The sequence below is a fragment of the Lacrimispora sanguinis genome, assembly GCF_044987295.1.
Lineage (GTDB): Bacteria > Bacillota > Clostridia > Lachnospirales > Lachnospiraceae > Lacrimispora > Lacrimispora celerecrescens_B.
Genome location: NZ_CP173277.1, coordinates 2,342,501 through 2,400,171 on the forward strand (window position 1 = coordinate 2,342,501; position 57,671 = coordinate 2,400,171).

Annotated in this window: 52 protein-coding genes (2 of these 52 running past the window's edge); 16 read left to right on the plus strand and 36 right to left on the minus strand. The window is 43.8% G+C overall.

Annotated features, from left to right (window positions below):
- Positions 1–638: the 3' portion of an aminoglycoside 6-adenylyltransferase gene (locus ACHZES_RS10895; protein ID WP_154524618.1), read on the plus strand. It extends 226 nt beyond the left edge of the window; 638 of the gene's 864 nt are visible here — the last part of the coding sequence; its start codon lies beyond the left edge, outside the window; the stop codon is at positions 636–638.
- Positions 639–650: 12 nt separating this feature from the next.
- Here ACHZES_RS10895 and ACHZES_RS10900 read toward each other — a convergent pair whose 3' ends face one another.
- On the minus strand, positions 651–1,268 hold the full coding sequence (locus tag ACHZES_RS10900; protein WP_154524620.1) for an NUDIX hydrolase: 618 nt from the start codon (positions 1,266–1,268) through the stop codon (positions 651–653).
- A gap of 144 nt (positions 1,269–1,412) precedes the next feature.
- On the opposite strand from ACHZES_RS10900, the gene ACHZES_RS10905 reads away from it, so the two are divergent.
- The 3 genes from ACHZES_RS10905 (at position 1,413) to ACHZES_RS10915 (ending at position 4,067) form a co-directional block, all read left to right on the plus strand.
- Positions 1,413–1,931, plus strand: a complete 519-nt coding sequence (locus ACHZES_RS10905; RefSeq protein ID WP_395548899.1) for a 2'-5' RNA ligase family protein — start codon at positions 1,413–1,415, stop codon at positions 1,929–1,931.
- Positions 1,932–2,105: 174 nt separating this feature from the next.
- Complete coding sequence (locus ACHZES_RS10910; protein WP_353655206.1) at positions 2,106–3,776, plus strand: S8 family peptidase; 1,671 nt, start codon at positions 2,106–2,108, stop codon at positions 3,774–3,776.
- 108 nt (positions 3,777–3,884) lie between these two features.
- Positions 3,885–4,067 carry a hypothetical protein gene (locus ACHZES_RS10915; protein ID WP_038281214.1) on the plus strand — a complete coding sequence of 61 codons (183 nt, stop codon included), beginning with the start codon at positions 3,885–3,887 and terminating at the stop codon, positions 4,065–4,067.
- 95 nt (positions 4,068–4,162) lie between these two features.
- On the opposite strand, the gene ACHZES_RS10920 is transcribed toward ACHZES_RS10915, so the two are convergent.
- The 6 genes from ACHZES_RS10920 to ACHZES_RS10945 form a co-directional block, all read right to left on the minus strand.
- Positions 4,163–4,456, minus strand: coding sequence for a phage holin family protein (locus tag ACHZES_RS10920; protein WP_205621748.1), 294 nt, complete (start codon positions 4,454–4,456; stop codon positions 4,163–4,165).
- A gap of 168 nt (positions 4,457–4,624) precedes the next feature.
- Entirely contained in the window at positions 4,625–6,298 is a 1,674-nt protein-coding gene (locus ACHZES_RS10925; protein WP_395548900.1) for a S8 family peptidase, read from the minus strand.
- Between the two features lie 524 nt (positions 6,299–6,822).
- Positions 6,823–11,061: a hemoblobin-interacting domain-containing protein gene (locus ACHZES_RS10930; RefSeq protein WP_395548901.1), complete on the minus strand. Its 4,239-nt coding sequence runs from the start codon at positions 11,059–11,061 to the stop codon at positions 6,823–6,825.
- A 177-nt stretch (positions 11,062–11,238) separates the two neighbouring features.
- Positions 11,239–12,093 (minus strand): carbohydrate ABC transporter permease, encoded by an 855-nt coding sequence (locus ACHZES_RS10935; protein WP_038281217.1) that lies wholly within the window; start codon positions 12,091–12,093, stop codon positions 11,239–11,241.
- A 6-nt stretch (positions 12,094–12,099) separates the two neighbouring features.
- A complete protein-coding gene (locus ACHZES_RS10940; protein WP_084719654.1) occupies positions 12,100–13,029 on the minus strand; it encodes a carbohydrate ABC transporter permease in 930 nt (309 codons plus the stop codon).
- Between the two features lie 26 nt (positions 13,030–13,055).
- Positions 13,056–14,405, minus strand: coding sequence for an ABC transporter substrate-binding protein (locus ACHZES_RS10945; protein ID WP_353655208.1), 1,350 nt, complete (start codon positions 14,403–14,405; stop codon positions 13,056–13,058).
- Between the two features lie 185 nt (positions 14,406–14,590).
- Here ACHZES_RS10945 and ACHZES_RS10950 point away from each other — a divergent pair, with 185 nt between their 5' ends.
- Genes ACHZES_RS10950 through ACHZES_RS10960 form a run of 3 tightly spaced genes read left to right on the plus strand, consistent with a single transcriptional unit; the run spans position 14,591 to position 19,018 of the window.
- Positions 14,591–16,351 carry a sensor histidine kinase gene (locus ACHZES_RS10950; RefSeq protein ID WP_395548902.1) on the plus strand — a complete coding sequence of 587 codons (1,761 nt, stop codon included), beginning with the start codon at positions 14,591–14,593 and terminating at the stop codon, positions 16,349–16,351.
- 1 nt (position 16,352) lies between these two features.
- Positions 16,353–17,867: a response regulator gene (locus tag ACHZES_RS10955; RefSeq protein ID WP_154524632.1), complete on the plus strand. Its 1,515-nt coding sequence runs from the start codon at positions 16,353–16,355 to the stop codon at positions 17,865–17,867.
- Positions 17,868–17,896: 29 nt separating this feature from the next.
- The gene (locus ACHZES_RS10960; protein WP_395548999.1) at positions 17,897–19,018 is read left to right on the plus strand and encodes a glycoside hydrolase family 105 protein; all 1,122 of its coding nucleotides are present in this window, start codon (positions 17,897–17,899) and stop codon (positions 19,016–19,018) included.
- A 97-nt stretch (positions 19,019–19,115) separates the two neighbouring features.
- Here the strand turns inward: ACHZES_RS10960 and ACHZES_RS10965 are convergent, their stop codons facing one another.
- Complete coding sequence (locus tag ACHZES_RS10965) at positions 19,116–19,973, minus strand: AraC family transcriptional regulator (RefSeq protein ID WP_038281229.1); 858 nt, start codon at positions 19,971–19,973, stop codon at positions 19,116–19,118.
- Positions 19,974–20,160: 187 nt separating this feature from the next.
- Between ACHZES_RS10965 and ACHZES_RS10970 the strand changes: the two genes are divergently transcribed.
- Positions 20,161–21,558: an alpha-glucosidase/alpha-galactosidase gene (locus ACHZES_RS10970; RefSeq protein WP_395548903.1), complete on the plus strand. Its 1,398-nt coding sequence runs from the start codon at positions 20,161–20,163 to the stop codon at positions 21,556–21,558.
- Between the two features lie 92 nt (positions 21,559–21,650).
- Here ACHZES_RS10970 and ACHZES_RS10975 read toward each other — a convergent pair whose 3' ends face one another.
- The 13 genes from ACHZES_RS10975 to ACHZES_RS11035 all read right to left on the minus strand — a co-directional run bounded on the left by ACHZES_RS10975 (position 21,651) and on the right by ACHZES_RS11035 (position 32,615).
- Positions 21,651–22,142, minus strand: coding sequence for a metallophosphoesterase (locus tag ACHZES_RS10975; protein WP_038281233.1), 492 nt, complete (start codon positions 22,140–22,142; stop codon positions 21,651–21,653).
- Positions 22,120–22,755: an RdgB/HAM1 family non-canonical purine NTP pyrophosphatase gene (gene rdgB, locus ACHZES_RS10980; RefSeq protein WP_154524638.1), complete on the minus strand. Its 636-nt coding sequence runs from the start codon at positions 22,753–22,755 to the stop codon at positions 22,120–22,122. The genes ACHZES_RS10975 and rdgB overlap by 23 nt, the downstream gene beginning before the upstream one ends.
- A 25-nt stretch (positions 22,756–22,780) precedes the next feature.
- Positions 22,781–24,163 carry a lectin like domain-containing protein gene (locus ACHZES_RS10985; protein WP_395548904.1) on the minus strand — a complete coding sequence of 461 codons (1,383 nt, stop codon included), beginning with the start codon at positions 24,161–24,163 and terminating at the stop codon, positions 22,781–22,783.
- 43 nt (positions 24,164–24,206) lie between these two features.
- Positions 24,207–25,313, minus strand: coding sequence for a class I SAM-dependent RNA methyltransferase (locus ACHZES_RS10990; RefSeq protein WP_051835189.1), 1,107 nt, complete (start codon positions 25,311–25,313; stop codon positions 24,207–24,209).
- Between the two features lie 43 nt (positions 25,314–25,356).
- Entirely contained in the window at positions 25,357–25,905 is a 549-nt protein-coding gene (gene yfcE, locus ACHZES_RS10995) for a phosphodiesterase (RefSeq protein WP_038281239.1), read from the minus strand.
- Between the two features lie 72 nt (positions 25,906–25,977).
- Complete coding sequence (locus ACHZES_RS11000; RefSeq protein ID WP_154524640.1) at positions 25,978–26,286, minus strand: rhodanese-like domain-containing protein; 309 nt, start codon at positions 26,284–26,286, stop codon at positions 25,978–25,980.
- Between the two features lie 157 nt (positions 26,287–26,443).
- On the minus strand, positions 26,444–26,650 hold the full coding sequence (locus ACHZES_RS11005; RefSeq protein ID WP_084719656.1) for a hypothetical protein: 207 nt from the start codon (positions 26,648–26,650) through the stop codon (positions 26,444–26,446).
- Between the two features lie 350 nt (positions 26,651–27,000).
- Entirely contained in the window at positions 27,001–27,732 is a 732-nt protein-coding gene (locus ACHZES_RS11010; RefSeq protein WP_038281241.1) for a C40 family peptidase, read from the minus strand.
- Positions 27,733–27,863: 131 nt separating this feature from the next.
- A complete protein-coding gene (locus tag ACHZES_RS11015; protein WP_089995132.1) occupies positions 27,864–28,556 on the minus strand; it encodes a C40 family peptidase in 693 nt (230 codons plus the stop codon).
- 195 nt (positions 28,557–28,751) lie between these two features.
- Entirely contained in the window at positions 28,752–29,225 is a 474-nt protein-coding gene (locus ACHZES_RS11020; RefSeq protein WP_038281245.1) for a DUF1700 domain-containing protein, read from the minus strand.
- 105 nt (positions 29,226–29,330) lie between these two features.
- The gene (locus ACHZES_RS11025) at positions 29,331–31,268 is read right to left on the minus strand and encodes a fructose-bisphosphatase class III (protein ID WP_038281247.1); all 1,938 of its coding nucleotides are present in this window, start codon (positions 31,266–31,268) and stop codon (positions 29,331–29,333) included.
- Between the two features lie 379 nt (positions 31,269–31,647).
- A complete protein-coding gene (locus ACHZES_RS11030) occupies positions 31,648–32,172 on the minus strand; it encodes a GNAT family N-acetyltransferase (protein ID WP_395548906.1) in 525 nt (174 codons plus the stop codon).
- A 17-nt stretch (positions 32,173–32,189) separates the two neighbouring features.
- Complete coding sequence (locus ACHZES_RS11035; RefSeq protein ID WP_038281250.1) at positions 32,190–32,615, minus strand: pyridoxamine 5'-phosphate oxidase family protein; 426 nt, start codon at positions 32,613–32,615, stop codon at positions 32,190–32,192.
- A 235-nt stretch (positions 32,616–32,850) separates the two neighbouring features.
- On the opposite strand from ACHZES_RS11035, the gene ACHZES_RS11040 reads away from it, so the two are divergent.
- The 6 genes from ACHZES_RS11040 to ACHZES_RS11065 all read left to right on the plus strand — a co-directional run bounded on the left by ACHZES_RS11040 (position 32,851) and on the right by ACHZES_RS11065 (position 37,206).
- On the plus strand, positions 32,851–33,330 hold the full coding sequence (locus ACHZES_RS11040; RefSeq protein WP_395548907.1) for a DUF2127 domain-containing protein: 480 nt from the start codon (positions 32,851–32,853) through the stop codon (positions 33,328–33,330).
- A gap of 34 nt (positions 33,331–33,364) precedes the next feature.
- Positions 33,365–33,922, plus strand: coding sequence for an SOS response-associated peptidase (locus tag ACHZES_RS11045; RefSeq protein ID WP_051835184.1), 558 nt, complete (start codon positions 33,365–33,367; stop codon positions 33,920–33,922).
- Positions 33,923–34,007: 85 nt separating this feature from the next.
- The gene (locus ACHZES_RS11050) at positions 34,008–34,589 is read left to right on the plus strand and encodes a hypothetical protein (protein WP_051835185.1); all 582 of its coding nucleotides are present in this window, start codon (positions 34,008–34,010) and stop codon (positions 34,587–34,589) included.
- 148 nt (positions 34,590–34,737) lie between these two features.
- Entirely contained in the window at positions 34,738–36,000 is a 1,263-nt protein-coding gene (locus tag ACHZES_RS11055) for a DNA polymerase thumb domain-containing protein (RefSeq protein WP_395548908.1), read from the plus strand.
- 9 nt (positions 36,001–36,009) lie between these two features.
- A complete protein-coding gene (locus tag ACHZES_RS11060; RefSeq protein WP_154524650.1) occupies positions 36,010–36,321 on the plus strand; it encodes a hypothetical protein in 312 nt (103 codons plus the stop codon).
- A gap of 588 nt (positions 36,322–36,909) precedes the next feature.
- Positions 36,910–37,206, plus strand: coding sequence for a hypothetical protein (locus tag ACHZES_RS11065; protein ID WP_038281253.1), 297 nt, complete (start codon positions 36,910–36,912; stop codon positions 37,204–37,206).
- Between the two features lie 197 nt (positions 37,207–37,403).
- Here ACHZES_RS11065 and ACHZES_RS11070 read toward each other — a convergent pair whose 3' ends face one another.
- Positions 37,404–38,591: an iron-containing alcohol dehydrogenase gene (locus tag ACHZES_RS11070; RefSeq protein ID WP_038281434.1), complete on the minus strand. Its 1,188-nt coding sequence runs from the start codon at positions 38,589–38,591 to the stop codon at positions 37,404–37,406.
- Between the two features lie 305 nt (positions 38,592–38,896).
- On the opposite strand from ACHZES_RS11070, the gene ACHZES_RS11075 reads away from it, so the two are divergent.
- On the plus strand, positions 38,897–40,063 hold the full coding sequence (locus ACHZES_RS11075) for a M23 family metallopeptidase (RefSeq protein ID WP_038281255.1): 1,167 nt from the start codon (positions 38,897–38,899) through the stop codon (positions 40,061–40,063).
- A gap of 83 nt (positions 40,064–40,146) precedes the next feature.
- Here ACHZES_RS11075 and aguA read toward each other — a convergent pair whose 3' ends face one another.
- Genes aguA through arcC form a run of 4 tightly spaced genes read right to left on the minus strand, consistent with a single transcriptional unit; the run spans position 40,147 to position 44,646 of the window.
- Entirely contained in the window at positions 40,147–41,247 is a 1,101-nt protein-coding gene (gene aguA, locus ACHZES_RS11080; protein ID WP_154524652.1) for an agmatine deiminase, read from the minus strand.
- Between the two features lie 19 nt (positions 41,248–41,266).
- On the minus strand, positions 41,267–42,628 hold the full coding sequence (locus ACHZES_RS11085) for an APC family permease (RefSeq protein WP_395548909.1): 1,362 nt from the start codon (positions 42,626–42,628) through the stop codon (positions 41,267–41,269).
- A 10-nt stretch (positions 42,629–42,638) separates the two neighbouring features.
- Positions 42,639–43,667, minus strand: coding sequence for a putrescine carbamoyltransferase (gene ptcA, locus ACHZES_RS11090; protein WP_038281263.1), 1,029 nt, complete (start codon positions 43,665–43,667; stop codon positions 42,639–42,641).
- A 34-nt stretch (positions 43,668–43,701) separates the two neighbouring features.
- Positions 43,702–44,646, minus strand: coding sequence for a carbamate kinase (gene arcC / locus ACHZES_RS11095; protein WP_154524656.1), 945 nt, complete (start codon positions 44,644–44,646; stop codon positions 43,702–43,704).
- Between the two features lie 275 nt (positions 44,647–44,921).
- On the opposite strand from arcC, the gene ACHZES_RS11100 reads away from it, so the two are divergent.
- A complete protein-coding gene (locus ACHZES_RS11100) occupies positions 44,922–45,938 on the plus strand; it encodes a helix-turn-helix transcriptional regulator (RefSeq protein ID WP_154524658.1) in 1,017 nt (338 codons plus the stop codon).
- A gap of 27 nt (positions 45,939–45,965) precedes the next feature.
- Here ACHZES_RS11100 and ACHZES_RS11105 read toward each other — a convergent pair whose 3' ends face one another.
- The 10 genes from ACHZES_RS11105 to ACHZES_RS11150 form a co-directional block, all read right to left on the minus strand.
- Positions 45,966–47,204, minus strand: coding sequence for a DUF1015 domain-containing protein (locus ACHZES_RS11105; RefSeq protein ID WP_395548910.1), 1,239 nt, complete (start codon positions 47,202–47,204; stop codon positions 45,966–45,968).
- Positions 47,205–47,214: 10 nt separating this feature from the next.
- A complete protein-coding gene (locus tag ACHZES_RS11110) occupies positions 47,215–48,378 on the minus strand; it encodes a phosphoglycerate dehydrogenase (RefSeq protein WP_395549000.1) in 1,164 nt (387 codons plus the stop codon).
- 25 nt (positions 48,379–48,403) lie between these two features.
- On the minus strand, positions 48,404–49,489 hold the full coding sequence (gene serC / locus ACHZES_RS11115) for a 3-phosphoserine/phosphohydroxythreonine transaminase (protein WP_038281274.1): 1,086 nt from the start codon (positions 49,487–49,489) through the stop codon (positions 48,404–48,406).
- A 24-nt stretch (positions 49,490–49,513) separates the two neighbouring features.
- Positions 49,514–51,193 (minus strand): biosynthetic-type acetolactate synthase large subunit, encoded by a 1,680-nt coding sequence (gene ilvB / locus ACHZES_RS11120; RefSeq protein ID WP_038281276.1) that lies wholly within the window; start codon positions 51,191–51,193, stop codon positions 49,514–49,516.
- Positions 51,194–51,210: 17 nt separating this feature from the next.
- Positions 51,211–52,872 carry a dihydroxy-acid dehydratase gene (gene ilvD / locus ACHZES_RS11125; protein WP_395548911.1) on the minus strand — a complete coding sequence of 554 codons (1,662 nt, stop codon included), beginning with the start codon at positions 52,870–52,872 and terminating at the stop codon, positions 51,211–51,213.
- 19 nt (positions 52,873–52,891) lie between these two features.
- The gene (gene leuB, locus ACHZES_RS11130; RefSeq protein WP_395548912.1) at positions 52,892–53,977 is read right to left on the minus strand and encodes a 3-isopropylmalate dehydrogenase; all 1,086 of its coding nucleotides are present in this window, start codon (positions 53,975–53,977) and stop codon (positions 52,892–52,894) included.
- A gap of 228 nt (positions 53,978–54,205) precedes the next feature.
- Positions 54,206–55,186, minus strand: coding sequence for a DUF4340 domain-containing protein (locus ACHZES_RS11135; protein ID WP_395548913.1), 981 nt, complete (start codon positions 55,184–55,186; stop codon positions 54,206–54,208).
- Positions 55,187–55,200: 14 nt separating this feature from the next.
- Positions 55,201–56,571 (minus strand): GldG family protein, encoded by a 1,371-nt coding sequence (locus ACHZES_RS11140; RefSeq protein ID WP_154524666.1) that lies wholly within the window; start codon positions 56,569–56,571, stop codon positions 55,201–55,203.
- Positions 56,572–56,581: 10 nt separating this feature from the next.
- Positions 56,582–57,448, minus strand: a complete 867-nt coding sequence (locus tag ACHZES_RS11145) for an ABC transporter permease (protein ID WP_395548914.1) — start codon at positions 57,446–57,448, stop codon at positions 56,582–56,584.
- Positions 57,445–57,671, minus strand: partial view of an ABC transporter ATP-binding protein gene (locus ACHZES_RS11150; RefSeq protein WP_395548915.1) — the 3' portion only. The gene runs 844 nt beyond the window's last position; only the last 227 of its 1,071 coding nucleotides appear in the window; its start codon lies off the right edge, out of view; its stop codon occupies positions 57,445–57,447. The genes ACHZES_RS11145 and ACHZES_RS11150 overlap by 4 nt, the downstream gene beginning before the upstream one ends.

A 57,671-nucleotide genomic window follows, 5' to 3' on the forward strand; every position in this document is an offset into this window, starting at 1 on the left:
CTAATGACTTTGGCTGGGGTGGAGACTGCGACTTTACCAAATCATATGGCTGGCTCATCTTATTTAAAGATGGAAATAGGATTGATCTGCGTATTATGACCAAAGAAAAAGCCATTGAATACTATCTTTCTGACAGCCTTACAGTGCCTTTGCTTGACAAGGATCATATCTTGCCTCAAATACCTCCTGCAAGCGATACCGGCTACTGGATTAAAATTCCAACAAAACAGATGTATGACGGATGCTGCAATGAGTTTTGGTGGTGTTTAAACAATGTTGCAAAAGGGATTAAAAGAGATCAGATTCCATATGCGATGAGAATGTATACAGAGGTCGTACACATTCAGCTTGATAGAATGGTGGAATGGCACATCGCCATGAATCATGGATTTTCTGTTTCAACAGGAATGTGGGGGAAATATTATAAAAAATACCTGTCTTCAGAGCTGTATGAGAATTATTTGAATACCTATACTAACGGCAGTCCTGAAAATCTTTGGAATGCTGTGTTCTCAGCCTGCGATCTGTTTCGTTTTCTTGCGCAGCAGGTTTCTGACCATTTGGGTTTCACCTACTGCATGCAAGACGATGAGAATATGATCAAATATATTACTTCTATAAAAGATGCTGTTTATTGATCAATCGGTTGTTTAATCCAGAATTGTTTTCCAGTCTTGATCAGAAAAAGCCTGAAAACACATTTTTATCTGTTCTGCAGTGCTCTTTTCCGTTGCAAGTGGCGGCAATTCTTCCAATGAGAAATACCGGCTGTCTGTGGTTTCATTATTTGCTTTAAATGAACCGCCAATAACGGAACACTGTATGAAAATTTTACAAATTTTGTAGGCATAGATTGGAAGATTATGTTTTTCTCTATCCTGCACGGCGATGACCTTTTCGACCTCGACATCAAGGCCTGCCTCTTCTTTGACTTCTTTTATCATATTCTCTTTAACTGATAAATTTACATCGACCCAGCCTCCGGGCAAAGACCATTTCCCATCGGCTTCTTTTACCAGAAGAATCATGTTATTCTTAAAAATAGCGGCCCGGGAATCTATTTTGGGTGTCTGGTATCCTGATTCGCAGCAAAATAAATCTTTGACCTTTTCGACAGGTATTTCTGATTGTCTGCTGATTATTTCAGCCGAAATCTCCCGGATCCTTTCAAATCGTTCCTGGTCAAAGCAATCCTTCGTATAATGCAGCCCGGCCTGTGCGATTGCCTGCAATTCAACCGCCCATTCAAGCCATTTTTTATCCTCCATAATGCGTCCTTTCTCAAATCATACTAAATAGTATAATATCTCACATACCCGTAACGATCAAGATGATCTTTCAAGATATACCAGCCATAACTATTTTATATTTAGCCTTGCAACAAGCAAGATCAAATAGAAAGGAAAAGCAATATGGATACCAGGACAATTATGATATTTCCAGAATTTCATAACATGGATGTAATTCATTTCTATAGAGATCAATACGATCCACTATCTGCTTTTGTTAGACCGCATATCACTTTAGTTTTTCCATTTCAAAGTAATATGAGCAATGATAGATTAGACAAACATATAAAAGATAAACTTATGAATATCAAATCCTTTGAGCTTATTCTCCATGGAGTTTCAAAGCATCCTGATGAATTAGGGAATTATTTGTTTTTAGATATTATAGAAGGAAAGGAACATATCCATGAAATCCATGAAAAACTATATTCCGATCAATTAGAGGAGTATAAAAAGGGATGTCCTTATACTCCTCATTTAACTCTGGGTAATTTGGATTCGATCGACAAACTGGACAAAGCTTATTTAGATGTTTCTATATGCGATGAGACATTTAGGACCGTGATCAATACAATTTCAGTTGAAATGATAGGACCACAAGGGGAATCAATCATAATAAGCGAACACAAACTGTCAGAATAAACCACGGAATAGTTTCCCAGCCGATCCATCTCTCATATTTCTTTCTCTTATGCCATATCATTTAACATGCATATCAGCCCGGCAGTGCTGCCGGGACATCCCAATTTTAGACAGCCACTCTCATACTGCTAATTGCATGATTGCTGCTGTCAGCAACAGCAAGGAGATTTAACTGTGAAAAAAATTTTGGATAATAATTATTTTGATTTAATCATTACCAATCCAGTTGTTTCAACCCCCAGCCTTGATAACATCACCTACTTAAACAACAGGCATTCCTTGCTGCATATTCCGATTGCCGATGTAACTCTTTGTGAAATGGTAAAGTATCCCGTCCACACCTTTCCTGCAATATTTACGCTCACATCTACGGTCAGCCTGGAACAATCCGGTATTGGAACGGTTCAGCGGAACCCTGCCTTAGCCCTATATGGATCGGGTGTAATCATTGTAGTCATTGATACTGGCGTTGATTATCAGCATCCTGCGTTCCGCAACAGCGATGGCTCAACCCGGATTCTCTCTATATGGGACCAGACCCAGCAGGAGGGAACTCCTCCTGAGACGTTTACCTTTGGCACGGAATACAGCCGGGAGACAATCAATACCGCATTAAATTCTGATGATCCCTTATCGATTGTACCATCAACAGACACAAACGGACACGGAACGGCTATTGCAAGCGTTATCGCCGGTACCCCCAACTTACTGGAATCCTTTAGCGGTGTAGTTCCTCAATCTGATTTGGTAATCGTAAAACTTAAGGAAGCAAAAGAAAATCTAAAAAGGTTTTATTTTATTCCCGATGATGCTTTATGCTTTCAGGAATCGGATCTTATGCTCAGCTTCCGTTATTCCCTTGCCATTTCGGAAAAATATAACCGTCCTGTGGTTACCTGCTTCGCTCTTGGAAGCAGTCAGGGGGGCCATGATGGCAGGGGCGCTCTAAGCGGTTATCTAAATGACCTGGCACTGCAGCCCAGTATTGGCATATCCGTTTCTGCCGGTAACGAGGGAAACAGTCAAAGACATTATTTTAATTCTACCCAATCAGAGCCTTATTACAATGATTTCGAATTAAGAATTGGGGAAAATGATAAAATGTTTGCCATGGAAATCTGGTCAAGTTCACTTGGACGGCTTTCCATTGATATCTCATCACCAAACAGAGAATCCACTCAGCAGGTATATCCTACGCTGGGTGATTGCAGAGTCTTTAACTTTGTATTCACCCCTACTACCCTCTATGTCAACAATTATCTTTTTGAAGAGGAAACCGGAGACCAGATGATCCTGGTGCGTTTTGAGAACACCACACCCGGGATCTGGCGCATACGGATCAGGAGCGTTGAAGATGAGCCTTTGTCCTTTCATGCCTGGCTCCCTTCCGACGGCCTCATATCCAATCAGACCTTTTTTCTTAATTCCTCTCCTGATACCACCATCACTTCACCTGGAAACGGCAGGCGCCAGTTGACTGTAACTGCCTATAATCAGCTTAATAATTCAATTCTTGGTGAATCGAGCAGGGGTTATACAAGAATGGGCCTTATCAAACCGGATATAGCCGCTCCTGGTTACCAGCTCACCTGCGCAGTTCCTGGAAATCAATATGGTTCTGTTACAGGAACAGGCGCTGCTGCTGCCCACGTATCCGGCATCATTGCCATGGTCTTTGAATGGGCCATTGTCAGGGGAAATTACAAAACGATGAATGGAGTCGATGTTAGCCGTCTGATGATGAGAGGTGCGGTGCGTGCCAGCTCATACACATATCCAAATAACATATGGGGTTACGGCCAGGTCAACGTAAACAATATGTTCTTGCAGCTTACCAGTATTTAATAGCATGAAGGCAACAATTGTCTCAAAAACTAATTTTCAACAATATGTCCAGAACATTACATAAACGGTGCTTTACAACTGTTATATAATTTTCTGGGAGGTGATCGTATGAGACACTGGAATAAGAAATTCGAAAAAAGCTTGGAGAAAGAATTCAACCGGTTAGAGGCTGCCAGCAGGGATGTAATCCCACCTGCTGCTCCTCCCGGAGAATTCGAAAACATCATGGCCGAAATGGAGCGCAGAGGGATCGAACCAAGGGTAAGAAAAGAATTAAGAAAAAAGAAATAGGCGGGCCGGGTTTCCGGAAACCCGCCATTTTCGATTTAAGTGTCAGATGATAAGGGCCCGGGTAATCCCAGACCCCTGTCACCAATAGTTTTTCATTATTCTGTTTTCCCAGATTGCTTAATCAGCTGATTTACGTAGGTGCTCAGTCCGGCAACCAGGATTCCTTGGGTGATTGCCGTAAATGCTGCAGTAGCAATCTGCTGGAGAGTGTGCACCTCACACACGGACATTACGTAAACACCACACAAAACAATGCCCGCCGCTCCGTTAATCATCGGAATGTATTTATCTTTAATCGTCTGGCTTTGCTTAATCCACTGCCCCAGCAGGTAAAGGACCACTGCCACTACAACCAGTTCTGGTTTGACATAATTTATGATCTCTTCCATAATAATCATTTCCTTTCCTCTTTCCTAATTCAGAAATTCATCCTTAACCCCTTCAGTCTGATGATAACCGCCTGATTTAATTGATGCTTTCTTTTCCTCAAACGTTCCTATGTGAAAAAGACCTCCAGACTGCCGGAGAAGATTCTGTCCAGTCTGAAGGTCTTGATCTTAACTTGTTGTCAGCTGCCTAAACATATTTCCTGCATCCAGCTGACCGTATCCCCATACATTGTTGGGATAAATATTTGTAGGATCACGTCTTGCCCCGCGAATCATCAAGCGGTTGACTTGATATCCTGTAATTGATGTAAAGTTTCCCTTATTGTAAGCCCATTCCAAGGTCATGGCCACAACCCCTGCCGCATGGGCAGCCGCAACTCCGGTACCGGTTGCACTTCCATATTGAAAATCAGGAAGTGCACAGGGAATCTGGTAGCCCGGGGAGCCCAAATCTGGCTTTATAAACCCCAGTCTGGTATATCCTCTGCTTGATTCACTAAGTATATTTCCATCCAGCTGATTATAAGCCGTAACGGTCAGAGGATGTACCGCATCTCCCTGAGAAGTTATGGTCGTATCAGGATTGGCATCCAGGAAAAATGTCTCATTTGATATGATATTCCCAGAAGGCAGCCATGCATGATAGGAAAATGCTTCATTCTCAGTGCTGCCTACTCTAAAATACCAGGTTCCGGGAACGATATTTTGGAAACGTACCAGAATCAGCTGGTCTCCGGTTTCCTCTTCAAAAATAATATTGTTCACCCAGGCAACGGTTTCCACGGATTGAAAAACAATCTTTTTACAATCTGAAAAGGCAGGATAAATAATCTGGGAAGTCTCCCAGGTGGGAGCGGTGATTTCTATATAAAGCTTGGAAGGTATGTAAGGCCAGATTTCCATGGAAAATCCCTTATCATTGATTCCTACATTTAACCGGAAGTTGTTTACATAAGGTGCTGTCTGCGTATTATTAAAATAATGCCTTCGGCTGTTGCCTTCATTCCCGGCAGCAATGGTCACGCCGATTTTAGGCAGCTGTACCAGATAATCCAGGTAGGCGCTGGAGGCCCCCCGCCCGTCGTGCCCTCCCTGGCTGCTTCCAAGGGCAATACATATGACCAGAGGCCGATTCAGCCTTTGGGCGGTAGTGACCAAATACCGGATTCCAAGGATGATGTCTGATTCCTGATAGCACAACGCACTATCCGGAACAAAGAAAAGCTTCTTTAAATTATCCTTTGCCGTTTTCAATTTTACTACCAAAAGATCTGCTTCCGGAACAACACCGCTGAAGTTATAAGCTTCATTAGGCCTTCCGGCAATGATGCTTGCAATGGCAGTTCCATGGCGTATGGTATCAACCGTAGGAACTATTAAAAAAGGATTTTCAGAGATTAATGCAAAATTAATCAGTTCTCTGGTATATTCAGCACCAAAAGTAAAACCTCTTGGAGGTGTGCTTTCCACCTGAGTTTGATCCCATATAGAAAGAATTCTGGTTGTTTTGTCATTATACTTAAATGCGGGATGGCGGTAATCAATACCGGTATCCACAATGCCAACGATCACCCCTCTCCCAATCAGACCAAGGCCAGGAGTCCTCTGAACTGCTCCAATACCGGATTTCTCAATGCTTACCGATGATTCCAGGGTATATAAAGTCGGAAAGGAATGGTAGGGAGTTACTCCAAGATCACAGGGCTCCATCTGATCCTTTGGTATATGCAGCAAGGAATTCATTTCATTCAGCGTGGTAATATTATCACCAGTATTATAAGATGGAACCATAGCATTACTTATGATCAGATCATAATACCGATTATCCAGTATTTTTTCCATATTGCGGCCTCCTGCCTGTTTCAAATGAAGCATATGATATATTTTATGCAAAAGGGTTTCCAATATGAGCAGAAGAATATGCCACATTCTATGGAATAAAACAGCAATAGAGAAGTAATATCGATATTTATATTCTATAATAAAATTTGTGATGTATTTACAAAATATTAACGAATAATCTATATAAATTTACTTATTTCGCTTTACTTAACCGATTATTTGCGCTATAATCTATGTAACTCTTCTTTGGAGTGCCGTATTTCCCCAATCCTGCGGTGCTCCATTTTTATTTTATCTTCTCCTTTCACAGTTTCTTCACATTTCCATCAAATTCTCATCACATTTCCACCGTATATTAATACCTGTAAACAGGCCAGAGAGACCTTTCATATACATATTTTCATACTCAGCCGACAGGAATCCCCCTCCTGTCGGCTTCCTTCATATTGAAGCTTAAAACAAAATTACTCTATGAAACCAGCAGATTCCTATTCGACAGCCGTTCTTTTCTGGCACCATTATTCCTAAGAGAAATCCCGTGCAGAGTTATATTTCGAAAATCCACAGTTTACTCCCTCAATTAAAGTTTCATCGAATGATTCCTCTTCATTTAGTTCCTGGACACTATCCGGCTCCGCTTCCCCAGCCAGGGGTTCTTCAGTCAGATTTTCTTCCGGGTACTTCTCTTCCGAACTTTTCTCTTCTGAACTTTCCTCTGACGGGCTCTCCTCTGCCGGACTCTCCTCTACCGGACCTTCCTCTGTCGGGCCTTCCTCTGTTCGATTTTCTTCGTCCCCACTTTCTTCTTCCCTAATTTCTTCTTCCGTAATTACTTCCTCTTCATTTTCTTCTGAAGGCTTATTTACTTCCTCTGCATTTTCTTCTGAAGCCTTATTTCCTTCCTCTGGCTCAGGTTTCTCTACAGCCTCTGCAACTGGTTCTTCCATAATTAATTTCCTTGCTTCCATATTCATATAATTTTGGATTTCCGGAACTGTTACAGTTATTTCATATGGCGCATAATTATTATATTCTGATAGTATTCTTACCTCATGTTCCTCTGAGGTGAAATTCTTTGCTAAAATGGTTAAACTGTATGGCTTTGTTCTCGTATTTAAGCTGTAATCTGTGCCACTGGTCAGCTTCTCGCCATCCAGATAGACAGTGTTGTAGGAGCTATAAAAATAGTAAGATGCATCGGTAGAAAATTGCAAATCTCCGTTTTCCAACCACTCATCTGTTATATCCGGAAGCTTCTGATACGGTGTGAAGCTAACATTACAGGAACGGTATCCCGGTACTGAGATTGTAACGTTATAGCCATAATAATATGACAATGTACCGCTTAGTGTAATTAAAAGCTGCTCTTCATCAACGTTTTTGCTAAATCCTGTTATCGTCTGGCTGGAGGAAGAACGCTTTACGGATATGTGGGACTGGATCAGAGAATCCCACCATTCCTGGTTCCCATCCGCCACATGCAGGACGATTGTACTTTCTCCGCTTAAGGAGGTTCCGTTTTCTACTGCCAGCTTTGGCGCCGGTTCATAGGCAATATACTGCCCAAAACTCATTTCGACCTTTTGATATGCTTCATTATACAGGACCAGAAGGTTTTCTTCCTCCGTAAGCAGTTCAGCAGGTATGTAAATGGTGCTGTATCCGCTGGTCGTATATCCGGTACCCTTCTTCAACTCGGTTTCATTTAAGGATACTGTTACCTTATCATAGAAATAAGAATCTGTGGCTGTCAGTTCCAGGCGTTCTTCGTCATAATTCATCGCGCTCTTAACACTGACTGAATATAAGATTCTGACCTCTGCCTGAGCTGCCCGGTATCCCTTTGCATTTACCGTAACCGTATAAGTACCAGGGCTGTAGGAGCTAACAGTTGGCAAAGTCAGTCCATTTTCATTTTTTGTATAAGTGATAGCTGTGGAAGAATAAGAATCCGTTAGTGTCACTGAACTGATATTATTCAGCCAATCATCTGCCTCTCCTGACACCACTTCAACCGTTACGGTACCTTTCTGTACAACCGCTTCTGACTTTAACACCGGAGCTTCTAATGGAGACACCAAATCTGCCGGTGCAGTCCCTTCTATTACCTTTATTCCGTAGCCGGAGGCATAAAGCTCAATTCTGTACGGCGATCCGGCGGTAAAGTTATGGGAGGAAATTTCAATTCCTTTGTTGTAAGAAGCGGTATAATCAGCAGCTTCTCCCTTTTTCAGTTCTGTTCCATTTAAAACCACCTTTGTTACATAGGAACTTAAATAAGAGGCGTTGCCTGTAAGTATTAAGCTGTAATTTTCCTGGTTCCACTGCTGGGTTATGGCAGGCGGTGCTTTTACGGGAGTAAACGTTATCGCTACTGCATCATATCCCGGTATGGCAATTTTCATGGTATATGTGTAATAAGAAGACAATGTAGTCTTATTCGCAGTGACCGTAAAACTGCTTCCTTCTTTCTCAAGAGAAAGGCCGGAAACACTGCTATAGGAATATGACAGAGTAAGATGATCAGCCTCTAAAGTCTGGAACCATTCCATCTCTTCGCTGTCTTCCTCCAAGGCTCCGATATCAAATACCACAGAAGAACCTTCTATCACTTCCCTTACGGTAACAGGCGGCGCTTTCTTAGGCGTAACAAACGCCTCCGGGGAATCCACCTCAAGACTGGTATCCTCATAACCCTTTGCCTGAATTTCAATCGTATTTTTTCCGTTTACCAGATAGCGGTAGGAAATATACAGATTATTGTAATCACTCGTAAAGCTTCCTGATTCCAGCCGGGTTCCATTGACCGTGATTGCCGTTATCTGATTTGTATAATATGTAAAGTCCGCTCTTAATTTCAACTGGCCGTTGGCGTCATCCCAAGCAGCCGTAAAAGATGGAGCCTTATCTACAACAGAAAGAGAACCTTTTACATCCCCGAACCCAAAGGAATGGATCGTAACCTCATAATCTCCCACATAATTCATAGGTCCACTGATCGCATCGACTCCCAGAGTTATGGTTTTCCCGTCTGCTGACAAGGTATTGCTTTCCTGATAGTAATGGGTTTTGGTTTCACTGTAAGGAATCTCAATTTCAGTAATGGAACGGTACCAAGATTCATTTTCCTCACCGAGCTGTATGACTGCGCTCTTTCCTTTCAATGATGGGGAAATGGTCAGCTCAGGCGGATTGGTATTGTCTGTTTTACCTGTTAAAAGTTCTACTTTTGTTCCGTAGCCACCTTTATCTGTTAAATACTTCACATATCTGGGCAGCTCTTCCGCCTTTTTCCAACTTCTGATCTTTAAATCTTTCGCATCCGTACTCAGGGTCAGGTTCTCATTTAATGCGGATAATTTCTCGGAAGGTTCCCATTTAGACAGAAAGGCTTCTACAGAAGAGGTTCCTATTCCCAGTTTATCTGCAATGATGTTATTTGCTGCCAAATCAAACAATACAGCAATTGTGGCCACCTCTTCCTTTCCCTCCAGACTTGCAGGGGGAGCGGTAGTCGCACTTGAGACCGCATCCGAGGCAAAGCTCTTAATATCGGCCGCGGTCCGGTTATCTTCCTCTATCAGGATATAATTTTCTGTATCTTCCTGGCATTTGCTCTGCGCTTCCTCCTGAACCTGAAGCTGCATTGTATCTACCGTAGTTTCCGTAGGTTTTATGAAGAGGGAATCTCCCTGCCTGATAAATTTCACATATTGTGTCAATGGAATGGTAGCCTTAGTAAGCACCACATACGGGATATCTGACGGAAGGGAAAGGTTGGTTTCAATAAACTCTTTCTCCGCCGCAGTACTCTTACCCGGCTCTCTCAGTGCAATAACAGATACGGTCCATTTCCCGGAGGTTATGGCCAGTGTATGGGTATTTTCATCCGGTAAAGGTATCTTTACCGTCCTGCCTGAAGTAGTCACAGGAGTAACGGACGATGTGGCATCTTTCCCTGCTATGGAATAGCGGAACTCTTCAAGCCCCTCTGCCTCATCGGAAAAGGATATTACGGCATAGGGAAGTCCCTGAACAGATACGATCCCGGTTTGTTCCAGAATAACAGGACTTTTGCTTTCCCATGGATTTTCGCCGCCCTCCGTTCCATTATTTCCGGTATTTCCGTTTTCGTTATCCCCTCCTCCGGGTTGATTGTTTCCTCCCCCTGGTTGATTGTTTCCTCCCCCTGGTTGATTGTTTCCTCCCCCTGGCTGATTGTTTCCTCCTCCCGTTTGATTGCCTCCGTTCCCCCCCGTATTGTTGGAGGTTTTACTGCCAGAGCTGCTGCCATTGTTTGAATTCCGGGATGACTTTCCATTCCAGGCCCCGCTGCCATCCACATAGTATCCATCGGGCGTGTAACCATTTACCAAAGCTTCTCCTGACTGCTTGTCAAGATAATACCACTTCCCATTGATCTCTTTCCAGCCGGAAGCCATGGAACCATCCGTATCCATATAATACCACTTTCCACGAATCTCCTTCCAGCCGGAAGCCATGGAACCGTCTGGCTCCAGATAATACCACTTCTGATCCGTGTCCTGGTACCATCCCGTTCTCATATTTCCAAGTTCATCAAAATGATACCAATTGCCGTCATCGGTTTTCAGCCACGAATTCCTCTGTTCCTGGCCATCTTCCAGAATATACCGCCACTTATCCCCCTCCCGTCTCCACTCTCCTGCAAACGGCTGGATCGTAAATACCAGGTTCATGGCAGTCAGAACCGCCAATAATTTAACTTTATTTCTACTTCTCATAGATTCCTCCTTACTTATGAAGAAGTTAGTTTTAACTAATTGGTTTATTATAAAATATTCCCAATCATTGGGCAAGCAGATAAATGAGAAAATACCTCAACTGATATCCAGTGATAATTTATTACCACTAAAAAAGCAGGAAAACCACTAAGTGGTTTTCCTGCCTGAACATCTGTTTTAACCCTTAATTCCTGTGGAGGCAATTCCTTCTACCAGATATTTCTGCATGGTTAGGAAAATCAGAAAAATAGGAATCAGGGAAAAGGTTGCCATTGCAAACATCGCGCCCCAGTCTGAGCCGGCCGTTGGGTCCGAAAACATCTTTAATGCATAGCTGACCGGGTATTTCATAGGATCGCTTAAGAAAAGCAGAGCCGTCATAAAATCATCCCATCTCCACATAAAGGAGAAAATAGCGCTGGTCACCAGAGACGGTTTGATAAGAGGAAGGATGATCCTTATGAAAATGGAGTATATGGTGCATCCATCCATTCTGGCAGCCTCATCTAAATCAATGGGAATTCCCTTTATAAACTGTACATTTAAGAAAATGAAAAAGCCCTGACCAAAAAACTGAGGTACAATGATAGGAAGATAGCTCCCCACCCAGCCCATTTTATTAAAAATAATATACTGGGGAATCATAATGATCTGGAACGGAAGCATCATAGCTAGCAGCATACATGCGAACCAGAAGTTTTTAAACTTAAAATCAATACGGGCAAATCCATAGCCTACGATAGCGGAAGATACGACCGCCCCAACAGTAGAAAGGCCTGCAATGATAAAAGAATTCTTAAAAAACGTGCTGAAACCATATCCGGCAAAGCCCTGCCAGCCTACGCGGTAGTTTTCAAGTGAAAATTTATCAGGCAGCAGTTTGGCAGCAGTCCGGAATATTTCATTGGAGTTCTTAAAGGAACTCATCACCATCCACACAAGGGGATATATCATAACACATGCCAGCAAAAAGGTGAACACATGATAAACCACTGTGGTGGCTATTCTTCTTTCTTTATATCCTGTTTTCATATTTTATCACCCTTCTGATTCATAATATACCCATTTCTTCTGTGTCTTGAAAAGTATCAGGGTCAAAAGCCCAACTACAAACACCATAAACCATGCCATTGCACAGCCATAACCCAGCTTATTATATGTAAAGGAATTCTGGTACATGTATACTGTATAAAACAGAGTGGTGTCCTTTGGTTTTCCTTGAGTGATAATATAGCTTTGGGTAAATGCCATGAAGCCGTTGATCAGCTGATTAATAAGATTAAAGAAAATCGTTGGTGTCAGCATTGGAATCGTGATCTTAAAGAAACGCTGAATGCCATTTGCACCATCTACGGTAGCCGCCTCATAAAGACTTATAGGAATCTGTTTTAACCCGGATAAAAATATGAGCATGGAAGAACCAAACTGCCATACGGCTAGGATAATCAGGGTCCAGATAGCGGTATCCGCTCTTCCCAGCCACGCAATATCGGACGGCAGTCCAATAATACCTAAGATTGCGTTTATTACTCCGTCACTGGCAAACATCCGTTTCCAGAGTATCGCCACAGCCACGCTGGAGCCAATGATGGAAGGAAGATAATAAACAGCTCTGTAAAAACCGGACATTTTGGTGCTTTTTACAAGCAGCATGGCTACAAGCAGAGCCATGAGTAGCCGGAGGGGAACCGAAAATAGAACATAGTACATGGTCACGCCAAATACCTTCCAAAACTTGGGATCTGCTGTAAACATGGCCTTGTAATTTTCCAGACCTATAAAAACTGGTGATTTTAAAATATTGTATCTGGTAAACGAAAACCCTAAAGAAAAAATCATCGGAATGGCAAGAAAGGCAAGAAAGCCTATAATGAAGGGCAGGATAAATACATATCCTGCAACCTTCGGTGTGTTCATTACCTGAGTAAATGTTTTTTTTCTTTTGGGGGTCATTTGATTGTTCTTCATCTTATTCCCTCCAAACTTTTCTGTTACTATTTCGCTGCTTCTTCCAAAATCTTTTTCGCTTCAGGCACAAAGCTTGCTGCTGCTTCATCAGCGGTTGTATCACCATAACGGATTGCTTCTACCACGCTCTTGGTCAATGCTTCCACTTCACCCTTGCCGGCTGGATCTGGAGCATCAATCGGAACTGCAATCTCTGCAACTTTTGCAACATAGTCAAATACCTTCTGTGCAACAGCATCTACCTTTGGTTTAATTGCATCCGCTACCTCAGTATTAACCGGGATTCCTCTTTCTGCCATAAGAATTTCATTGCATTCTACACTGTTCGTGAACCAGTCAATAAACTTTGCAGCTTCTTCTTTGTTTTTGGAAGTTTCAGCAATGGAGAAGAACTGGCTTGGCTTTAAATACATATTCTGTGAATCTTTTGTCAGAACCGGGTTCATAGTTACTTCTAACTCTCTTCCGGCTGCGTTTGAAAGGCTGATAAACTGATTGGAATATGGGAAGTCATTCCATGTAGTTTCATCTACAATCGGTTTTGTTTCAATGTTATCCGGGTTCTTCTCAACAAGAATATCTGGTGCAATGGAGAATTCTGCCTTCTGGAATTTCTCTACATTGGCGAAATGAATCTTTGTAGAATCTTCTTTGCCAGCCATTAACTCATCGAATATATGGGAACCATTGGCTCTTGCTGTCATCTGCAGCATATTGATCCAGCCGTCGTAAACGGTCTTAACGCCTGTCTTCTCGTAAATAGTTTTGGAAATATCATATAATTCATCATAGGTCATCTGCTCAGGAATGGTAACTCCTGCTTTTTCTACAATGGCCTTATCATAAACCATCAGAGGTGCATTACTTCCAAGGCTGAGAGCATAGCAGTTTCCATCGATAGAGCCACTCTCAATGATGCTTGCCGGAATTTTCGAAGTATCAATAATGCCGGAGGAAATAAATTCTGATAAATTAGCCAGCTGTCCGCTCTTCTGGTACTGGTTTAAGTAGGAATAGTCCATCTGGATGATATCCGGTAAGTTGCCGCCGGCTGCCATAGCAGAAAGCTTATCCCAGTAACCGCCCCAGTCAGTAAACTCAACCTTGATCTCTACATTTGGATTTTTACTCATGTATAAATCCGCTGCTTTTTTTGTAACGTCATTTCTGGTCTGATTGCCCCACCAGCAAATGTTTAAAGATACCTTATCCCCTGATGCTGTCTTTGCGCCGTCATCTGCCTTTGTGGTTGCTGCCTCTGTTGCCGCGGCAGCTGTCGTTGCAGTATCCACTTTTTCTGTTTTGGAACCACAACCAGCTAAAGATGTTGCTGCAATTAATGCAGCGAGTGATGTTGCTAGTAATCTCTTTCTCACTTGTTAAACCTCCCTTTAATTTATTTGTGATATTCACATTTTATGGCAAATATGCACAACGGTAAAGTTAAAATGTGGCTTTTTATGATTAAAAAAACAGCTTTATGTGATATTAGACGGTTTTACAATTTCTTTTTTTAACTTTTTACTATATAATACGATTACTGAGGAAAGGATATGTGATTATGAAACGATGTACGCTCTGGTTTAACAATCTGTCTTTATACAAAAAAATATTGACTATTTTCCTGCTGGCTCTGCTGGCTGTTTGCATTACCTTCCTCATCAGTATCAGGATACTCACCTCCCGCTATAATGAGGAACTATACCGTACCAATGCAAATTCCTTAAATCATGTAACAACGTTTCTGGAATCGGAGATGCAGGTGATCCAAAGCCTATCAGACAATATGATCGGTGACCCCATCTTTCAGGACAATCTGGTGTTTTTAGCGGATAACCCTTACAGCAACCGACGGGCCCTGGCACGCCGGGATATTTACCAGCAGCTTTATTCCTATGTTTACCGCAGCAAATATATAAAATCCATTAACATTATTCTGGCTGACGGGACGAATATCTGTATGGGAAGCTCAGACGAAATCCTTAAATTCAATGTAAATGAGCTTGACGAAATAACCAGCAGTCTAAAAGGAAAAGCCACCTGGGCTCCGGCAATGGAACCTGGAGACGATACGGTATGTGCCAGACAGATATTAAAGCTGAAATATTTAAACCTAAAAAAGCTGGCCGGGCTTTACATTACGGTGAACATGGAACGAATGATTGAGGATGGCTTAAAAAGTGCCGGAAGCCTTGAGGAAAACTCCAATTTCATCCTGATGTCAGGGGAAAAGAGAATCTACCCTGCAACTGCTTTTCACGACGCATACTGCGCGGAAATCATTGCCGGCAACAAGCAACAGGAAAACGCCTATCTCATTTCCACACTGGACAATAAAAAAGAATTTATTATTTCCGGCCATGTTCCCTATGTGGACTGGAATTACATTTATTTCAGGGATTACGATCCTCTTTTTTACAGGATTCAGCTTATAAGCTTTCAGATTCTTTTCTTTACTTTTTTTATCATCTTTATTAATGCAGCCTGTGTTAACCTGATTTTCCGCCATATCTTCCGTCACCTGGACTATCTGATTGAGAAGATCCAGAAGTTCGGCAGCGGGGAGTCTCCGGCCTGTAACGTGAAATGCTATGACTATGAAAACCGCCAGGATGAAATCGGCCAGCTTCACCGGAGCTTTGATGATATGACCCACAGCGTTAAGGTCCTGCGGGATGAAAATTATGACAAACAGCTTTTGTTAAGAGATTCCACAATCAAGATGCTCCAGCAGCAGATCAATCCGCACTTTCTTTATAACACCTTGGATACAATCAACTGGATGGCGCAAAAATACGGAGCCGATGATATCTCTGTTATGGTCCGCTCCCTTGGAAACTTATTCCGTGCATCCATTGCCGGACAAAAGGATATCATTCCTCTGGAAGATGAGCTGGAGGTGCTGGATAATTACATCCGCATTCAGGAGATACGTTTTAAGGACAGGCTTCACTTTGAACTTAAAATACCGGAAAAAATTTCCCATATTTTCGTTCCTAAACTCTGTATTCAACCCCTGGTTGAAAACGCCTTAAAGCACGCCATGGAGGATACGGATGAAATGTGCATGATACAAGTCGTCATAGAGGAAATGGAAAAGGACTATGAGATCCGGGTGTCCAACACCGGCTCCCGGTTTGAATCGGATCTTTTAGAAAAGATCAGGAACAAAGAAATCACGCCCCAAGGTTCTGGTGTAGGCCTGACCAACATTCATTCCAGGTTAAAGCTGCTCTATGGGGATCATTATGGCCTGAAATTTTATAACGAAAGAGAAATGGCAGTAGTGATGCTGTCAATTCCTAAGGGAGAGGAGATTTGATATGCTGAGACTGATGATTGTAGATGATGAACAGATTATAAGAGAGGCCCTTTCTCAACTAATCGACTATGAATCCATCGGCTATGAACTCATCGCTACTGCGAAAAATGGAATGGAGGCATACGATATTATCTGTGACGATTATCCGGATGTGGTGATTACGGATATCCGAATGCCGATCTTAAACGGCCTGGACTTAATTGAGCGTTCTATAAAATCAGATTCCCATATTACCTTTATCCTCTTATCCGGGTACAATGATTTTGAATATGCCAAACAGGCCATGAAATACGGGGTTCGTTATTATCTTTTAAAACCAACAGATAAAAATGAACTGATCGAATCTTTGGTTTCCATAAGGAAGGAACGTCTTCAGGAAGAGGACAGCAGAAAGCTGCAGCAGCAGGATTTTTTAAGAAGCCTTCATTTTCCCTTGGAGCAGAGCTTTATTATGGAGGCATTGGAACACCAGGATTCCTTTCCTGCCGTATTCCGTAAATACCAGGTCCTTTTAGCCCTTCCTAAAAACTGCATTTATGCCTGTATCTGTTCTTTTGTGGAAGAAGGCTATATAAAAAGCTTTATCAGTGACGTCAGAAAGATTTTAGAGGCTTCCAAGGTTCCTATGCAGTTCTCTATTGTTTATGTTAAAAACACTGCAGTTTTTATATTCCCGGCTTTTACTCTGGCAATACAGGAACGGATCGAAAGCGCCATAACCAGGCTCCGGTATCCCGGCCAGTCCGTCACCTTTGAGGCAGAATTCCTCCATAGGGATTCAGCCGAGAAACTATTTCAAGAGATCATACAGAAGATTTCCCGTTTTGAACGAATCCTACTTTTCAGCGAAGGGGGTGATGTCCATGAAATCAGAAACCATATTGCTTCCCCTTGGATGATCAGAAGACTGGAGAACTCGATAACCACTGCAGAGGATATCGTACAGGCTGCTGAGCTCATTGACTCCGTTTTTATGGACTCCATACCTTTATCTACCGCCAGAAACCTAGCATTAGGCTTATTCCTTCAGATAGGCCCGGAGCAGGAAAAACTTCCTGTAGATGCTGCTTGTGATTTTTTCCGGCGCCTCTATTCCTGTGACACGGTATCCGGAATCCGGGAGCTTCTTCGTGTGGTATTGGTCCGGAAAGACGGCGCATGCGGAACCCATAAGACAGGCTCCAACATCGCTCTTTTAAAAGCCTACATCAGAGAACACCTATACTCTGAAAATCTCTCCTTAAAGTGGCTGGCTGAGAATTATCTTTTCGTAAGCGTTGGATACTTAAGCAAGCAGTTCGTAAAGGAAGAAGGGATGCGTTTTTCCGATTACTTAAATAAGGAGCGGATGGAGGAAGCCATCCGGCTGATGACCTATTATCAGAATGATAACGTAAAGCACATTGCCCGCCAGGTAGGATTTGGCAGCAATCCCCAGTACTTCAGTCAGGTATTTAAGCGGTATACCGGCTTCCCGCCGACCGAATATATAGAAAAGCTAAAAAATAAACTTTAAACAAACATGGAAAAAGGAGAAAGACAATGATGACAAATGAACAGCTGCTTGAAAAGATCCATCTGGTTGTGGAGAAACTGATGAATCTTGGAGGATATGACTATGATAAAGACAAGAACGTCAGCAGCACTGATACAAAAAAAGGGCTTATCCAAAGAGATTTTGGAATAGAGGAATGGGACTGGCCCCAGGGAGTCGGACTGTATGGCTTATATAAGCTCCAGGAATTTTACGGAGACAGCCGGTATCTTCCATTCTTTGAGAGATGGTACAGCGGACACCAGAAAAAGGGGCTTCCTTCCAAAAACATCAATACCACCGCTCCGTTTCTTCCCCTGTCCTTTTTATACGAAAGCCTTAACAATCCGGAGGAATTTTACAATCTATGCGTTCAGAGGGCGGACTGGCTCATCAACGACCTTCCAAAAACTCCGGACAATGGTTTCCAGCATGTGACCAGCGCCATCGGAGACCGGAATGGTGTAAATTTAAACAACGGACAAATCTGGGTAGACACTCTGTTCATGTCCGTGCTTTTCTTAAACAGAATGGGATACATATCCGAGAACGCCCTTTGGAAAGATGAAGCTCTCCATCAGTTCCTGGTCCATATCAAATATCTCTTTGATAAACAGACCGGCCTCTTCCATCACGGCTTCAGCTTTGAGCGCATGGATAATTTCGGAGGCATCTTCTGGTGTAGGGGAAACTCCTGGTTTACCTACGGAATCATGGAATACTTAGATACCTGCGGGGACGGCTTAGACAAAGGGGTGAATGCCTTCCTGATCGACACCTTCAAATCCCAGGCCTCCGCCCTTTTACGCCTTCAGTCCCCATCCGGACTGTGGAACACGGTTCTCACCGATGATTCCAGCTACGGCGAAGTCTCCGGCTCTGCAGCCATTGCAGCCGGGCTTTTAAGGGGTGTAAAAGCAGGAATCCTTGACAGCTCCTACAAGGCTGCGGCTGACCGGGCCATTGAAGCCATTTGTGCCAATATTTCGGAAGATGGAACGGTGTTAAATGTATCGGCTGGAACCGGAATTGGCATGGATTCCGATCATTATAAGAACATTGCTATCATGCCTATGGCCTATGGACAGGCTCTTGCCCTGACCGCTTTGTATGAGGCCCTGGAAAAGCAATAACATCCGGCTATTCTGCCCGGAAAAGAAAGAAGAAACATGGCGTTACCCTTGCCATGTTCCTTCTTTCTTTTCATTAAACCTTTCCGCCCTCTTATGACTAAGTCTCTCCCCCATCCTTTCTGTATTTTAACGGCGTCACATCCGAATGCTTTTTAAATACCCGTTCAAAATAAGTAATGCTTTCAAATCCAAGGATTTCCGATATTTCCGTAATAGAGTACCTACTGTTTGCAAGTAGTTCTTTCGCCTTTCTCACTCTGGCCAGGTTCCTGTATTCATTTACCGAAAACCCAGTTACCTCCCGAAAGATTCTGCTTAAATAGGATTTGCTGATAAAAAAAGCCTCCGCCAGCTCCTCTAAGCTCTCTCCTGTCTCGCAGTGAAGCGTTAAATATTCCGCCACCTCATGCACCTTTCCATGCTTTGCAGTCTGAACCGTAGGAGGCATCTCCTTGAGTACGGTCTTCTTCCTGCTGCGGTAGACCATCAGTAAAATCTGGGAAAGCTTCAGCCTTACCATGATCTCATACCGCTCTCTCCGGTGAATCAGTTCCTCTGAAATCCCCAGCAACAGCCCCTTCATTTCTTCCCATTCCTCTTTCGAAAGCCTAGCCACACCATAATAGTCTCCAAACAGCTTCTCAAGAGAAGAGACCCCTGTCTGCTTAAGCCATGGCTCTAAAACTCTCCCGCTTAACTGGAGAAGAATCCGGTCATGCCTCCTGCTTCCAGCCTGGCTCGTTTTATGGACCTGTTCCCGGTTTATCAAAACTACATCCCCTGTTTTTACATAATAGGTTTCTTTCTCGATGAAATAGTAACGTTCCCCTTCCAGGAGAAAATAGAGTTCGTAGGTATCATGAAAATGCTTCATTGTCATAGAATATTCCTGGTCCCGAACCACCTCGTCAATGGTGATTCCCTCCATGCTTTCCGAAAATACGGTTTTCTCCATTCCAGCCTCCAAAATAGTAGCCAAAAGTATGATTTTATTAAAAAAAGCACCAATTATATAAGATTTATAATACTATAATCCATTATAATATAACTTATCTGAACTTGCAATGCAAGCTATTCCTGAACTTGCAACAGCGTCCAAGAAACCATTTACATAATAATTCTTTTAACAGGAGGAAACCCTTATGAAATATGCAAACAATCAAGTCAGCGATCTTAAGATCGCCTATATCGGAGGCGGCTCCAGAGGCTGGGCCTGGACCTTTATGACGGATCTTTCCATGGACGATTCCTTAAGCGGAACAATCCGTTTATATGACATCGATGAGGCAGCCGCAAAAAATAATGAAATCATCGGCAACAAACTGACAAACAGGGAAGATACCACCGGAAAATGGAATTACGTCACAGCCACCTCCTTAGAGGAAGCTTTGACGGGCTGTGACTTTGCAGTCATCTCTATTCTTCCAGGAACCTTTGATGAAATGGATTCAGACGTCCATCTTCCTGAAAGGCTTGGTATATATCAGTCCGTAGGCGATACCGCCGGCCCCGGAGGAATGATTCGTGCCCTCCGCACCATCCCCATGTTTGTGACTATCGCAGAAGCCGTGAAAAAATATTCACCAGATGCCTGGGTCATCAACTACACAAATCCAATGTCTCTATGCGTAAAGACCCTTTACCACGTATTCCCTCAGATCAAGGCTTTCGGCTGCTGCCATGAAGTATTCGGCACCCAGAAGGTTTTAAAGGGAATCTGTGAAGAAACCTTTGGTCTTGAAAACGTTGACCGCCGGGACATCAATGTAAATGTTCTGGGAATCAATCATTTCACCTGGTTTGACCAGGCTTCCTACAAGGGAATCGATTTATTCCCTGTTTACCGTGATTATATTGACGCTCACTACGAAGAGGGCTACAATGAGCCGGATAAGAACTGGGCAAACAATAGCTTTGAGTGCGCTCACAGGGTAAAGTTTGATCTCTTCCGCCGCTATGGCTTAATCGCTGCTGCCGGCGACCGTCACCTTGCAGAGTTCATGCCTGGAAGTGATTACTTAAAAGACCCAGAGACCGTTAAGAGCTGGAAATTCGGTCTCACCACTGTTGCCTGGAGAAAAGATGATTTAAAAAACCGTTTAACCAAGAGCCACCGGCTTGCAGGGGGCGAAGAGGAAATTGAACTGAAAGCATCGGGAGAAGAAGGAATCCTTCTCATCAAAGCCTTATGCGGTCTTGAAAAGACTGTAAGCAATGTCAATATCCCCAATTCTTTCTTACAAGTTCCCAACCTGCCGGCAGAAGCTGTTGTTGAAACCAACGCCCTGTTTAGCCGGGACAGCATTAAACCGGTGGTAGCAGGCTCTATTCCGGAAAATGTCCTTGAGCTGATCGAGCCACATGTTGCCAACCATCAGCGAATCCTGGAAGCTGCCCTTACTTATGACCGCTCCCTGGTATACGAAGCCTTCTTAAACGATCCTCTGGTAAAAGACAGGGCTGGGGAAGAAGAAATCAAAAAGCTGGCAGACGATATGATCGAAAATACTCTGGCTTATCTGCCGCAAGGCTGGAAATAGTCCTATGAAAAATAAGGAGCAGCTGCACATTTTGCAGCTGCTCCTTATTAGCTCCACATTTCGTTCTGAGCATTTTTTATTTATATAAGCGTTTATTTCTCCAGAAATTTCAGGGTAAAATGTGCCTCCCCCTGCTCATCAATCTCCATAATCATGTAGGAAGGCTTTCTCCCTTCTTGTCTGGGATAAGAAAGGCTGCCCGGATTTAAGATGGTGATCCCGTTATGTACCTCATAAAAAGGCCTGTGGGTATGACCATACATAGCAATATCAAGGCCTCTGTCCGCAGCTTCCTGTTCCAGGCGCTCAACCCCTAAGGATACATTATAATAATGACCATGGGTCAGCAAAACCCGGTACTTTCCTATCACCACTTCCCTTTCCCGGTCTAAATCCGAGAAAAAATCATTGTTTCCAAGAACCATCTGAAGCTCACAGCCTGCGGGAATCCAGCCCGCAATTTTATCTTCGCTGCCTTCCGAATCTCCCAGATGGATCAGCATGTCCAGTGATTCGGTCTCTGCAATGATCTTATGTAAACTTTCATCTTTGCGGTGCGTATCACTGACAATCAGTATTTTCATTATTCTCCCCTCCTGTAAAAGTTTCTATAAGCCGACCTTTCATGGCCTCCAGAGCCTTTCCGCGGTGGCTGATTTTATTCTTCTGTTCCAAAGTAAGCTGGGCGCTGGTTACTCCGAATTCCGGTATATAGAGGATGGGATCATATCCAAAGCCTTCTTTCCCAGCAGGTTGGTCAGCCAAAAGCCCTTCCATGGCTTCTTCCGTATGGAGCACCGTTCCATCAGGCAGCACAGCAGCAATATTGCATATAAAACGGGCGCTTCTTTCCCCGCCCCTTGCATGGGCAGCCCTGTCTAGAATATTCTGGTTTTTGATCTCATAGGAAGTATCCTCCCCCATATATCTGGCGGAAAGGATCCCTGGCTCTCCATTTAAGCAGTCCACAACCAGGCCGGAATCATCTGCAAGCACGATTCCTCCGGTTCTTTTCCACACTGCCCTGGCCTTTATCTCCGCGTTTTCCCCAAAAGTAGCTCCATCCTCCACAATATCTAGGATAGCACCGGCCTCTTTCATTGAGAGGATCTCCATTCCCAGGTCCTTAAGAATCTCCCTGATCTCCCGCATCTTTCCTTCATTTCCTGTGGCAAATACGATCTTTTTATCGTTCATCTATTCCGTCCTCCATAAAACCTTTTCACCGGTCTTTTGTGTACACCTTTAAGCACAGGTTACACCTCTTCTCTTCGGCCCGTTCCCATGTTACGCCATCAGCACTGATATAACCTTCTCCGTCTGAGATATTGACAAAGGTGCGTCCATCTCCCGAATCATACTCAATGGCTGCAGGATGGATTGCATCCGGCGTATTAATCTTTACGATAACCGCAAAGCGTTCCCCCGGGGAAAGTTCTAAGTCTTCCCGCTGATTTCCCATAAGAGGCACCGTATAGTATCCTCCATAGTCAAAATTTCCCCTGGTAAGAAGAACTTTCCGGTCGAAATCCTGACTTTCTAAAATATCAGTTTCTTTCCCCACATGACGCACCACATAAATCTCATAGGAGGTGCGGGGACCAGTCGCATAGAAACCTGCCGCTTCAATGCGCTGAGAGGTTCCGGCCTCGTAAACATTAGAAAACCACACGGTATCTTCTCCATATCCCAGCTGGCCGACCCAGCCCCTGAGATCTGACTGATAAATGTGATCATAATTATCCGTATCTTCCACAACCGAATAAACAATGTTACTTCTTCCAATATTGGAATCGTAATAGGATACATAAAAATATCCCTGGTCTCCGAATCCATCTCCCCAGCTGTTCATACAGATAAATGCCCCATCTCCCTGAACTTCCCCATGAAAGTTCTCCTTAAGATAGGCATCATCCCAGCCAATAATCACGGAATCATGGTTCGGAGGCTCCGGACCAATGTAGCAATAGGCATAGGCCTCCTCATTATAGGATTCAGACCGGATGTCCCCTTCCGCAAGGGAGGTATAAAGGGAGCTTTGAACTCCGCCATACAAAAGTACGGCCCGTTTGATTTCCTCATAATCCTTATCCGGAAGGATCTGAATCTCCTGAATATGCTTTACCGATTTTAAGCCATCAGGGGAAATGCCGTCGCCATATGGGTCATCCGCTTCCAATACCGGTCCTCTCCATGACAGCAAATAGGCCATGGACATAGTATATTCCCCTCCCTCTTCCTGGGGAATACAAAAACCATTGTTCAAAGACATGTGATCTTCTGAAAACTCATAGCTTTCACCAGGAAGCAGAGCTGCTTCCAGGGCCTGAAGCGAGGCAAAAGCCCAACATGTTCCAATAGAACCCTGGTTTTTCACAGAGGGAACCCGGCCTTCCTCTCTTCCATCATAGAAGGCCGGGAGCTGCACATTTAAAATTTCCGATTTCCATGACATACACTGGCTGTTTGTCTGTACGTTATCTGACTCTATTAAGTAATCCTGGCCTGCTTTATTTGCAGGGACAATCTCCGGACTGGAAAACCGGTATCCTGCTGAAAAACAGATGATCATCAGAAATAGGAAAAACCATCTTTTATTCTTCAACCGAATCTCCTTTTACTCTAAGAAAGTTCGATTCGCCTTTGGCTCATCGAGGCCTTGGGGGCTTTGGCCCCATAAACTGATAGAAATAGGTTTTCATCATACCATTATAAATTTTCCGGTTTTTATCCGCCTTTCTGCCAATATATTTCTCAGCTTCCTCGTAGGCAGTGATCATGTAAAGGGACCAGGCGTCAAGAGCCTTATACCGCTCTCCAATCTGCCGGTATAGATCTGGTAAATTCTTCTTTTCCTCAATTCGCTCTCCATAAGGAGGATTCGTAATAATAAAACCATACTTTTTTGGATGACTTAAAGCAGCCAGGGGTCTTTCCTGGAAGTGGATCATGTGATCCACTCCGGCTGACTCTGCATTAGCTCTGGCAGCTTTTACAATGTCACCGTCTATGTCATAGCCCTGGATATCTACTTTGACATTGGAATCCAAAAGGTCGTTCGCCTCATCCATTGTCTCATACCAGCACTTTCTTGGAATCAGGTTTTTCCAGTCCTCAGAAAGGAAAGAACGATTCATGCCTGGGGCCATGTTAGCCGCCATCATGGCCGCTTCGATCACAAAGGTCCCGCTTCCGCAGAAAGGATCTACCAGAATCCGGTCCTTGTTCCATGGAGTCAGCATAATAAGGGCTGCTGCAAGGGTTTCCGTGATCGGAGCCTTGCTGGTTAATGTACGGTACCCTCTCTTATGAAGAGAATCTCCTGTAGTATCGATGCCAACGGTCACTTCATCCTTATGGAGGAATACCCTCAGAGGATAGCTGCTTCCGGTCTCTGGAAACCACTCCACGCCATAAGCCCCTTTTAACCGCTCTACCATGGCTTTCTTCATGATAGACTGGATATCAGAGGGGCTGAATAATTTACTTTTAATTGAGGAAGCCTTAGCTACCCAAAACTTCCCATCCTGAGGAATATAATCTTCCCAGCAGATTGCCTTGGTACCCTGAAAGAGCTCTTCAAAAGATTCTGCATGAAAGCTTCCCACCTTAAGTAAAACTCTTTCTGCAGTACGCAGAAAGACATTCCCACGGCAGATGGCCTCATCATCTCCAATAAAGGTAACCCTTCCGTCTTCTACTGATGCAATGTCATAGCCAAGATCCGTGATCTCTCTTTTTAAAACCGCTTCCATGCCAAAATGACAGGGGGCGATCAGCTCAAATGTTTTTTTCACTTTATTCTCCTAAGTTCATTTCTTTTATTATATTCCCGTCAAAATCCATGACGCGGAACACCTTATCCTCCAGCATTCCATAAGTAGGAGGATTACCGCCCTTTGGAATGGATACGGAGCCTGGATTTAATATGGTAATATCTCCAAAATGCTCCGCAGTAAGGACATGAGTGTGTCCATGAAGCAGGATGTCTCCCTTTTGTACCGGAGGCAGGTTTTCCTTATTGTAAATATGCCCATGAGTGGCATAGATTGTCAGGCCGGAGACGGCAAGCAGGGCATAATCCCCAAGAATAGGAAATTCCAATACCATCTGATCCACTTCCGTGTCACAGTTTCCCCTTACACTATAAATCTGGTCCTTGTAGCCGTTTAACATGGAAATCACTTCTTTCGGGGCATATTCCCTTGGAAGGTCATTTCTGGGGCCATGGTAAAGAATGTCTCCTAACAGGATCAGCCTGCCTGCTCCGGAAGTTTTATATACATCTAACAGCTTCCTGCAAAAATAGGCAGAACCATGAATGTCGGAAGCAATCATATATCTCATAGGTTGTTTTCTCCTTTTGTATTTAATAGGTATATTTTAAGGCTAGCGGGGTATTTCTGTCAATGAATTTACCTATCCTCGAACCATATATTTTCCTTTGTAATATGCGATTCCATTGGCTATATTGACTACATTATATCCAGATTGCTCCAAATTTCTGCAGACCACCATGCTTTGTCCGCCCCTGGAACAATAAATGATCAAAAGTTTATCCTTTGGCAAGCTGTTTACCCAACGATCCATATTTTCATATGGCAAATTTACGGCTCCCTTAATATGAGACTGCCTGTAGGACGATTGACTGCGAAGATCTATAATCATAATATCACTATAGTATTCGATATAGTGATCTACTTCCCATATCGGTATGGTACTGAACATATTATCACCTGTCCTTTCTAGTAATAATATATTCCATAATTCCAGGATTGCGAAAATCATATAGAAGCAGGAAGATTTCAACAAAAAAACGCGGGAAAGGACCTCTTTGTCACTTTCCCGCGCCTTTTCTCAAGAACAATTGGATCAGCTTCCGTTATTAGTTGAATCTGTTACGGTTGTTGTCTTTGCTGGAATCACGGCTGCTGTCTCTGCTGGAATCGCGGCTGCTATCTCTGCTGGAATCGCGGCTGCTGTCTTTGCTGGAGTTACGGCTGTTATTCTGATTGTTGTTTTGATTGTTGTTCTGATTGTTGTTCTGATTGTTGTTCTGGGAGTTCCTGGAATTATCCATATTCTTAGACATATTAAATACCTCCTGTAGGCGTTTTACGTTACATCGTTAGTATGGCGTGTTTCTAAAATTTTATACAATTGTTTTTTTATTTTAAAATTAATGAGGAAATGGTATATTATTCGAAAATGTAGCCATATTTTGTAAAAATACTTTGCATTTTTATCATAGCTATATTATAATCAAAATGAGGGGTTTTCCCCTCATCCTTATTAATTATTTATACTCCCCTCAGAAACAGCCGAGATAGCTCCCCTATTCCGGCTGTTTCTCTTTTTTAGATTATTTACATCAAAAGACCCCCGGCATAAAATGCCGAGGGTCTTATATCCCTTTCCAAAATCCGGTTGTCCGCTATTTCATTAATCGCCAAGCACGTTGACGATTTTTACAGGTGCCCGATAATTCCACGGAGAAGTCTTAATACCTGTTCTATAAGTTGATGAATGCACTACTTGTCCATTACCGATATACATGGCAACGTGGTTTATGGATGATCCGCTTCCATAAAAAATCAAATCGCCCGGACGCATCTGATCTGCGCCGACTGCTATTCCCTGGGAGGCCTGTCCACCTGAGGAACGATTTAAAGTAAGGCCTGCTGCATGCTGCATCACATATCTGGTAAATCCGGAGCAGTCTACTCCTGTACGTGGATCGCTGCCGCCATAGGCATAACGTCCGCCTACAAATTGAAGAGCGTAATTAACAATGCTTTGTCTGAAATTAACAACCGTCTCTGTCTGAGTCTTAACTTCCAATGCAGCCAGTGTTTCCTCATCGGTTGAAGATACGGTTGCATTGCCGTCTACTGGCATATAGCCATATGTATCATTGATCTTAACCTTCATGTATCCGTCGCCCATATCCTGCACAACTTCAAAAGAAGATCCTTTGGAAGCGGTCATAAGTGCTTCTTTACCAGCTTCATCCTTGCTGATCGTCACATTATCTGCATCAACGGTCACCATATAGTTCCCATAACTGAGTCCTGGACCGGAAATTTCATCTGCTCTTACATCTGAAGGAACTGCAACTACCATTGCTCCGCAAAAAGCCATAAGTCCTAACGTTTTCCATGCTTTGTTTATCATCGGGAAATTGCTCCTATTTTTACTTTTTGATTTTCAAATGTTACATAAGTATTAAATTCATTACGGTTATTATACAATTATTTTATCTTTTCGTCAAGTATTATTTAAAAGTGCACGAATTTAAAATTATTTTAGTTTAAAACCCGGACAAATTTCACAGGTTTGCGATACATGACGTTTGTTACGATAATTCCGGTCTTTTCTGTGGAAGCGTGGACTACCCGGCCGTCTCCCATATATAGGGCAACATGGTTAATGGATCCATTTTTTCCATAAAATACCAGGTCCCCTGCGCGGGCATCCTCGTAGCTGACGCTGCGGCCTTCTCCTGCCTGAGACCTAGAGCTATGGCTTAAGTTTACACCAGCCGCATTTCTTAACACATAGCTGGTAAACCCGGAACAGTCCACTCCTGTTTTGGGATTGACTCCTCCATAGACATAGCGGCCACCCACAAACTGAAGCGCATAATCTACAATTTTCTGGCGCTGCATCACAGACTTGTCCACCTTTTCCTGAGTCTTCTCGATCAGGGTCGCAGCACCACTTTCTATGTAACCTTCTCCTTCCGGAGTTTTTATTTTAAGCCAGCCATCTCCTGGGGATTCAACCACTTCATAAGTCTGACCTTCCCCTGCCTGGGAAAGAGTCATTCCCGACCCATCAGCAGCTTCTCTGACAGACACAGGCATATCCATCTTCGCATAAAGTGTTGTGCTGGTTTCTACAGCAACTTCCGCTGCTTTCGCCTCTACTTGGGGAGCCCAGCTTAAGCTTGTCAAAAGTCCTAAGAGCCCCATCGCCTTCCACATTTTATTCTTCATATTAAATCTCCTGTTTTTACGTTTTTCTGTCGTTCCCGCAATACTTCGTTAAAATGTTACATAATTGTTACATTTCGAATTATATACTTATTCCCCGATTTTGTCAAGCAAAAACGGCAATTATGGCGCTTTATGCGTCATAACTGCCGTCACAGTTTTGTAATATTTCCATGGATTTATTAAATATATTTGACTTTATCGTTTCGTTCCTCTTACAAACCAGACTATGAGAAATACCAAAAGCAAGGGGCCCATAATAGGCATCAGAAGGCTGAAAATCCCTGTAACAATGCTGGCAATCAGAAAGAAAAATAAGATGAGCACCGTAACTCCCAAGAGCTTCCAGTACCATTTACTCAAGTCAATGTAATGCATACGGCGTCCGAAATTACCCGGGTCCTCATACACATTCCGGTCCGCACCGGAGTAGGATTCATAAAAAGTCCTTTCGGATCCGCTGCTCTTTGCATTTTCGTTGGCCTCTAAAATAGTCTTGGCAATCAGTCTTGGATCGCCGATGGAGGCAATCACCGCCTCTTCCGTAGAACCATTTCTCACTTCCGTGCTGATATATTCTTCATAGTACCTGATATTTTCTTCAATCACGCTTCCAGGGACTTCACCTGATAAAGCATCCCTTAAGCGCTGTAAAAACTCCTGTCTGCTCATCTGAGCCTCCTTCAATTAAGTAAATAACTTTGATTATTGTATCATCCGACAGGTTTTTCGTAAAGAAACCTTCTCTGAATAAATTCTTAAAATTTCATAATATGGCTACTCTACCTTCTCCTTAATTACACCATCCCGGTATGCCGCCACTAACTCCTTTAAGTCTGCAATCCGTTCGGCTAACTCCGCACCCTTATCCGTATCCGCCACCATGACCCGGTTCTTCATGTTTTCAACAACCGAAACCTTTGGCGTGCTTTCCTTCTTGGGATCAAAGGGCTTGTGCTCCGCAAGAGCCAGATGATTGGAATTATAAATCAGCGTATAGCCTGCAATCCCTGTCTTAGTCTGATAGGCCTTTGACAGCCCTCCATCTATGAGGAACAGCTTGCCTCCCGCTTTCACTGGGGATTCCCCTTCCTTTATTTTCACCGGAACGTGACCGTTGATGATGTGAGAGCCTTTTTTAGGAAGGCCGAATTCTTCCAATATCTTATCACATGTTTCTTCCTTCATACTAAGCCTGTAATATGGGTTCATAGGCTCCTTGTGGGCAGAAGGATCTTCAATAAAATAATGTTCAAAGGTCGTCATCTTCCCCTTGCCGTAAACCGGAGATTTGGCTCCGCACCATAGATACCACATGAAATCTCTGGCATCCTCACTCTCCGCAGAACCCTCCGGCATAAAATATGCATTTTGAGCCTTTCGGTCCACATAATCCATTAACGCCTTTCCTGAGTAAGCTTGGTGATTCACCACGATCTCTTCAAAGGAGCCGTCCTCCCTCATGGGAATGCAGCCATGGTACAGGAGGTTTGAATTGTAGCATTTGTACATACTTCCATGAGAATACAGAAAACGAATATGCTTATGAAGAAGCTCGTTATGCATGAAAGAAAGCTGAAGGGTGTGCAGAAGCTCTCCCTCCTCCTTGCTCAGTTTTAACGGTTCCTTCGGATCTACCGTTGGGAAAAATTTATCAAGCATAGGATATTCTTTACCCTCTACGGTCACAACGCCCCGGTCAAAGTCAATGGCCTCAATCAGGATCCGGTCGCTCATCTCATATTCCGGATGACGTTTTATAATCTGACCTTCTACCTTAAACTGGATGACTGCAATGGCCTTGTGCATCTTTGCCGCCAGTCCCGGATCCACCGCGTCATAGATGTTTTCATCAAGGATCTGGGGAATAAACCGATCGCACGGATCCTCCCGGTATACCCTGGCCGCAAACATGGATAAGGGACGGAGGTTGATGCCATATCCGTCCTCCAACACATCAAAGCTGTTATAGCTGATGGCAATACGCAGTACGTTGCAGATACATGCCAGATTCCCGGTGGCGGCTCCCATCCAGGAAACGTCATGATTGCCCCACTGGATATCAACATCGTGAAATTGCAGCAGTTCATTCATAATAATATCCGCCCTTGGACCGCGGTCGAAAATGTCCCCGATAATATGCAGGCTGTCAATGGTCAGGTTCTGGATCAACTCGCATAAGGCTATGATGAACTTATCTCCTACCCGGATGTCAATGATGGACCGTATGATTTCGTTATAGTATACACGTTTATTGTCATCATTATAATCCACATGAAGCAGCTCATCAATGATGTAGGCAAACTCCGGGGGCATTTTCTTCCTTACTTTGGATCTGGTGTACTTTGATGAAACCACTTTACAGATCTGTACCAGCCGGTAAATGGTCACTCTCTGCCAGTCACCGTCTGCCAGGCCCTTAAGCTCCAGCTGATTCATGATCCGCTCCGGGTAGTATATTAAATTGGCTAACGCCACTTCTTCTTTCTCTGGTATGATGTGACTGAAGGTTTCCGTGATTTTTTCGCGGATAACGCCTGAGGCACTTTTTAATAAATGGACAAATGCCTCATACTCACCATGCAGGTCACTGAAAAAATATTCCGTTCCCTTTGGTAAACCCTGAATGGCCGTAAGGTTGATGATCTCGCTGGAAGCAGCCTTTATTGTCGGATACTCCCTCGACATCAGTTTCAGATACGCCAAACTTCTCATAATACCCTCCCCTTTTCCCTGAAGCGATGCTGCACTTCTATAGAGCTATAGTAACATAAAAGATTTCAATTTAAAACCCTTTTTAGCGAGACGCCCCCCATGGATCCAATCCTTCCCTTTGTTTAACTCCACAAAATAAGAAGGATACTGACTTAAATACGATAGCCAGTAGCCTCAAAATTATCTGTTTTTTTCCGAGCGGACAAACAAAGCAACACTCACAGCAATGAGCGAAGATGCCTCATGGAAGAAAGAGGCGGTCGAATTGCTAAGAGAGTTTATCGGAATACTTGAACTAAACAATGATATAGATGTTTGATAAAAGGACTGCCCGTTTGACTGGCAGTCCTTTGCTGTGGTGGTACTGTATTAAATGAAATCACAATTGTATCCAATAACGTTTTATTCTTTTATCGTCTACACTTACTTCCTTTTCAAATTCTCCGCCATTTGTAATTATTATCTTTTCACTAGGCACATTATCGGAATTACAGGTGATCATCACCTTTTCTAATCCATGGTTTTTACAATTTTGCAGGTTTTGCCTGAGCATTTCTGTTGCATAACCCTGCCTTCTTTCAGATGGCCGGACGGAATATCCGATATGACCGCCCCAAACTCCCAAAACAGGATGATCAATGTGATGCCTGAAATCAATGATTCCTACAATTTTATTATCGACCAAACGGACAGCAATGTACGTATCGGAAGTGACCTTGTCTTTTGGACAGGTTTCTTCATAATTAAGCATTTCAATGCCACGGATCCATTCCTCTGCCGATGAACATTGTCTTAAATTCCCACAGCCATCCATGCTGTCGCCGAAATCCATTAACTCCTGGCGATACTTCATAATATCATCTGCATATTCTGCAGTTGGTTTTATAAGCTTGATTTTATCCATAAACAAGGCCTCCCTGGTTATACTTTCCCTTTTGCTTCCTTCCAGTCAACAAATAGATTGTAACGTTCCGTCTTAAAAAGCAAGACACAGTAGTTTGGATCTTCCGGTCCGTCGAAATTTTCTTCAAGACCCTTGTACCACATCTCTTTTTTTATATCCGGGTCGGTTAATATCTCTATGGTGCCGACCAGGGTGATATTGTGGTCTATTGCATTAAAGCAAACACTGGCATGGCTGCATTGTTTAATACGATCAGCTTTATTGCTTCCAAGCCCGGTACAGAATGTGATCCGGTTAATACCTTCTGCCTTTGATGCGGATATTGTAGAGGCGGTTGGATAACCGTCTTTGTCAATCAGCGCTAATACGCAATATCCCTCGTTTCCTCCACCGGTCTTTTTTGCAATAATTTCTCCGGCTCTAGCAATGATTTCTTCATTCATTATATTTGCCTCCTGCTTTTTTATTTGAAACAAATATATCACATCAATTAAGACAACAGTATGTCATGTTCTTACTTTATAATATCATATCACTAAAAAACTACCAACTATTAATTTTCAATCGGATATTAGTGATCCCAAACAGTTTTTTATTAACACCTTGATGCTGCATATGGGAAGTGATATAATCTCCTCAACGCAAAGACAGAGGGGCAGATAACAGTTGGAGGTACAGATGAAACATTCTACTTATAAAGAAAAAGATCTTGTTCACATCAGCTTTGAAATCGGACTGCTTTTAAAGGGCATTCATGGCTTAATGGAGATTGTTGGAGGAGCATTCCTGATATTTTTAAGCCCCACCAGATTGAACTGGCTGACGCGTTTTTTAACCCGGCATGAATTATCGGAAGACCCAAAGGATATAGTAGCAAATTTCCTGGTAAGCTTAAGCAACAGCTTTTCAATCAGCGCTCAGCATTTTGCTGTATTTTACTTAATGTCCCACGGAGTTATAAAATGCATCCTGATACTTTTACTGTGGCGCAAAAAACGATGGGCATATCCGCTGACCATCTTCTCCTTTCTTCTTTTTATGGCGTATCAGATATACCGCTATACGTTGACTCAATCTGCATTTCTCATTGTGCTCACCATTTTTGACGCGGTTATGATTGCATTAACCTGTATGGAATATAAGAGAATCAAATCCTAATTTATGAAGCCAATTGGAAAGGTGGTTGAATAACATGTGTGGCAGATATTACATTGAAATTGATGATGCTGAATTGCGTTCTATTGTTGCCGAAGTAGAAAGAAAAACTGCGGTAAAAACCGGAGAGATATTTCCGACTAACCTTGCACCTGTCTTATCCCCAAACGGAATCATGACAGCAATGCGTTGGGGATTTCCTAAATTTGACGGCAAGGGTGAGATCATTAATGCCCGAAGCGAAACGGCAGCGGAGAAAAATATGTTTCGGCGCCCGATGATGGAGGGACGCTGCCTGGTTCCTGCAAGCTGGTATTTTGAGTGGGAACGACGCGGAAAGCAAAAGGTGAAGTATGCCCTGATGACTCAGGAAAGGAGTCCTGTATGGATGGCAGGGCTGTCTAAAACAGACTTACAAACAGGAGACTCCACTTTCGTTATCCTGACTCGTCCGGCCTGGTCAGGCATTTCATTCATTCACGACAGAATGCCGGTAATTCTCCCTCAAAAAAGTCACGATGAATGGCTTCATGGACACGACCCAATTAGCACAATGAATCATGCAATTAGTGAAGTACACTATAAGGCGATATAAAAGATCGGGCTCAGTCATGGCATATTTAAAATTTAAGCATATAATATAAAGATTATATAAAATCTCTAAGGGGCCATAAAAGCGCATGAATGAGTTAGGTACAATCACGCAAATGGGACGAATACTGCAAGTTAACAATGCAATGGTTACAGAGGTTTTTACTCGCAGCAGGGTTACCGGATATATAAGCATTATCTACACTCAGTCTGTACAAGATGAAACCATATCCGAACCCTTAAGGCTTAATGCAAGTTTTTACACAGATGTTCTGAATCCATCCGGTCAACATATATGCTTATGTGACATCCAGGAAGGCATGCTGGTGGACGCCTTATTTTCACCGATTATGGAATGGCGCATTCCGCCGCAAGCTAACGCTTATTTAATTGTTGCCAGAGAATACGATGAGCCATCACTTCATTCTACCACGGCTCAAATTACAGAAGTGGATATGGATAATTTTGTTTTCTATACTTATGATCCTGATAATCCCGATAATCAAATAGAATTTAATATTGCCCCTAAGGCTACCGTTCGTGATAAAAATGGCTATCCTGTTCCTTTCCGTACCCTTTATCCTGGTTTATTAGTGAACGTGGTCCATTCCGAAATAGAAACTGAAGTTATCCCGTATCGAGCGATTGCTTTCCATATTCAAATATTATAGCTTATCAAAGGCGTCTTTTGCTATCAATAATATAAACTTTACTTAATGATGTCAGCAGGTCTCTTCAGCCTGCTGTTTTTTTATCTTCCCTTTTATTTCCACTATTAATCGAACGTACATTCGATTATAATATAGCCGAGGTGATTCCATGAATAATGTCATATTTCATATCGATGTAAACTCCGCTTTTCTAAGTTGGGAAGCAGTATATCGAATCCATCATCTGGGAGGAAATTTAGATTTACGGGATATACCGTCAGCGGTTGGCGGAGATATTACAAAAAGGCATGGTATTATACTTGCAAAAAGCATACCGGCAAAGAAGTATCAAATAAAAACAGGGGAGTCCGTGAATGAGGCACTGCGAAAGTGCCCTGACCTGGTTTTAGTTCCCCCAAACTACAACCTCTACCAGAAATCTTCATCTGCATTTATTCAAATCTTGAAACAATATTCTCCTGTTGTGGAACAGTATTCCATTGATGAGGCGTATATGGATATGACTGGTACTGAAGTCTTGTATGGAGATCCTTATAAGGCAGCAAATGATATAAAAGAACGTATATACAAAGAACTTGGCTTTACCGTAAACATTGGGGTTTCAAACAATAAAGTCCTGGCTAAAATGGCATCAGACTTTAAAAAGCCTGACAAAGTGCATACGCTGTGGTTAAGTGAAATAAAAGAAAAAATGTGGCCATTACCTGTAACAGAATTATTTTTTGTAGGCAGGGCAACATTTCGTAAATTGCGAAATCTGGGAATCAAAACCATAGGAGAATTGGCACAGACTGATTTATCAATCATCAAAAGTCATTTCGGCAAGTATGGGGAGGTTATATGGTCTTTTGCAAACGGAATCGATGTTTCAGCAGTGGAACCTGCTCCCCCGCCAAATAAAGGTTATGGGAATAGTACAACCACTGCATTTGATTTATTGGATGCAGGTACAGCCAAGTTAGTACTGTTATCTTTGGCAGAAACCGTATCTGCCAGATTAAGAGATGACAACGTGAAGATCCGTGTGGTTTCCGTAGGAATAAAGGACTATAATTTTGTATATTATGGTCATCAAAAAACCCTTGATACGCCAACAAATATCACCAATGAAATCTATGAAGCCGCTTGCAAAATATTTGATGAGATGTGGGATAAGATTCCTATCCGTCATTTGGGAATCCATACAAGCCATGTAACCACAGAGGACAGCCGCCAATTAAATATATTCGATAAAGTAGATTATGAAAAGTTGGAACGGCTGGATAAGGCAGTAGATGAAATCAGAATGCGCTTTGGAATGGACTCAATTAAAAGAGCAAGTTTTTTAAATGATAAAGCAGTTGATCACATGAGCGGGGGAATCAGCCGGGAGAAAAGGACTGTAGATTACAGCAAACAACATATATTGTAGGTGGCAGATATGGGAGTATTTGGAATTGGAACTAATGTAAAAGATATTAATAACGAAGAACCAAAAGGTAGGATGTATCATGTCGCCTGCAAGGTATGGTTTACCGCCAGCTGCAGCCCCAGGCCTTTAAGTTTAAAGTTTGAAGGTGATGACGGTATGATACAAACAATCTCTGATATAACCATAAAATGTTCAGAAGATAAAAATTATAACGGAATCCCTTCAAAAGAATTTCAATGCAGTGCAATCAATGGGGGACTGAAAATAGAATTTAAACTGATCTTTTATATGGAAGCCTGTAAATGGGTTATGATAATATAAAAAGGTGGGGCCGGGATCCCGGGTACCCACCTGTAATATTTACTCTGATAGTCCCGGATTCTGCAGCACCCTGCTATCCTCTGGAGTGATTATTACCACCACCAGTTACATCTGTTACAGCCAAAAAAGCCATTGCAAAAATTGCATCTGCAATTTCTCCGGCAGCATCTGTTAAAGCAACACATATATTTCCCCCCCTTCTAAAAGCGTTATACTATACTTTATGGTACAAATAGACAAGGTGTGAAAATCAGGCCCAATGCCAGTCCAGTTACTTCCTGTAATTCCATTTTTTATATGTTACATTTCTATTACATAAGTGTTACAATGGGGTTGTACAAAAACAAAAACAATAAGGAGGTTATGTATCATGTTCTTTGATTTTAGCTCATGTAACTTAAGCGATTTATTAGATTTAATTTCTCAGTTCTGCAAATAATATTCCAAAAAAGGTTCAACCGCCCTCACGGTTGAACCTTTTTTCTGCAATTCTTATTTCCTGCACAAGCAGAAAGGATGCCCTTCCCGTACCTTAAGGTCAAATTCAGCATATGATATAACAATAGAAAAAGCAAAGGAGTTTCTTATATGTGCAGCCCATGCATTTTTACCCCATACCGCGATGTAAACTGTAAAGACCTGGTGATCTTCCATGAGGCCACAAGGGATTTACGGGGCGCAACCTATAAGCCCTACCTGGTATCCATTCAAGAGGCCAGGGGAATCAACTTCCGCTTTATCTGCAATTCCTTCATTATGACCCGTCCTCCCCAGAATGCCATAACCATGGTATGCATTTTCAAACCCTTTTGCAAAGAGGGGGAAAAGGAGGAGTTAAGGGCGGTTGTAACAAGTATATGTAAAATGGGTTGCTATAAAGGTTAGTGAAAATAAGGTGATTTTATTATGCGAAAACCAAGATCGGAGATTGGATATATCCTGCCCCGATTTTCTTTCATTAGAAGCGGCCTGCCAGATCATGATTGGTACTGATCAAAGCAGGCCGCTTTTATGCTGCCTTAGATTTAGTGGATACCCTCGCCCTGATAACAGCCGCCCGCGGCAGCGGTTTATCAAAAGCGTTAATAAGCCAGCCGGTATACATCAACCATCTCTGGTTTCCCAAGTGACCGGATTCCGGGTAAAGTTCTGGATCCGTAAAAGGAACATTTATCCGCCAGCACTTCTAAATCCGTTTCCTTAATTCCCGCATTCAGTTCTCTTAAGCTGACAGGCATTCCAAGGCTCTTAAAAAATCCTTCCAATCTGTTAATCCCATTAAGAGCTGTTTTTAAAGGCTCTTCAAAGTTCATTTCCTCATTCATCACACGGACAGCCAGTTGGGCAAACCTCATAGGATCAACTTCGCATACGTACCTGGACCAGGAGCAGAACAGGGCAGACAGACCGGCACCATGGGCAATGGCCGGATACATCCCTGACAGCTCGTGCTCCAATTGGTGAACCTGCATCATATATTCCCTTCCCAGACCGGTAAGCTCATTATGAGAGAGGCTTCCTGCCCACATAAGAGTTGCACGTGCCTCATAGTCCTCCGGGTTTTTATCTGCCACAGTCCCTGCTTCCATAACAGAGGTTAAAAGCCCCTCCGCAATCCGGTCCGTCAAAGGAGTATCCTTTGTCGGCCCTCCCAGATACCGCTCCAGTGTGTGCATCATGATATCCACGGTTCCGCATCCGGTCTGGAATTTACTGACAGTAAACGTCAGCTCCGGATTGCAGATGGCAAACAGCGGACGATGGGTTGGGCTGTTAAACCCACGCTTTAAGCCTCCCTCTTCATTTGTAATGACGCAGGATAAGCTTGTCTCACTTCCCGAAGCAGACAGAGTGAGAATGTTGCCATGGGGAAGGGCTTTTGCCGGAACTTCTTCCTTTAAAAAGAATTTCCATGGATCTATATCCGGATTAAGTGCTCCATCTGCAATGCACTTGGCCGAATCAATCACACTTCCGCCTCCCACTGCCAGAATGAACTCCACATGTTCCCTTCTACACAGCTCCATGCCTTCTTTTGCCAGGGATAAAACCGGATTTGGCTGCGCTCCGCCAAAAAGAATATATTCGATTCCATGCTCTCTTAAGGATTCTTCCACCAGCCCAAGCAGGCCGCTTTTTCTTACACTGCCTCCTCCATAATGAATCATGATCTTATGAAATCCATATTCAGAGATGATGGCACCTGCTTTTTTGTGGGTATCACGGCCGAATATTACTCTTGTAGGTACGCAGTATTCAAAATTATTCATTCTATCCTCACTTTCCGCTACGGTCTGATCTTTATGTTCCGCATCATTTTTATTCTTAATGAAAATTATACCACGAACATATCTTTTTTCCAATATAGACTCTCCTCACCTCTGTTTCCCTTCATATTTTTTAATATCACAGCATATCTTATAAAGGAAAGCCTTAGTAATCTGCTTTCCTTTTTCATATGTAAGTAGTTCGATTCACCTGGCGGCTCTTCGAACGGCTGATCTGCTGTATTCAGTCCGGGCCCGGCTTGCCTTTATAAAGTAAATCATGCCATGGAATGACAAGGAGAACGCTTATGAACCTATTTAAAAAAGATATCAGACTTACCCATGTATCCAGACATCATATCATTATTTACATAGAAGTCATTGTTCTGACATTTCTGTTGGTCTCCTTGTTTTTCATATCCCCTGGTGGGAAACTCTCATTTCCGGTAGTGAATCAGGACAGTAACGCCAGTCCCTCGGAAGCAAAAAAATATATTAAATGGGTGGATTTTGATGTAACCGCAAGGGCCATGCAGGAGGCCTTCCGTTATGATGTCAACACCTGTCAGTCAGAGCCCCATTTAAACTGGGTGGATTTACTTGCTTATCTCGGTGTCAAGTATGGAGGGGATTTTTCCAGATATTCCACCAAAGATTTAGATGCTCTGGCGGAACAACTGCTTTCCGGTAAAACTATGGAAGAAGTGACTGCAAAAATGACTCATTATGCCTATTACAGAGAAGCTTATGGAGCTGTACTGGATGGCCTGGTCGGCCAGTACGATATTCAGATCCCCTCCCAAAATGCGCCCCTCTACGCCACCCCTGCCCTTCTTCCCGACGGCACACAGGATCCGGATAAGGTCTGGGTAAAGAAGTATGGGCTGAAAAGCTTTTCCCCCATTGCAAAGGGATTCCCCTATAACGATTTTGACGATTTTGGAGTAGCACGCTCGTATGGCTACAGACGGCAGCATCTGGGGCATGACATGATGGGGCAGGTGGGAACTCCCATCATTGCAGTGGAAAGCGGCTATGTGGAGGCCATCGGATGGAACCAGTATGGAGGATGGCGTTTGGGAATCCGCAGCTTTGATGGAAAGCGGTATTATTATTACGCCCATTTAAGAAAGAATTATCCTTATCATAAATCCTTAAGCCAGGGCAGCATCGTTACGGCAGGAGATGTGATCGGTTATCTGGGACGTACCGGATACAGCCGGAATGAAAACACCAATAATATCAATGAACCTCATCTCCACTTTGGACTTCAGCTTATTTTTGATGAGTCTCAGAAGGAAGGGAACAATGAGATCTGGGTCAGCTGCTATGAGCTGACCAAATTCCTTTCCATGAACCGCTCCGAGACCCTTAAGAACCAGGAGACAAAAGAATACAACCGGGTTTATGATATGACGGATCCTGGGATTCCTGATAATTTCATTCCGCCTGAACCACCTAAGGAAGAAAATTAACTTAAAATTAACGGGGGCTGTTGCGGCAAGTGCAACAGCCCCCGTTATCTTCATACATTTGAGGAGACAGATATGTTATCGCTTTATTTTACTTTTGGCTGCTGCTGGGTAATGCAGTGGATATTTCCGCCGCCAAATGCAACCTCTTCGGTACGTACCCCAACCACTTTGCGGTCCGGATACATTTCCTGGATCTGCTGTAATGCCAATGCATCGTTCTCATCGCCATACTGGGGAACGATCACACCCCCGTTTACAACCAGGAAATTCATATAGGAAGCGATGGAAATCTCGCCATCTTCTCTTGGAAGGGTACCCTCTACCATATCAATCGCGTCTGCGCCATGAAGCAGAACAGGGTTCCTGGTCAGGCAAAGCTTATGTACCTTTAATTTACGGCCCTTTGCGTCCACTGCTTCAGATAATGTTTTATAAGCTTCCTGAGCCTCTCTATAGAAAGGATTCTCTTCATCTTCCGTCCAGATGCAGGCAACCTCCCCCGGTCTCACATACTGGGCAACATCGTCAACATGTCCATTGGTTTCGTTTGGATCAATGCCATCCTTAATCCAGATAACCTTCTGGCAGTTTAAGTATTCATCCAACATACCTTCGATTTCTTCTTTTGTCATGTGAGGATTTCTTCCCTCACTTAACAGGCACATTTCTGTGGTAATAATGGTTCCCTCTCCATCTACATGGAAGGAACCGCCTTCCAGAACAAAACCTTCGGTACGATAGGAATCAATTCCTTCTATTTCACATACCTTTTGTGCCACTAGATCATCCTGATCCCATGGGAAGTAAAGTCCGTCTACCAGGCCGCCCCATGCATTAAAGGTCCAGTCACAGCCCCTGATGCCGCCTTTATCATTGATGACAAAGGTCGGTCCGCAGTCCCGGATCCAGGAGTCATTGCTCGTCATCTCAACCACTTTTATTTCAGCAGGAAGATGGGCACGGCAGTTCTGAAATTGTGCCGGAGATACGCAAACAGTAACCGGTTCGAATTGAAGGATTGCTTTCGCTACCTCAGTAAATATGGTCTGTGCAGGTTTTGCGCCATTTCTCCAGTTATCCGGCCTTTCCGGCCATAACATCCAAATCTGTTCCTGCTCTTCAAATTCTGCAGGCATACGGTATCCATCCTGCTTTGGTGTTGTGTTCTCAATTCTCTTTGCCATAATTTATCCCTTCTCTTTCTTATTTATTTCTTTTTCTATTTACAATCAGTTCACCAAGTATAAGGAATACCGCTGCCCCGATGGTGATCGGCAGGACTCCTGCCAGGGTGTCCGGATCAAAGCTTAAAGGAACCGCGGTGAAGATCAGCGCAATGATGATCAGCGTCATTGGAACGAATGCTAAAACCCTTAAGAAACCATTGCTTCCCGGAACCCTAAAGGGCCGTTCTGTATCCGGGTCTATCTGACGAAGCTTTAAGAAGGCCGGAAATACAGGAATATAGGAAAGCAAAAACATAACCAGATTCAGTGCGAAGAAGCACCAGAACAGATCCTGATTGGGTATTAAGGGGGCGATGATTAACACCGTGCTGGCTACCAGACCATTCATGATGGCAGCCCCAATGGGCATATCATTCTTTTTGCTCCTTATCTTAAATACCGCCGGCATATCCCCGTTTTCTGCCGAATAAGCTGCCACATTGTTTACTCCCAGTGACCAGGAAACCATATTTCCAAAAAGAGTGAGCAGGAAGCCAATGGCAACCACTGTTACAATGATTCCTCTGGTGCTGCCGGTCAAAAGCTGAACACTTGCAACCAGTCCGGTACTGGTACTGATCTGATCAGCCGGAATAGCAACACCGATTCCAAATGCCATAAAGATATAGATCAAAGCAATGACAATTCCGCCTGCAATAATGGCCTGAGGAATCTGCTTCTTGGGATTTTCCATATCATCCGCAAAGGTACAAACAACTTCAAATCCAAGGCAGTTAAATAAAATAACTGATATGTAGGATAAGCTGTTTAAATTAAAGCTTGGAATCAAGGAAGTTAAGGTGTATTCGTTGGCAACTCCATGAGTCACCGCACCATAGATACCAAGGCAGCCCAGGATGACTGCTATGAGAATTTTAATTACTGCCGCCCCGTTTAAGATCCAGGTACTGTCACAAACGGAGAAAAAGCTGATAAAAACAATGATCCATACAAATGTAAGCTCTATGATCAGGGACGGGAAAAATCCCAGTTGTCCTCCAGTCAAAAGATTAATAACCTCGGGGAACATAAGCGCCAAAGAAGCCATCCAAAGCGGAAAGTTGATCCAGTAGTACCAGGACACCCTTCCTCCCCATTTTTTACCAAAGGCTTTTGACACCCAGTCATATAATCCACCGTCACCCTCATAGGTTGTCCCCAGTTCTGAGGAGATCAAGCCATATGGTAGCAAAAATGCTATTAAGAGGAAAATCCACCAGAAATACTGGGAATTACCAATCGCTGCCACCGGACTTGCTGCTTCTGCCACAAATACAACACAAATCACCGTCATTATGGCATCAATTAACCGAAACTTCTTCTTTGGCGCGTCTGACATAATTTTCCTCCTATCTGATACTTCTATCATCCATGAATTTCTCTAACTGTTCCTTTGCTGCTGCGATCTGAAGCTCGCTGGGAGCCTGATCTCTCTGATACTGTGTAAAGTAAACAAGCAGACCTCTCATTGCTGTCAGGCGGTTTCCTGCCTCTAAAAATGCAACGGAGCTGTCGCTGTCAAGCACCTCATCGGTCACATCTTCCCCTCTGGTAGCAGGCAGGCAGTGCATGAATTTGCAGCCGATATTGCCAAGAGACATTAAATCTTTGTTTACCTGGTAATCCTTGAATGTAGCAACGCGCTCTTCCTTTGGAGTCTCGTTTTCATACAGACCGTACCATACGTCTGTGTAAATGAAATCTGCTCCCTTTACGCTGTCACGGTTATCGGTTACTTCCCATGTACCACCGGAAATCCTGCAGTTTTCTTCCATGATCTTTTTGTGCTCTTCCAAAAGCTGATTGTTCTTCGGTCCATAATGAACGAAATGCATACCGAGCTTTGTGGTGATAAATCCGAGAGAAGCACATACCTGTGTTCCGTCGCCTACGAAAACAACCTTGCAGTCTTCCAGCTTTTTACCTCTTGGAAGATGCTCTACGATGGTACAAAGATCGCCGATTTCCTGGGTTGGATGATTGTAATCACTCATACCGTTTAATACCGGGATCGTACATGCTTTGGCTAACTCTACCACGGTGTTGTGTTCAACCACTCTGGCCATTACCACGTCGATCAGCTGGGAAAGCACTCTACCTGTATCGCCGATGGTCTCATGCCCGCCAAGCTGAATCATGCCAGGTCCTAAGTACTGGGCATGTCCGCCAAGCTGTTCCATCGCTGTTTCAAAGGAAACACGGGTTCTTGTTGATGACTGCTGGAAAATCATTCCCAGTGTTTTTCCTTTTAACAGAGGAGGATTATAGCCTGCCTTAATGCTTTTTTTAATTGCCAGGGACAGTTCAATGATGTCTAATAACTGCTCCTTTGTGAAATCGTTGGTGTCAATAAAATGTGTAATTCCGTTTGCTTTCATGGCAAAGTCTCCTTATATAAATTTTTATAGTTAATTAGTTAAATGTAAATATCGTGCCTGTCTTTCCGTCCAGCGCCTCAACCGCATTGTCAAGAGAGGTGATAATTGCCCGTTTTGACGGGTTGGATCTTACAAACTTCATGGCTGCCTGTACCTTTGGAAGCATGCTTCCCGGAGCAAACTGCCCTTCCTCACAATACTGGTTTGCTTCCATAAGGCTAAGATGGTCCAGATTCTTCTGATCCGGCTTGTTGTAATTGACCGCCACCTTTTCAACTTCCGTTAAAATCACCAGGATATCTGCCTCCACTTCTTCTGCCAGAAGCTCTGCTGCAAAATCCTTATCAATCACTGCTGCCGTTCCATGGAGAGCGCCGGTTGGATCTTCAATGACCGGAATTCCACCACCTCCGCAGGTGATGACAATTGCCTTTGGCCATAACTCTTTTACCGCCTCAATCTCCACAATCTTTTTAGGAATCGGAGATGCAACCACTCTGCGGTATCCCCGGCCGGCATCTTCTTTCATAACGTATCCTTTATCTTCTTCCAGAGCGTGAGCCTCTTCTTTGGAATAGAAAGGTCCGATCGGTTTGGTTGGATTATGAAAAGCCGGATCATGCTCATCTACAATCATCTGGGTAGCGATGGTGACAACAGGAAAGTTCTGATTCCTTTTATTGAGCGCATATTTCAGCCCCTGTTGCAAATGATATCCGATATAACCCTGGGACATTGCCCCGCACACGTCAAATGGCATAGGTGGTGTTACATCTTTTGCAGTTTCAGATGCCAGCAAAATTCTCCCTACCTGAGGTCCGTTCCCATGTACGATGGCCATCTCATATCCACGCTCATTTAATTCTGCTATATACTCGCAAGTCTTATGAACGACTTCAAGCTGTGCTTCAGCAGTTGCCTCTCCTTTTCCTGACTGCAGTGCATTTCCACCTAAGGCAAGGACTATTTTCTCTGCCATCAGTAAAACCTCCTTTTGTAATTTTTGATTTGCTGTGATTTGCTTTTTCCGCGTCGTCACAAGATGAAAATAGCAGTTCTTACACCGGTTGAGAATGCAACCATTGGGTAGATATTTATAACACTTTTAACTCTAATCCACATAAACCACCCTAAACTTTTGTGCACTATGCACTAATAAATGGGTTTTTCACGAAATTTAGGAGTTGAAAAAACTTTTTTATTTGCTATACTGATGATGGGCAACTTGAGGACGTACAAAAGTCAGGAGGAATTATGGAAAAAGGTATCGTATTCATTTACAATTTGGTTTTGATCATGGTATACTCCGGTGTCATTTGGATGTCTTTTTCGCTCTTTTTTAATGGAAAAGAAAAGATCCTATTATGGATAGGGATTATATTCGGGGCAGTTTTAACGGATGAAATTGTGATTTTTGCGTCAGAAATGTTTGAGAATTTTGCAGAAAATTATAATAGACTTTTTATGATCGTTCCGACCCATAAGACAATGATCTATCTGGTCTTTTCCTTGGGCTGTCTGACCATCTTTAAACGGTTGTTAAATAGAGCAATTAATTGGCGTGATTATATAATTTTAGCAATTTACGTGACTTTCATGCTATTCGTACCGATCATGGAAAACAGTGCCTGGAAGATATGGCTCTATTTCCTCCCAAGCCAGCTTTACAACACTTATTTAGGAGCGGAATGTTTAGGGATAATAAAAAAGAACCCTGAGGAATATCAGGATCCTTTCTTTAAATGGTGTGAAAGACTTTTTTATATCACTGTTCTCATGAATATCTTCATCATTATAGAAGATACCATTGTAATCTTTAATTTTGATACTTATTCAAAATATTATATTAATATGAATAACAGGAGTTTTACTTCTGATATCCTATATCTTATTTACGCTATATTTTCTGCAGAATATCTCATGTACTACTTAAAGATTTCTTTGAGGAATAATACCATTGTATCGGAAGTAACCAGCCATACCCGCGGAAATCTGCCCACTGATATAGAAGAAAGCATTCTATACCGTTTCAGTGATGCCCACCACCTTACCGCAAGGGAAAGGGAAATCCTGAGTGTGCTCCTTATGGATAAAACCAACCAGGAAATAAGTGATGACCTGTACATCTCTTTAGGAACAGCAAAAACTCATGTTCATAATATTTTTCAGAAAATCGGGGTTGTAAAACGCCCTCAGCTCCTGGATGTTTACGCCGCCTACCGGGATGAGCAGTTAAATAAAGAACCAGAAAAAGAAACGCCGTCCCCATAGGCTTTTGCCAGCCGGGGACGGCGTGTTTTATTTTAGAAGATGGATAAATAATCCGCTGCGGAGCTTTGGCTCGAACCATGTGGATTTAGGAGGCATTAAAAGTCCTGCATCCGCCACGTCAAATAGTTCCGGAGTGGAGGTTGGGTACATGGAAAATGCCACCGTCATATCCTGGCTGCACCGTTTTTCCAGTTCTTTAAGCCCCCGGATCCCTCCAATAAAATCAATTCTCTTATCCGTTCTGGGATCTTCGATTCCCAAAACTGGACCAAGCAGATTGTCCTGGAGAATGGATACATCCAGGCCCTTAACCGGATCTGTGGACTGTAAGGAATTGAAAACTTTTAAACAGTACCATTTACGGTCTAAGTACATACCAAAGGTTCCTTTATTCAAAGGTGCAAAGGCTTCGTCCCCCATACAGGCAACTTCAAAGGACTGCCCAACTTTTTGTAGAAAGTCATCTTTTGAAAGACCGTTTAAATCCTTTACCACCCGGTTATAAGGCATGATCATCAGCTGGTCATGGGGAAACAGCACGGAAAGGAAATAATTAAATGGTTCTTCTCCTGTATACCCCGGATTTTCCACACGCCTTTTTAGACCCACCTTTACAGCGGAAGCTGCCCTATGATGTCCATCTGCGATATAAGTAGAGGGAATCGTGCGGAAAGCCTCTTCAATCAGGGCGATCCTGTCTCTGTCATGAATCCGCCATACCCTGTGGCTGATTCCGTCTTCTGCCACAAAATCATACAAAGGCTCTGTGTCCGTTATTAAATTCACAATTTCGTTGACTGCTTCATTGGAACGGTAGGCCAGGAAGATCGGGCCAGTCTGTGCATCGGTAGTATCCACATGGCGGATCCGGTCCACCTCTTTTTCTTCTCTGGTATTTTCGTGTTTTTTTATGACCCCATTCACATAATCATCAATGGAAGAACAGGCCACGATCCCGGTCTGACGCCTTCCGTTCATCGTCAGTTCATAGATATAATAGGCTTCCAGACAATCTTTCTTAAGAGTCCCGTCCTCTATCCAGCTTTTTAACATCTCCCCGGCTTTTTCATAAACACAGTCATCATAAGTGTCCACATCATCAGAAAACTGAGTCTCCGGCCTGTCAATGTTTAAAAATGACTTAGGGTTGGCTGCCGTTACCTGGCAGGCCTCCTTACGGCTGTAAACGTCATAGGGAAGAGCTGCCACCTGACCAGCATACCGTTCATCAGGTCTAACGCATTGAAATGGTTTTACAATTGCCATAATATCTCCTTTATTTAACAACCCTTACCCGGAGTACGCCCTTAATACCACTTAGCTTCCGTATGCTCTCTTCATCCGGAACACTTTCTAAATCGAGCAGGGTATAAGCGTACTTTTCACGGCTTTTGTTGGTCATATCGGAGATGTTCATATCTCCTGCTGCCAGTGTTCCTGTAATCTGCCCGATCATGTTGGGGATATTTAAGTGAAGCACTGCAATACGGCTTGCTGCCTTGCACACTCCCATATCACAGACAGGAAAGTTTACGGAATTGCGTATATTTCCGTTGTCAATGTAATCCACGATTTCCTCTACTGCCATTTTGGCACAGTTATCCTCAGATTCTTCGGTAGAAGCGCCTAAGTGAGGGATAACGATGGCACCTTCCATGTGAACGGACTTTGGATTGGGGAAGTCTGTAACATATTTTTTTACCTTACCGGTTTTTAAGGCCTCTGCCATATCATCCTCATTCACCAGAATATCTCTTGAAAAGTTCAGAACTACAACGCCGTCCTTCATGCGATCAAGGACAGCCTTATTCACCATTCCTTTCGTGGAATCAATTAGAGGCAGGTGAAGGGTTATGTAATCGCATTCCTGGTAAATGGTATCTACGGATGTGATATGCTTGATATTTCTGGAAAGCTTCCATGCCGCATTTATGGAAATGTAAGGATCATATCCATAAACCTCCATCCCTAAGGAAGTGCAGGCATTGGCCACTTCCGCACCAATGGCTCCAAGTCCGATGACGCCCAGTTTCTTTCCCCTAATTTCATATCCTGCAAAGGCTTTTTTAGCTGCTTCCGTGGATTTTGCAATATTCTCATCGTCCTTATTGTCTTTGCACCAGCGAATGCCTCCTTCAATATCCCTGGAAGCCAGCATAAGGCCTGCAATAACAAGCTCCTTGACTCCATTTGCATTGGCTCCCGGAGTATTAAACACCACGATCCCTTTTGAGGCACACTCATCCAGGGGGATATTATTGACTCCTGCCCCGGCTCTTGCAATGGCTAAAAGACCCTGAGGAAACTCAAGCTCATGCATGGAAGCGCTTCGGACAAGGACACCATCTGCTTCTTTTATGTCATCTGTTAAAGTATAATCTTCTGTCAGCAATGAAGTTCCGCAGCTGGAAACCGCATTGAGGCAATGAATTTTTTTCATCATGTCTCCTCTCCCGACCGTATGGTCATTTCCCATGCTTTGTTTCAAAATCCTTCATAAAGGCAACCAGCTTCTCCACACCTTCTATGGGCATGGCGTTATAAATGCTGGCCCGCATACCGCCTACGCTCCGGTGGCCTTTTAAGTTTTCAAAACCTGCCGCCTTGGATTCCTTTACAAAAAGTGCATCCAGTTCCTCATTTCCGGTCACAAAGGGTACATTCATCAGAGAACGGTCCTTTTCTACTACAGTACCGGTAAACATCTGGCTCTGGTCCAGATAATCATATAGAATGGCTGCCTTCTTTTCATTGAATTCTTTCATGGCTTCTAAGCCGCCCCGGTTTTTTAACCATTTAAACACCTTTCCGCAGATGTAGATTCCATAGGCAGGCGGAGTATTATAAAGAGATTTTTCATCGGCATGAGTTTTATAGCGGAGCATGGTAGGCGTTCCAGGAAGAACATCCTCTGTGATTAAGTCTTCCCGGATGATGGCGATGACCACGCCTGCAGGCCCTACGTTCTTCTGGGCACCTGCAAAAATCAGACCGTATTTTGAAATGTCAATGGGTTCCGATAAGAAACAGGAGGAGAGATCAGCTACCAGTGTTTTTCCTTTTGTATTTGGCAATGTTTTAAACTTAGTCCCGTAAATTGTGTTATTTTCACAGATATAAACGTAATCCGCATCATCGGAAATCGGAAGATCCGAAACATCCGGGATATAACTAAAGGTCTTGTCGGCGCTTGACGCAACCGCATTGGCCGTACCGTAAAGCTTTGCTTCCTGGTATGCCTTCTTCGCCCACTGTCCCGTGATGATGTAATCTCCCACCCGGTTCTTGAATAAGTTCATGGGAACCATAGCAAACTGCTGGGAGGCTCCGCCCTGTAAAAACAATACCTTGTAATTGTCCGGAATCGCCAATAAATCCCGCAAATCCGCCTCTGCTTCGCCGATGATGGTCTCAAACATCTTAGACCTGTGGCTCATCTCCATGACAGACATACCGCTGCCTCTGTAATCCATCATTTCTTCTGCGGCTTCTCTCAGGACTTCTTCCGGCAGCACAGCTGGCCCTGCGGAAAAATTGTACACTCTGCTCATAATCTTCCTCCTCAAACTTTTGTCTTAAATCTTTAAGTCTTCTGCGTCAAACGCATCCTGGATGGGCGCTCCCGGGGATACCATTGGGAATACCTTGTCATCGCAATGAATCTGACAATCTATAACAACAGGAACGTTTAACTCCATGGCTTCTCTTAAGACAGGTTCAAATTCGTCCTGGCTGGTTACCCGATAAGCCTTGGCTCCCAGCCCTTCCGCTACCTTTACAAAATCTACCTGATCATTAAGAACTGTATGTGAATACCGCTTCCCATAGAACAGGGTTTGCCACTGGCGAACCATGCCTAATACGTGGTTGTTTAAAACCACTTGAATGATGGGAATATTGTAACGGGTAGCCGTGGCAATCTCATTCATGTTCATACGGAAGCATCCGTCTCCTGCCACGTTAATGACCACCTTATCTTTGCAGCCTAACTTTGCTCCCAGGGAAGCCCCCAGGCCATAGCCCATCGTTCCAAGGCCACCGGAGGAGAGAAAGCTTCTGGGATATTTATACTGATAGAACTGGGCAGCCCACATCTGATGCTGGCCTACCTCCGTTGTGATAATTGCGTCACCCTGTGTAATCTCATAAATCTTTTCAATAACATAGGGACCAGTCAGAGAGCTTTTATCAAAGCGCATGGGATACATATCCTTCAACCGGTCAATGTGGGCCAGCCACTCTTCATGGTTGATGGGATCTAAACGGGCATTCAGCTTTTTTAAGATCACCTTTACATCACCCACAACGCTGGCAAATGTCTTGACATTCTTATTGATCTCAGCCGGGTCCACATCAAACTGAAGGATCTTCGCCTTTCTGGCAAACTTAGCGGCATTTCCTGTTACCCGGTCGCTGAACCGCGCACCCACTACGATCAATAAATCACATTCCGTAATTCCAAAATTAGAAGTCTTGGTTCCATGCATTCCTACCATTCCGGTATATAATTCATCGGTTCCGTTAAAGGCACCTTTTCCCATAAGACTGTCTGCCACCGGGGCCTGGATCTTATGAGCGAAGGAAGAAAGCTCCTCCGAAGCATTGGCTGCAACTGCGCCTCCGCCTACGAAAATATACGGCTTCTGGGACTTTCGGATCAGCTGCAGCGCTGTCTCTAAATCCTCCTCGGTTATGGTGTCCTCCTGCCTTTTAATAGGCTCGGGAGTCTTGGATTCGTATTCAAAGGTACCGGCGGTTACATCCTTTGTGATGTCCACCAGCACAGGACCCGGTCTTCCGGTCTGAGCGATCTGGAAAGCCCGGCGGATGGTGTCAGCAAGCTTTGTTATATCTTTAACAATAAAGTTGTACTTTGTGATTGGCATGGTCACACCGGCAATATCTATCTCCTGGAAGCTATCCCTTCCAAGAAGATTCACCGCTACGTTGCACGTAATGGCAACCATTGGAATGGAATCCATAAAGGCAGTAGCTATTCCGGTTACCAGGTTGGTGGCTCCAGGCCCTGAGGTGGCCAGACAGACTCCCACCTTACCTGTGGCTCTTGCATATCCGTCGGCCGCATGGGCTGCGCCCTGTTCATGGGAGGTCAGGATATGAGTGATCTCCTCCTGATGTTTATAAAGGGCATCGTATATATTTAAGATCGTTCCGCCCGGATATCCAAAAACAGTATCCACTCCCTGCTCTTTCAGGCATTCGATCACAATCTCTGCTCCTGTCAATGTTTTCATAGGCTGCTCCTTATCTTTTATATTTCAAGAATCGCTCCCCGGCTTGCCGGGGCTGCCATGGCCGCATATCTTGCCAGATATCCGGTGGTCACCTGCGGTTTCCTTGGCTGCCAATCGGTCTTTCTTCTGGCCATTTCTTCATCAGATACCTTTACGTCCAGCCGATGGTTGTCAATATCAATAGAAATGATATCTCCCTCTTCCACCAGGGCAATGGGACCTCCCACCGCTGCTTCCGGACACGCATGCCCGATGGAGGCGCCTCTGGAAGCGCCGCTGAAGCGGCCGTCGGTAATGAGAGCCACTGCGGATCCCAGTCCCATGCCTGCAATGGCTGAAGTGGGATTTAACATCTCTCTCATGCCCGGGCCTCCCTTGGGGCCTTCATAGCGGATAACAACCACGTCTCCTGCCACAATCTTTCCGCCTTTGATGGCTGCTATGGCATCCTCTTCACAGTCAAACACTCTTGCCGGGCCTTCATGCTTTAACATCTCAGGCGCTACGGCGGAGCGCTTTACCACTGCGGAATCAGGGGCAAGATTTCCTTTTAATATGGCGATACCACCGGTCTGGCTGTAGGGATTTTCCACCGGACGGATCACTTCAGGATTATTATTTACACAACTCTTAATATTCTCTCCAACCGTTTTTCCAGTTACGGTCATACAGTCTAATTCCAAAAGTCCCAGCTTGCTGACCTCGTTCATAACAGCATAAATGCCGCCTGCTTCATTTAAATCTTCCATATAAGTAGGGCCTGCCGGAGCCAGATGGCAAAGATTCGGAGTCTTGGCGCTGATTTCATTTGCGATTTCCAGATTTAAGTCCACTCCAGCCTCATGAGCAATGGCAGGAAGATGAAGCATGCTGTTGGTGCTGCATCCCAAAGCCATATCCATGGTCAGGGCATTGCGGAAGGCTTTTTCTGTCATGATATCACGAGGACAGATGTTCTTCTTAAGCATCTCCATAACCGCCATTCCCGCATGCTTTGCCAGCTTAAGCCGTTCCGAATAAACCGCAGGAATGGTACCGTTGCCTTTTAGTCCCATTCCCAAAACCTCGGTCAGACAGTTCATACTGTTGGCCGTATACATGCCGGAGCAGGAGCCGCAGGTAGGGCACGCCTTTTGCTCGTATTCCCTCACATCCTCTTCTGTCATGTTTCCTGCGGTATAAGCGCCCACCGCCTCAAACATGCTGGACAGGCTGGTTTTATGCCCTTGCACACGCCCTGCTAACATTGGTCCGCCACTGACGAACACTGTGGGTATGTTAATACGAGCTGCTGCCATTAAGAGTCCAGGAACATTCTTATCACAGTTGGGAACCATGACCAGGGCGTCAAAAGCGTGGGCTCTGGCAAGGCATTCTGTGGAGTCTGCAACCAGGTCCCTGGTAACCAGGGAGTATTTCATTCCAATGTGTCCCATAGCGATTCCATCACATACTGCAATGGCCGGAACCATCACCGGTGTACCGCCTGCCATGGCAACTCCCATTTTAACGGCATCCACTATTTTGTCCAGGTTCATATGGCCTGGTACGATTTCATTATAAGAACTGACAATACCGATCAGAGGTCTTTCCATCTCTTCCTCCGTCATTCCCAGCGCGTTAAACAGAGAACGGTGAGGCGCCTGCTGCATCCCTTTTTTTACTGAATCACTTTTCATGTGCTGCACACTCCTTTTCTTATCCAATCCGTTCCGCAATCAGATCTCCCATCTCTGCGGTTGAGACTTTTTTACACATTTCCGAATAAATGTCTGCCGTCCGGTATCCTTCCTTAAGCACTTCTTCCACAGCTGCCTCCACGGCTGCCGCTTCTCTGTCCAGATCAAAGGAATAGCGAAGCATCATAGCAGCAGAAAGTATGGTTGCAATGGGATTTGCAATATTTTTACCCGCAATATCCGGGGCAGAGCCGTGACTTGGTTCATACATTCCAAACTTGCTTTCATTCATGCTGGCCGAGGAAAGCATTCCAATGGAGCCTGTGATCATGCTGGCTTCATCGGATAAGATATCGCCGAACATATTCTCCGTAAGAATCACATCAAACTGTCCCGGATTCATGACAAGCTGCATGGCACAGTTATCCACCAGCATATGGGTTAAGGTTACCTCCGGATAATCCTTTGCCACCTCTTCCACCACGTTTCTCCAAAGCCTGGAGGAATCCAGAACATTTGCCTTATCCACGCTGATTACCTTTTTCCGGCGTTTCATGGCAATATCAAAAGCCTTAACGGCAATTCTTCTTATTTCATTTTCATTATAGGTAAGAGTATCCACGGCAGTCATAACGCCATCCACTTCTTTGGTACACCTCTCCCCGAAATACAGTCCTCCTGTCAGTTCTCTCATGATGACCATGTCAAACCCGTCTCCAATGATCTCCTTCTTTAAAGGACAGGCATCAGACAGCTCTTTATAAAGATAGGCAGGTCGGATATTGGCAAATAAATTAAGACCCTTACGGATGGCAAGTAGCCCCGCTTCAGGTCTCAGATTCGGTGCCACATCGTACCATCTTGAATTTCCTACATTTCCGCCAACTGCCCCAAGGAGAACGGAATCACTGTTTTTCGCTGTTTCAAGGGCTTCATCTGTTAGGGGAACGCCATATGTATCAATGGAAATGCCGCCCATCAATACTTCTGTATACCGGAACTCATGACCGTATACACTTCCCACTTTATCAAGGACCTTTCTCGCCTCTCCAATGATTTCAGGCCCGATCCCGTCGCCGGGAATCACTGCAATGTTGTAATTCATCTCTTCCACTCCCTCTATGACACTGTACTATGCTAATATATTTCTTCTCATAATAGAACATTTATCGGGATTTTTCAACTAAAATAAAATAATTTTCGGGAAATAGGTATATAAGATTGGAATTGATACCATAAATTCAAGTTATAAGAGAGGCTTTTATTCATGAATTTAAGTGCCTGGGGAAGAGAAAAAAGGAGGAAAGGGCAAGCCTTTCCTCCTCTGTATGTTCTATGAAATGCCTTTGTCTACTGTCAGACATTTATCAATAGAAGCCTTTTCAATTTCATTAATATTGGAAGAACCTTCCGTACGGGTGTAATAGCAGCTGGAATCGCTGTTTAGGGAACCCACAGACAGAGTAAACGTTTCTTCCGAGCCGTTCTTATCATAAGTATAAGTAATGACCGCAGCCGGTTGATCCAGGCCGTAACCTGCCAGTTCATTTTCCTGCACTTTATAATTGGAACAGCTTTTTACCTTCAGACTGCTTAAGGAATCTGCCAGAACATTTAAACCGGAATTATCGGAAATCTTGTTGTCCGGCAAATCCGCGGAGTCCCGGTACCATTCGATATTTCCGTCTTTATCTTCCAGCTTCTTTTTTACAAAATGTTTACTGGAGCCGTCCTTTGTTACTGTTATGCTTTTTATGTCAGCCCCTGAAACAGCAGGAAATTCTTCCAGGGCCATCAGATCATCTAAACCGCTGTTTGTTTTGCTGTACAATGTGGAGCTGATAAGATACGGGGTATCCTGCCCCTCCACAGAGGCATAATAATCTCCATCCCCGGTGGCATTGCCGAGAAGGATCACAGCTTTTGTCCCATCCTCTGCGGCTGCTGAAATCGTTTTTATGGGTTTATCCAGACCATAGGCGCTTAAGCTATCTCCACCTTCCAGTTTACGCAGGGCTTCAAGCTTTGAAACCGTGGAAGCAAGGGAATCCATTTCCTCCTGCTTCACCGGAAAAAGGACATCTCCGTCATAGCCCCATTTGCCGTCTTTTTTCGTAAAGGACAGCTCCTGACCGTCAAAATCATAGGAAAGGCTTGAAACATTGGAAAGGTCGGTGAGATAGACTTTTTCTCCCTCCTCCTTCTCCTTCGCCTGCTCTTTGGAGTGGTTCATATACTGGCCCACTCCCACATAGATTACACACAGCGCCGCCAGAGCCGCCGTTCCATACAAAAGGCCTCTTTTCTTTTTCATGTTTCAGCCTCCTTTTACAGACGTCTGCGCTTCAGCCAGATTACCAGACCGGCTGCCAGCGTAACCACCGGGATAACAAAAATAAACAGGATTCCCCACATGCCTCCATGGGTAACGGTGTTATACGTTACATCCAGGCTCTTGGCCGGTATGGATACATTGGAAACATCATCAAAATTAGCTGTAACCGCGTTCATGAAAAGAGTTAAATTGGTTAAGTTGGTAAAGCTGGTATTTAAGCCCTCATCAATAAGAGAAGGAGTACTGAATACGGTCAAACGTGCCGTTCCTGAGTCCAGAGTCTTCTCTGAGACAGCTCCCAGGATATAGGTTCCTTTTGTCTGCTTATCGGCCGTTACCAGCATACCTCCGTCACTGGTCTCCATAAAAGGGGTTACTTCCACGCCATCCGGCAAATCCTGTTTCTGGGTCATGGCTGCAGACTGAAGGACAAGAGCTGCACTTTTTCCATCAATTCCGTTTGTCACTTCACTTCCCGCCTGAATCGTTGGGAAAATATAATAGGGATTGTTCTGGTAAAATTTCTTGGTATCTGCTGCAAGTCCGTTTTCCAGATTCAAGCCGTAATCGCTCATAAGAGCACTTAAGTTTGGACGGTCCTTTTCCTCATAGCCTGCAAGGATTAAAACCCTTCCGCCTTTATCCAGGTAATCGGAGATCATCTTCTTTTCATCATTCGCCAGGTCTGATGCCGGGGCATTGATGAGCAAAAGTTCACAATCCTCAGGAATGCTTCCTCCTGTTAAAAGATTTAAAGAGTTCACGGTCAGATTGGATTTTTTTAACAGATCGGAAGCCGTAGTTCCAAGAGCCGCCTCTCCGTGTCCTTCCGTCACGTAAACCGTTTTCTGCACATCGTTGATCACATGGGAAATGGCTCCGGTAAGCTGGCCCTCTCCGTCAAATTCTGTTTCCTTGGACTGTCCATAATAATAGTAGGACATTTCATCCATTTTAATGATATCCGTCAGGGCGATGGATTCTGTCCTGCCTGTGGAATCGCAGCTTATCAAAAGAGTGTTATCCTGCGCTTTTAACTTATTTACCTGGTCCGGATGAAGAACGGAATCCACGGTTTCTACCTTGATGTGGCTGGATAAATCCTCGTAGCGCTTGATAAAGCTTGTAATCCGCTTATCTACAGAATCCGGATCGGCTACCACATAAATCGTTACATCCTTATCAAGTGCCTTAACAAGATCCTTTGTGGTTCCGCCCAGGGTATAGATCTGGTTGCTGCTCATATCCCATTGCCGTACCTTCTCCGGAAGACGGCCTACGATCAAGTTTAATATTACCACGGCTGCTATGACAATCATTGATAGGATTGCCGTGTAGCCTCCTTTTTTAAATTTTCTGGTCATTTCCATCCTCCTAACTCCATCTGCGTTTCTCTATGGACTGCACAGTCAAGAATACCAGCAGGAATATGATGCTGATATAGTAGACCAGGCCGCCTGCATCAAAGATGTAATGACTGGCAAAGTTCTGAAACACGTCGGTCACTGCAATCTTTTCCAAAACATTTGTCAGTGCACGCTCAAAAAGATCTTTTTTTACAAGGTACAGCACTGCGATGCTAAGGACTCCTGCCGCTTCCAGAACGACTGCAAGGGGACCATGGCTTGTTATACGGGAAACTGCAAAAACAATCCCAGACCAAAGAATCAGAAACCCTGCTGCGGAGCCGATCGCTGATGTAGGCAAAAATCCTACAAGGCTGGGCCATAAAAGCAGAAGAAGGATGATCCCAAAGGTTCCTACCGCAGCAATGATCTGGCTCTCTGTTAAAGAAGAAATAAACATCCCGATGGCAATATAAATACAGCCCAACAGGAAAAAGGCCAGTAAAGACGCATAATCCGCTTTTAAATTTGCATTTCCGTTCAGTTTGATGATAAGCGGACAGATTCCGGAAAGCAGTACCGGGACAGCATAGACGGTTATCATGGAAAAATATTTTCCAAGCACCATCTGGGCAACGGATACCGGAGAGGTAAGCAAAAGCTGGTCTGTCTTCGTCTTCCGGTCATCGGCAAAGCTTCTCATGGTAAGCACCGGAATGCCGATCATAATAATGGTCACCATGCCAGACAGGGTATAGGAAAAGTAAGGGTATCCGCTCATCATGTTATAAGCCATAAAGTAAATCCCTATGAACAGCACCATAAAGGCGATAAATACGTATCCGGTCATGGACTGAAAGTAGGCTTTCAGTTCTCTTCTATAAATTGCTGTCATGATTCTTCATCCCCCTCTCCGTCTTCCTCTTCTTCTATAAAGTTAACCTCTGAAGGCTCCCCTTCAAAATCATCAGTTTCAAGGCTTTCGCCTGTCTCTATGACCTCTGCCGTTCCTTCTCCCGTCAGTTCAAGGAACACCTCTTCCAGAGACGCTTTTGTGGCCTGCATGGAAAGAATGGGAAGCCTCTGGTCTGCAAATGCAAAGAAAATGGTTTCCCGGA

Coding starts and splice junctions, on each gene's coding strand:
- ACHZES_RS10900 (WP_154524620.1), bottom strand. CDS start 1,268: ATGGAGGATAAAAAATGGCTTGAATGGGCGGTTGAATTGCAGGCAATC.
- ACHZES_RS10905 (WP_395548899.1), top strand. CDS start 1,413: ATGGATACCAGGACAATTATGATATTTCCAGAATTTCATAACATGGAT.
- ACHZES_RS10915 (WP_038281214.1), top strand. CDS start 3,885: ATGAGACACTGGAATAAGAAATTCGAAAAAAGCTTGGAGAAAGAATTC.
- ACHZES_RS10920 (WP_205621748.1), bottom strand. CDS start 4,456: ATGGAAGAGATCATAAATTATGTCAAACCAGAACTGGTTGTAGTGGCA.
- ACHZES_RS10925 (WP_395548900.1), bottom strand. CDS start 6,298: ATGGAAAAAATACTGGATAATCGGTATTATGATCTGATCATAAGTAAT.
- ACHZES_RS10930 (WP_395548901.1), bottom strand. CDS start 11,061: ATGAGAAGTAGAAATAAAGTTAAATTATTGGCGGTTCTGACTGCCATG.
- ACHZES_RS10935 (WP_038281217.1), bottom strand. CDS start 12,093: ATGAAAACAGGATATAAAGAAAGAAGAATAGCCACCACAGTGGTTTAT.
- ACHZES_RS10940 (WP_084719654.1), bottom strand. CDS start 13,029: ATGAAGAACAATCAAATGACCCCCAAAAGAAAAAAAACATTTACTCAG.
- ACHZES_RS10950 (WP_395548902.1), top strand. CDS start 14,591: ATGAAACGATGTACGCTCTGGTTTAACAATCTGTCTTTATACAAAAAA.
- ACHZES_RS10955 (WP_154524632.1), top strand. CDS start 16,353: ATGCTGAGACTGATGATTGTAGATGATGAACAGATTATAAGAGAGGCC.
- ACHZES_RS10960 (WP_395548999.1), top strand. CDS start 17,897: ATGACAAATGAACAGCTGCTTGAAAAGATCCATCTGGTTGTGGAGAAA.
- ACHZES_RS10965 (WP_038281229.1), bottom strand. CDS start 19,973: ATGGAGAAAACCGTATTTTCGGAAAGCATGGAGGGAATCACCATTGAC.
- ACHZES_RS10970 (WP_395548903.1), top strand. CDS start 20,161: ATGAAATATGCAAACAATCAAGTCAGCGATCTTAAGATCGCCTATATC.
- ACHZES_RS10975 (WP_038281233.1), bottom strand. CDS start 22,142: ATGAAAATACTGATTGTCAGTGATACGCACCGCAAAGATGAAAGTTTA.
- rdgB (WP_154524638.1), bottom strand. CDS start 22,755: ATGAACGATAAAAAGATCGTATTTGCCACAGGAAATGAAGGAAAGATG.
- ACHZES_RS10990 (WP_051835189.1), bottom strand. CDS start 25,313: ATGGAAGCGGTTTTAAAAAGAGAGATCACGGATCTTGGCTATGACATT.
- yfcE (WP_038281239.1), bottom strand. CDS start 25,905: ATGAGATATATGATTGCTTCCGACATTCATGGTTCTGCCTATTTTTGC.
- ACHZES_RS11000 (WP_154524640.1), bottom strand. CDS start 26,286: ATGTTCAGTACCATACCGATATGGGAAGTAGATCACTATATCGAATAC.
- ACHZES_RS11005 (WP_084719656.1), bottom strand. CDS start 26,650: ATGTCTAAGAATATGGATAATTCCAGGAACTCCCAGAACAACAATCAG.
- ACHZES_RS11010 (WP_038281241.1), bottom strand. CDS start 27,732: ATGATAAACAAAGCATGGAAAACGTTAGGACTTATGGCTTTTTGCGGA.
- ACHZES_RS11015 (WP_089995132.1), bottom strand. CDS start 28,556: ATGAAGAATAAAATGTGGAAGGCGATGGGGCTCTTAGGACTTTTGACA.
- ACHZES_RS11020 (WP_038281245.1), bottom strand. CDS start 29,225: ATGAGCAGACAGGAGTTTTTACAGCGCTTAAGGGATGCTTTATCAGGT.
- ACHZES_RS11025 (WP_038281247.1), bottom strand. CDS start 31,268: ATGAGAAGTTTGGCGTATCTGAAACTGATGTCGAGGGAGTATCCGACA.
- ACHZES_RS11030 (WP_395548906.1), bottom strand. CDS start 32,172: ATGGATAAAATCAAGCTTATAAAACCAACTGCAGAATATGCAGATGAT.
- ACHZES_RS11035 (WP_038281250.1), bottom strand. CDS start 32,615: ATGAATGAAGAAATCATTGCTAGAGCCGGAGAAATTATTGCAAAAAAG.
- ACHZES_RS11040 (WP_395548907.1), top strand. CDS start 32,851: ATGAAACATTCTACTTATAAAGAAAAAGATCTTGTTCACATCAGCTTT.
- ACHZES_RS11045 (WP_051835184.1), top strand. CDS start 33,365: ATGTGTGGCAGATATTACATTGAAATTGATGATGCTGAATTGCGTTCT.
- ACHZES_RS11050 (WP_051835185.1), top strand. CDS start 34,008: ATGAATGAGTTAGGTACAATCACGCAAATGGGACGAATACTGCAAGTT.
- ACHZES_RS11055 (WP_395548908.1), top strand. CDS start 34,738: ATGAATAATGTCATATTTCATATCGATGTAAACTCCGCTTTTCTAAGT.
- ACHZES_RS11060 (WP_154524650.1), top strand. CDS start 36,010: ATGGGAGTATTTGGAATTGGAACTAATGTAAAAGATATTAATAACGAA.
- ACHZES_RS11065 (WP_038281253.1), top strand. CDS start 36,910: ATGTGCAGCCCATGCATTTTTACCCCATACCGCGATGTAAACTGTAAA.
- ACHZES_RS11070 (WP_038281434.1), bottom strand. CDS start 38,591: ATGAATAATTTTGAATACTGCGTACCTACAAGAGTAATATTCGGCCGT.
- ACHZES_RS11075 (WP_038281255.1), top strand. CDS start 38,897: ATGAACCTATTTAAAAAAGATATCAGACTTACCCATGTATCCAGACAT.
- aguA (WP_154524652.1), bottom strand. CDS start 41,247: ATGGCAAAGAGAATTGAGAACACAACACCAAAGCAGGATGGATACCGT.
- ACHZES_RS11085 (WP_395548909.1), bottom strand. CDS start 42,628: ATGTCAGACGCGCCAAAGAAGAAGTTTCGGTTAATTGATGCCATAATG.
- ptcA (WP_038281263.1), bottom strand. CDS start 43,667: ATGAAAGCAAACGGAATTACACATTTTATTGACACCAACGATTTCACA.
- arcC (WP_154524656.1), bottom strand. CDS start 44,646: ATGGCAGAGAAAATAGTCCTTGCCTTAGGTGGAAATGCACTGCAGTCA.
- ACHZES_RS11100 (WP_154524658.1), top strand. CDS start 44,922: ATGGAAAAAGGTATCGTATTCATTTACAATTTGGTTTTGATCATGGTA.
- ACHZES_RS11105 (WP_395548910.1), bottom strand. CDS start 47,204: ATGGCAATTGTAAAACCATTTCAATGCGTTAGACCTGATGAACGGTAT.
- ACHZES_RS11110 (WP_395549000.1), bottom strand. CDS start 48,378: ATGAAAAAAATTCATTGCCTCAATGCGGTTTCCAGCTGCGGAACTTCA.
- serC (WP_038281274.1), bottom strand. CDS start 49,489: ATGAGCAGAGTGTACAATTTTTCCGCAGGGCCAGCTGTGCTGCCGGAA.
- ilvB (WP_038281276.1), bottom strand. CDS start 51,193: ATGAAAACATTGACAGGAGCAGAGATTGTGATCGAATGCCTGAAAGAG.
- ilvD (WP_395548911.1), bottom strand. CDS start 52,872: ATGAAAAGTGATTCAGTAAAAAAAGGGATGCAGCAGGCGCCTCACCGT.
- leuB (WP_395548912.1), bottom strand. CDS start 53,977: ATGAATTACAACATTGCAGTGATTCCCGGCGACGGGATCGGGCCTGAA.
- ACHZES_RS11135 (WP_395548913.1), bottom strand. CDS start 55,186: ATGAAAAAGAAAAGAGGCCTTTTGTATGGAACGGCGGCTCTGGCGGCG.
- ACHZES_RS11140 (WP_154524666.1), bottom strand. CDS start 56,571: ATGACCAGAAAATTTAAAAAAGGAGGCTACACGGCAATCCTATCAATG.
- ACHZES_RS11145 (WP_395548914.1), bottom strand. CDS start 57,448: ATGACAGCAATTTATAGAAGAGAACTGAAAGCCTACTTTCAGTCCATG.